Genomic DNA, 57671 nt, shown 5'->3' on the forward strand with positions numbered 1-57671 from the left:
CAGCCATCCAAAGCCCTTCGTCTGGAAGGCGGACCCCGACGAAATCATCGCCGCACGTAACCGGGGGTTCCAAACGTTGGAGTCAATCCACTAGCCCCGGCAGTTGGCGTCCTCGTCAATGTTGACCCGATCTTAACCCAGCCTGCGCTATTTCCCGGCCTGTTCCAATATTGGCGCAAGGAAAGGCGCGGATGACCGATCTCGGCAGGCAGAATTTCGAACGTTCCACTGGCACCGATGCGGCCGGGCAGGCGGATTATTCTGCACCCGCCGCCGCAGCGGCAGGTGGCCACGACAATGCGCGCCTGCCAATTGGCGTGGTGCTGGAGATATCGGGTTCGGGCTCGCAGATTGCGCTCGATCTGCAACGGCTCAATGAATGCATGGAGGATGCCGATCCGTCGATCGCGTTGGCCGGGCAGGTTGGCAGCCAGATCAAGATCCGCGTGGGCGATGCCTGGCTGCTCGCCAACGTGCGCGATCAGCGCAAGGATCGCCGCAATGATGCCGGGATTATCGCGCATATCGACTTCCTGGGCGAAGGTGCGGAAGAAAAGCTGACAGGCCGCATCCACGGGTTCAAGCGCGGGGTGACGCGCTACCCGGTTCCGGGCGCGATGTGCTATCCCGCCACCACCAAGGATCTTGAACAAATCTACGCCAGCGATGGCCGCGCCAGCGTAACGATTGGCAAGGTGTTCCCTACCCGCGATATCCGCGCGGGGCTGTATATTGACGCGATGCTGGGCAAGCATTTTGCGCTGCTGGGGTCGACCGGCACCGGCAAATCGACCAGTGCTGCGCTGATCCTGCACCGCATCTGCGAAGCCGCGCCCAAGGGTCACATCGTGATGATCGACCCCCACGGCGAATATTCCGCTGCCTTCCGCCAGACCGGGCAGATCCTCGACGTGTCGAACCTGCAGATGCCATACTGGCTGATGAACTTCGAAGAGCATTGCGAAGTGCTGCTGTCGGGTAGCGGCAATGAACGTCAGGTAGATAGCGACATTCTCGCCAAGTGCCTGCTGGCCGCGCGCGCGCGCAACCGGCTGGCGCAGACGATGGGCAAAATCACGGTGGATTCGCCGATCCCCTACCTGCTGTCCGATCTCGGCAACATCCTGCAGGACGAAATGGGCAAGCTCGACAAGGCAACCTCGTCCGCGCCCTATATGCGGATCAAGGGCAAGCTCGACGAGCTGAAAGCTGATCCGCGCTACCAGTTCATGTTTTCGGGAATGTTGGTGGGTGACACCATGACCGATTTCATCGGCAAGATTTTCCGTATGCCCGGCCACGGCAAACCAATCTCGATCATCGACGTGTCGGGCGTGCCATCGGACATCACTTCAACCGTGGTGGCGGTGCTCAGCCGCCTGGTCTTCGATTTCGCGATCTGGGGACGGGAGGAAAATACCCGCCCGGTACTGCTGGTGTGCGAGGAAGCCCACCGTTACGTGCCGAACGAGAAAAACGCCGATGGCTCGTCGGTCGGCAAGATTCTCAGCCGCATCGCCAAGGAAGGGCGCAAATACGGAATTTCGCTTGGCCTGATTACCCAGCGCCCGTCCGATCTGGCCGAAGGCGTACTGTCGCAGTGCGGCACGATCATTTCGATGCGCCTCAACAACGACCGCGATCAGGCCTTCGTGAAAGCCGCCATGCCCGAAGGCGCGCGCGGCTTCCTCGATTCGATCCCGGCGCTGCGCAACCGCGAATGCATCATCTGCGGCGAAGGTGTGGCGATCCCGATCCGCGTGACCTTTGACAACCTCGAAGAACACAAACGCCCCGCGTCCGAAGACCCAAGTTTCGTCGATTTGTGGAACAAGGACGGAGGCGAGGAAGAACTGGTCGAGCGCGTGGTGATGCGCTGGAGAAGTCAGGGGTAGTTTTTGCTTCGTCATTGCGAGCGAAGCGAAGCAATCCATGGTCTGACCTTGCGACTAGGGGTGACGCCAGCCCATGGATCGCCGCGTCGCTGCGCTCCTCGCGATGACGAATAATCACGTTCCCCGCGTATCGCCGTAAAGGTGGATATGCAGCCGGTCGCTCATGCGCAAACCATGTTCCAGACATAGCGGCGCGAGCCACGCCTGCCGTTCGCGCTGTGTGAAGCTGTCGGTGCCTTCAGCCATCAGGAACACCTGCCCCGGTTTGAAGCGATAGCGGCGCTGGAGTTCCAGCACTTCGGCCACATCTTCGGGCGCGGCGATCACGAATTTGAAGAACGCGCGCGGGTCGGCGGCGAAGGCATCCAGCCGTTCGGGGATCAGCGCCAAGCCTGCCGGATTGCCCGAATGGGCGAGCTTGGGGCTGACATTATATTGATCGACCCGGATATCGAGCCGAGGCGGCGGGGCGACCGTGCCGTTGGTTTCGATTTCGACGCTGATATCGGGGAGGTGTTCCAGCATTTCGGCCAACCCGCCCGCCTGCAACAGTGGTTCCCCCCCGGTGATGACGAGGCGCCGCTGCCCCAGCGCCGCGATCCGCTCAGCGGTTTCGGCGGGCGAGAGCGTGACCTGATTGGCCTTGCGTTCAAAGGCGATCCCGTCGCGGTGGGGCCGGTTGTCGCCTTCGAAGTGCCACGTATAGGCGGTGTCGCACCACACGCAGGCAAGGTTGCAGCGGGAGAGGCGCACGAAGGCGACCGGCGTGCCCGCGCTCGGCCCTTCGCCTTGCAGCGAGGCGAAGATTTCCGGCCCGCCGGTGTCGTCGGTGGCGAGAGTGAGATTCACCTTACCCCAACCGCGCCAATGCCGACGTCAGCCGCTCCACCTCGCCCTGATGGTGGGCGAGATCGGCGCGGGCTTTCTCCACCGCTTCGGGCTTGGCTTTTTCAGCGAAGGCGGGGTTGCCAAGGCGGCCTTCAAGGCTCTTGGCTTCTTTCGCGCTCGCCGCCAGTGCCTTTTCAAGCCGGGCTTTCTCGGCCGCGATGTCGATGATCCCTTCGAGGGGAATCACGAACACGTCCGCCCCTGCGATCACCTGCATGGCGGGGCCAGCGGGGGCCTCACCAATGGTCACGGGCGTCAGACGGGCTAGGCGTTCGATCGCCGCGCTGCTGCGCTCGATCGTGCGTGCTGCCACGTTGGACGGCGCGGCAAGGAACGCCGCCAGCTTGGCCCCCGGCGCGATGCCGAGTTCGTTTTTGGCGCTGCGGATATTGGTGGTCAGCTCGATCACCCAGTCAATCGCGTCGGTGGCTTCCTTGCTGACTTCGGCTTCGGGCGCGGGCCATTGGGCGAGGATCAGCTCATATTCGCGCGCGCCCAGCTTGTGCCACAACTCCTCGGTGATGAACGGCATGAAGGGGTGCAGCATCACCAGAATCTGATCAAGCGCCCATCCGGCGACTTCGCGGGTTTCGGATGCGGGCGACCAACCGCCTTCTTCGTCTTCCCGGCGAAGGCCGGGATCCAGCGAGGCGGGCGGTTCTGCTCCGCTCTGGACCCCGGCCTGCGCCGGGGTGACGGCACTGAAAACCGGCTTGATCAGCTCCAGATACCAGTCGCAGAACTTGCTCCAGGTGAACTGGTAGATCGCATTGGCCGCCGCGTCGAAGCGCAGATCGGCCATCGCGCGCTCGATTTCGGTGACGCAGGCCGCGACTTCGCCGATGATCCACTGGTTGGCTGCGAGGCGCGCTGGCGGGGCCTTCACGCTCGCCGACGCGCCGATGCCGTTCGACTGGCAGAACCGCGCAGCGTTCCACAGCTTGGTGGCGAAGTTGCGGTATCCTTCGACCCGCTTTTCATCCATCTTGATGTCGCGGCCCTGGCTTTCCATCGCCGCCATGAAGAACCTGAGCGCGTCGGCGCCATATTGGTCGATCAGGCCGAGCGGATCGACGACATTGCCCTTGGACTTCGACATCTTCGCGCCGTCTGCGGCACGCACGAGGCCATGGAGATAGAGCGTATCCCACGGCTTTTGCCCCATGTTGTAATAGCCCATCATCATCATGCGGGCATCCCAGAAGAACAGAATGTCGAAGCCGGAGATGAGGAGCGAGTTAGGGTAGTGTTTTTCCAACAGCGTCATGCCAGCGGAAGCTGGCATCTCGGGCGTTTGCGCACCGCCGCCTGAGGCCCCAGCTTTCGCTGGGGTGACGGACTGGTTTTCATGCGGCCAGCCGAGCGTGGCGAAGGGCCACAGCGCGCTGGAGAACCACGTGTCGAGCACGTCTTCGTCACGATAGAGCGGAATTTCCCTCTCGTGCCGCATGGCGTTCGAGAGTCCAAGTTTTCGCTTTTCAAGAGTGATTTCATATTCATGGCCGTAATAATCTTTAGCAAGGCTAATAACTTCAGCCTCAGTTGCAGCCACGAACTCCTTTTCTCCTTCTACGTTGAATATCAAGCCGTCCGGCGTCTCCTGCGCAGTGCCTTTCCAAGCAAACTTACCGCCTTCGTCTTTCTTAGGCCCAAACCAAGCCGGAATCCGGTGCCCCCACCACAATTGCCGCGACACACACCATGGCTGGATGTTCTCCATCCAGTTGAAGAAGGTCTTTTCCCACGTCTTGGGCACGATGCCGATTTCGCCGGACTTTACCGCTGCAAGCGGCTTTTTTGCCAGTTCCGCCGCGTTTACATACCATTGATCGGTCAGCCACGGTTCGATCACCACGCCGCCGCGGTCGCCGAAGGGGGTCTGGATCACGCGCGGTTCGGCGTCGTGCTCCACCCGCTCGCCATCCTTTTCGGTGACGTGGGGGACGAGGAAGCCTTCGGCCTTGAGCCGCTCCACCACCGCCTTGCGCGCGTCGAAGCGGTCAAGCCCGACGAACGCCTCCGGGATCAATCCGTCCGCCACCTGACACACCGCCGCTTCGGCATCGAGCATATTGAGCATTGCGCCAGCCGTAAATCCGGCGCGCTTGCCCACTTCGAAGTCGTTGAAATCATGCCCCGGCGTGATCTTCACGCAGCCTGACCCCAGCGCCGGATCGGCGTGTTCATCGGCGATGATCGGAATCCGCCGCCCGGTGATCGGCAGGATGATATGCTTGCCAACCACGCTGGCATAGCGTTCGTCCGCCGGGTTCACCGCCACCGCCATATCGGCCAGCATCGTTTCGGGCCGGGTGGTGGCAACGATCAGGTGATCCGCGCCATCATCCGTCCTCACGCCATCCGCCAACGGATAGCGGAACCGCCAGAAATGCCCCTGAATTTCGCGGGTTTCGACTTCCAGATCGCTGATCGCGGTCTTCAGCTTCGGATCCCAGTTCACCAACCGTTTATCGCGGTAGATCAGCCCGTCATTATAGAGGTTGACGAAGGTTTTGATCACCGCCTTGGTGAAGTGCGGGTCCATCGTGAACTGTTCACGGCTCCAGTCCATCGAACAGCCCAGACGGCGCAATTGGTGGGTGATGGTGCCGCCGGATTCGGCTTTCCATTCCCAAACCTTGGCGACGAAATCCTCGCGGGTATAATTGGTGCGCTTGTCCTGCTGCGCCTCCAGCTGGCGCTCCACCACCATCTGCGTGGCGATCCCGGCGTGATCGGTGCCGACCACCCACAGCGCGTCCTTGCCGCGCAGGCGTTCATATCGCACCACCACGTCCTGCAACGTGTTGTCGAGCGCGTGGCCGATATGCAGGCTGCCCGTCACATTGGGCGGCGGATTGACGATGGTGAAGGCCTCGGCGTCGGGGCGGTGCGGACGGAACAACCCGTTGTCCTCCCAATGCGCATACCAGCGCGCCTCGATATCGGCGGGGTCGAAAGTGGTGGGCAAAGTGGTGGCAATTGTGTTGGTCATGATGGCCCGCGCCATGCCAGCACCGATGCTGCGATGCAATCATCGTGAAGCATCGGCATCGCGGCGCGCGGGCGAACAGCGCGAGAGCCTTGTCCCGCGCTGAAAATCTCCCCATAGCTGCAATCCGATGCAGGACGCCGCGCACTATACGTTGGAAGAGACAGGGGAAGACGGGGCCGGCAATGGCACCCGGCTACTGCTGTCAGGGCAGCTGACGCTGGCCGCCATCGCCCCGCTTGAACGCGAACTTTCTAGCCTTGCCGGCACGATCCGCACGGTTGATCTGTCGGGCGTGGACGAAATCGACACGGTTGGCGCGTGGGTGGTGTGCCGCGTGGTGCGCGAACATGGCGCGGACATTACCGGCGCAAGCGATGCGGCCAATCGGTTGCTCAATGCCGTGCACGGGATTGATGCGAGCGGTGATACCGGCCCGGTGCGCCCGCCGATATGGGAACGGGTGCCGATCAGCGTCGGTAAGCAATTTTTTGCGAGTTGCTCAGGTATTTACGGTGTGATTGGGTTTTTCGGGCAGATCCTGATCGGGGTCGGCAGCCTGATCCGCCACCCTTCGCGCTTTCCGCTGCGCGCGCTGGTGCACCAGATGGAGCTGGTCGGCGTGTCGGCGCTGCCGATCATCGGGTTGATGAGCTTTCTGATCGGAATCGTGATCGCGCAACAAGGCTCGGTGCAATTGCAGCAATTCGGGGCCGAGGCGCTGACGGTGAATCTGGTCGGGCGCATTACCCTGCGCGAACTGGGCGTATTGATGACTGCGATCATGGTGGCGGGCCGTTCGGGCAGCGCCTTTGCCGCGCAGCTTGGCACGATGAAGCTGACCGAGGAAATTGACGCGATGCGCACCATCGGCATTTCCCCGATCGAAGCGCTGGTTATCCCGCGCATCCTCGCATCCACCTTCATGATGGTGCTGCTGGGGTTCTATGCCTCGGTGGTGGCGATTGTCGGCGGGGCGGTGGTGGGCGATCTGGCGCTGGGCATGCCGTTCTGGACGTTTCTTGAACGGATTCGCGACGTGGTGCCCGAACATGATCTGTGGGTCGGGCTGATCAAGGCGCCGGTATTCGGGCTGATCGTGGCGCTGGCGGGGTGCTATCACGGGCTGCAAGTGCGCGATAATTCCGAAGAAGTCGGCCGCCGCACGACGATGGCGGTGGTGTCGGCAATTTTTGCGGTGATCGTGATCGATGCGTTTTTCGCGGTGTTCTTCACCGAAGTGGGTTGGGGGTAAGCGATGACGGATCACCCCACCGATGAAGGCGCGCCGATTGTGGTCGAAGGCCTCGTCAACCAGTTCGGCGATTTCGTGGTGCACGATGGGCTCAATCTTACCGTGCGCAAGGGCGAAATTCTCGGCGTGGTCGGCGGGTCGGGCAGCGGCAAATCGGTGCTGATGCGCTCGATCATCGGCTTGCAGGAGCCGAGCGCGGGGCGGATCGAGGTGCTCGGCAAAACCATCACCGGGCGCGATCCCGACAGCGATTTCGGCGTGCGCTGCCGCTGGGGCGTGTTGTTCCAGGGCGGGGCGCTGTTTTCCACCCTGACGGTGGGCGAAAATGTCGAAGTGCCGCTGAAAAAGTTTCACCCCGATCTTGATTGGAAGTTGCGGTGCGAAATTGCCCGTTACAAGGTGATCTTGTCGGGCCTACCTGATGACGCGGTGTCCAAATACCCTTCGGAATTGTCGGGCGGGATGAAGAAACGCGCCGGGTTGGCGCGCGCGCTGGCGCTCGACCCTGAATTGCTGTTTCTGGACGAACCCACCGCCGGGCTCGATCCCATCGGCGCGGCCAAATTTGACCGGCTGACCCGCGAATTGAAGGAAACGCTGGGCCTTACCGTGTTCCTGATCACCCACGATCTCGATACGCTGTATGAGATTTGCGACCGGGTGGCGGTGATCGGTGAGAAAAAAATCATCGCGGTCGGCACCATCCCCGAAGTCATCGCCACCGGCCACCCGTGGATCGAGGAATATTTCAACGGCCCGCGTGGGCGCGCGGCGCAGGGATCACATGATCGCAGCCGGGCGCGCTCTGATGGATAGAATATTGGACAGGGACGCCCTGCGGCGTTCATAGGAAACGGATATGGAAACAAGAGCGAACCATCTCTGGGTCGGTGCGGTCACGCTGCTGCTGCTGGTAGCGCTGGCGGCGTTTATCGTGTGGATCGCGCGATTGGGGCAGGGTGCGCACAACGAATATGACATCTTCTACGGCCAATCGGTGTCGGGGCTGGCGAATGGCAGCCAGGTCAGTTTTGCCGGGGTGCCGGTGGGGCAGGTGATCGACATTGCACTGGCAGAGGACAATCCGGAATTCGTGCGTGTGCGGATCAAGGTGCGCGAAGATGTGCCGATGCTGGTCGGCACACAGGCCACGATTGAGGCCAGCTTTACCGGGGTGTCGACCATCCTGCTGGACGGTGCGCGCAAGGATGCCCCGCCAATCACCTGTGAAAGCACCGCCTGCCCCGAAGGCCGCCCGGTGATCCCGCCCGGACGCGGCGGGTTTGGCGCGATTGTCGCGAATGCCCCGGTGCTGCTGGAACGGTTGGCGACGCTGACCGAACAGCTCAACACCATTCTCGGCCCTGAAAATCAGGAGCAGATTTCGGGCATCCTCAGAAATTCCAACCGCCTGACTGAGGATCTCGCCAATGCCACCCCGGCACTGGTCGCCAATCTTGAAGGGTTTCAGACCACGCTGGCCGAATTCAATCAGGCGCTGGACGCGGTCGAACAGTTGACGCTGACCACCGATGCGCTGGTCAAGAAAGAAGGCTCACCGCTGGCCGAGGAACTGCGCGGGACGCTGAATGCGGCGAATCAGGCGCTAACCTCGCTGGCGGCCACGCTGGAGGACACCCGCCCCGCCGCGCGGCAATTGCGCACCAGCACGCTGCCCAATGCCGAGGCAACCTTGCAGGATCTGCGCGCCACCAGTCGCGCCTTGCGGGCGATCACCGAAAAGCTCGAAAGCGAAGGCGCGGGCGCGCTGCTTGGGGGCGAATCACTGCCGGATTACAAGCCATGAGGAAGACCGATTTGATGAGCCTGCGCAAATGGCCCGCCCTGATCATGCTGCCCGCATTGCTGGCGCTGCCCGGCTGTATCAGCCTGGGAGGCGCCGCGCCGGAGAGCCTGCTGACGTTAAGCCCGACCGCGCGCGCGGCTTCGGGAGATGGCGTTTCCGGGGCGCAGCGCCCGGTCATCGCGGTGCTGGCTATCGACACTCCGGCCAAACTGGATGTGCTGCGCGTGCCAGTCGCGGTGTCGGATACCGAACTGGCCTATCTGAAAGACGCATTCTGGGTGGAAAAGCCCGCGCGCCTGTTCCGCAGCCTGCTGGGCGAAACCTTGCGTGCGCGCGGCGGGGCGCTGGTGCTCGATAATGATGAAACCGTGGCGCTTCCCACGGTGAGCCTGCGCGGCAGCCTGATCGACATGGGTTATGATGCGCGCGCTTCGGCAGTGGTGGTGCGGTTTGATGCGATCCGGATCGACGATGCAGGCACCACCAGCACCCGCCGGTTTGAGGCGCGTGAAACCGGGGTTCCGGCCGATGCCCGCGCCGTCGGCGCAGCGATCAACCGCGCCGCCAATAGCGTGGCAAGCGATGTCGCGGATTGGGTTGGGGGCGAGGGGTAAAGCCTACGCCTGCGCCAGCCGGGCGAACCCGCAGGCGCGCAGGAAATCGGCCTCACGCCGGGCGCGGCGTTCCTCGGCCTCTTCGTCGCGGCCCCATAGGTCGGCCTGCCATTCTTCTTCAAGGCACGCCGCCTGCCACAGTGCCAGCGGTGCGTCCTCATCGTCTGTATCGAGCGCGGCGAGCGCGGTGATCAGCGATGCGGCGAGCTTCGCCATTGCCTCCACCCCGGCCAGCGCGAATGGGTTCAGCGTCTCCAGCCGCGCGCGCAGCACCGCCAATGCCGGGGCAGGCTGCGGGCGGTGGAGAATGCCGCTGACCCGCACCAGCGCGATGCCATGATCCGCCTCAAACCGCGCGAGCAGCGGCTCCCATACCGCCTGTTGGTGGGCATAAAGCGGCGCGTCAGGATCGGCGCGGTAACACAGCGTATCGGTTTCGGCGTAGGCGATCAGGCCATCGGCAATCGCTGCCCGATCGGCCGCCACCACATCAATCGCGTAATCGGCCATATCGCGCAGCGGCAGGCTGGCGGGATCGATTTTGTCGCCCTGCCGCCGCCATTCCGCCGCCAGCGCTTCGCCTAGCCCTTGCGTGGGCACGATCTGCGCCGCGCCGCCCACGGTTTTGACCCCGCGCCCATCCAGCAGCACCTGCCAACCGCCGGGCACTTCACCAAGCGTTACATCGGTGTAGAACCTGCGGATCATGAGCGCTTGTTATCTCCGGCTTTCCAGCGTTTGGCGATGATTGGCGGCAGGAAGAAAAACTCCAGCAGCCCCACCACCGCCAGCCCCGCGCCCAGCTCCCACGGCAACTTCACCGGAAGCACATCCCGTGTAATCGCCACGCCCAGCAGCAACAGCGCGATGCCGCCAATGCGCGCGACGTTCATGATGATGTAGCGCCGCTGGGCCTGCGCCTCGGCAGCTTCGCGCGGGGACAGGTTCATGGCAGCGCCGCCTCCAGCGCTTCGGCCAGCTCGCGGATATTGCTGGCCACGCTCAACGCGCCGTGTTCCAGCAATTCATGCGGAGCGTGATAGCCCCATGCCACGCCCACCGCGCGCACCCCGGCGCCCCGTGCCATCGCCATATCGAAACTGGTATCGCCGATCATCACCGCCTGATGCGGCGCTGCACCAGCCTCGAACAAGGCAGCCTCCAGCATCGCCGGGTGCGGTTTGGAGGGGTGACGGTCAGCGGTCTGGAGCGACACGAACAGATCGGCGATCCCGTGCGTTTTCAGGCAGGCATTCAACCCACGGTCGGATTTGCCGGTGGCAACCGCGAGGCTCCAGCCCGCGCCGTGCAGATTGGCGAGCAGTTCGGCCATGCCATCATAAAGCGGTTCGTCGAGCAGGCCTTCTTCGCGCCGCGCGCGGTAGCTGGAACGGTAATATTCGGTGACGGCGCGGGCCTGATCCTCCGCCAGATCGGGCGAAAGTTCGCGCACCGCAACCGGCAGGCTCAACCCGACAATCCGCCGCACCAACTGGCTATCAGGCGCGGGCAGGCCAGCGCGGGTAAAGGCGCGCTCCATCGCCCAGCACACGTCCGCCTGCCCATCGACCAGCGTGCCATCGCAATCGAACACGGCCAGACGCGTGGCGCTCACTTGCGCGGGCCTTTAGGGGCGGGCTTGGCCTTTCTGGGTGCGGGCTTGGCGGCGGGTTTGCCGGGTGCCTTCTTGCCCTTGGTCGCCACATCACCGCGCGCGCGGCGGGGCGCACGGGCTTCCTTGCGCGCCTGTTTGAAATGGCGGCGGGCGGCCTGTTTCTTCTCCTCACCCGACCGTTCGGGCGCTTCTTCGCGCAAGGGCGATGCGTCGGACAGGCTCTGATCGAAGCCTAGCACGTCCATGCTCATGGCAAAATGCGGCGGAAGTTCGGCGATGACGTCCAACTTGCCGCCACTCGCGGCCTTGGTGCTCGGTTCCGAGATGATCAACCGGCGCGCGTGGAGGTGCATCTTGCGGCTGACCGCGCCGGTCAGGAACGAATCCGGCCCGCCATACTTGCCGTCACCCACGATCGGATGGCCAATCGCCGCCATGTGGACGCGCAGCTGATGCGTGCGCCCGGTGAGCGGTTCCAGCTCCACCCATGCCGCGCGTTCGCCCGCATGATCGACCACGCGGTAACGGGTTTTCGCCGCCGCGCCGTTTTCTTCGTCAACGTGCATTTTCTCGCCGCCGGTGCCCGGTTGTTTGGCGAGCGGGGCGTCGATCACCCCTTCGGCCAGCGCCGGGTTCCCGACCACCAGCGCCCAATAGACCTTGCGCGCCGAACGGCTGGCAAAGCGTTTGGAGAAACTCGCCGCCGCCCCCGGCGTGCGCGCGATCAGCAGCACGCCCGAGGTATCCTTGTCGAGCCGGTGGACAAGCCGCGGGCGCGGCGTTTTCTCGTCGGTGACAAACGCATCGAGCAGTCCGTCGACGTGTTTGGTCATCTTGCTGCCGCCCTGCGTGGCGAGGCCCGGCGGCTTGTTGAGCACGATTGCAGACGCCGTTTCGCGAATCACCATGTCATGTGCTTCGGCGATCTGTTCGGGGCTGAGCGTGCGGGTGCGCGGTGCAGCCTTGCGCGCGGTTGGTTGTTCCTCACCCCCCGGCGGGACGCGCAGAACTTGCCCTTCAGCCAGCCGATCTTCGGGCTTCACCCGCTTGCCATCGACCCGGATCTGCCCAGTGCGCGCCCAGCGCGATACGGTGGCGAACCCGATCAGCGGCAGGTTGCGTTTGAACCAGCGATCGAGCCGGATGCCGTCGTCATCCTCGCTGACGGTGAACTGGCGCACGTTGTCGCTCTCGCCCTGAGCTTGCTCAATGGTCATGCCGCACCGCGCATCATGGTGAGGCCCAGCCACAAGGCGGCAAGGCCCGCCATCACCGACACCGCCGCATAGGCAAACGCCAGCCCCGGCGTGCCGCGTTCGGTCAGCAACAGCAGTTCAAGGCTGAACGCGCTGAAGGTGGTGAACCCGCCCAGCATACCAACGCCGAGCAGCAGCCGCAGGTGTTCGCCTGCTCCGCCGTGCCGTGCCAGCCAGCCGAACACTATCCCCATCAACAGACACCCCGCTAGATTGACAGTGAGTGTCGCCCACGGGAAGGCATCGACTGTGCGCGGGCCGAGCGTGTGGGTCATCAGCCGACCAGCCTGATACCGCGCCAGTGCGCCAACGGCGCCGCCAGAGGCAACCAGCGCCGATGCGGCGAGTGGAGAAAGTGCAGAAGGGTTCATCGCCAAGGCTCTTAGCGATGCGCGCGCGCTCTGCCTAGCAGGGCTGGCAAAACCGCGATTCTGCGCTGATGCGTCGCTGGCGGCTTGCGTTTCGGGTAGTGTTGGACTATCGGAGCGCCGTAATCAGGGCGGTCCCGCGTGGGAATCGCCCGCCTTTCAGTGGAAATTGACCGCGTATCCCCGCGAGAATCGGGCGGGCTCTGGCGTTTCAAGATTGAGGTAGTTGGCTTTTATGCAAATCATGGTTCGCGATAATAATGTTGATCAGGCCTTGCGCGCGCTCAAGAAGAAGCTGCAGCGCGAAGGCGTCTATCGCGAAATGAAGCTGCGTCGCCATTACGAAAAGCCGAGCGAAAAGCGCGCCCGTGAAAAGGCCGCCGCCGTGCGCCGCGCCCGCAAGATGGAGCGCAAGCGGTTGGAGCGTGACGGGAGCTAATTATCCCGTCCGCAAGCGCGCTTTGCTTCGCAGAACCGCTTGAATCCCCCTTTCCAATAAGCCATCAGGGCGCGGCATAAATCCGCGCCCTTTTGCCGTCACAACGCAGCGCATGATGCGCCGCCACTCAGGATCAAGCCATGACCGAAATAACCCGTGTTCCGATCAAACCCGTCGCCAAGGGATCGCTGACCAAGCTGTGGATCGGCGTGGTACTGGCGATTGCAGTGGGGGCGGGCCTCGCCTGGGCCGCTGTGCCGCGCGGCGTAGATATTGACACCCAGGTGGCGGGCACCGGCCCGACGCCAGTGGTCGGCGATGTGGTGTTCCTGAAATACAAGGGCAAACTTGCCGCCGATGGCACGGTGTTTGACGAATCGCGCGATATTCCGCTCCCCGTCGAAGGCATCTTCCCCGAAGGCACCCCGTTCCCGATTGAGGAAGGCGCGACCATTCCCGGCTTTTTTGAAGGGTTGCAGCAGATGCAGAAGGGCGGAAAATACACGCTCTTCATCCCCGCCGACAAGGCGTACGGGGCAGAGCCGCCGCCGGGCGCGCCGATCCCGCCGAACGCCGATCTCGAATTCGAAATCGAGGTGATCGACATCATGAGTCAGCAGACCTTCGAACGGAACCTGAGCATTCTGCAACAGGCGATGCAGAGCCGGATGGGGCAAAGTCAAATGGGGCAGGGCCAGATGGGCGCGCCGCAGGATGGCCCCCAAGCCGCACCGCAGCCCGCGCCGGGCCAGTAAGGGGAACGCGCGTGTCGGTGGACAAGGCAAACGTCGCCAAAATCGCCTCTTTGGCGCGCATCAGCATGGATGATGCCGCGCTCGAACGCATGGTGCCCGAATTGAACGGCATCCTCCAATGGGTCGAACAATTGGGCGAAGTCGACGTGTCCGGGATCGAGCCGATGGCGGCGGTGATCCCCAACACCTTGCGGCTGCGCGATGATGTGGTCGATGCCGATCCGCTGACCGGCGGCGGGAGGCGCGATGATGTGCTCGCCAATGCCCCGGCGGCAGAACACGGGTTCTTTGGCGTGCCGAAAGTGATCGAGTGATTTTTTGAATGCAAGTGTGCGCCCCCGCGCAGGCGGGGGTCTCCAGCAATTTGGCGATGCGCGGGAGGTATGAGATCCCCGCCTTCGCGGGGACTCGCTGATAGTATGACTGACCTTACCCAATTCGGCGTCAAAGACATTCGCGATGGCGTGCGCGATGGCAGCTTCACCGCGCGCGAAGTCGCGGAAAGTTTCAACGCGGCCGTGGCCGATGCTGCCGCGCTCAACGCCTTCATCGTGACCACCCCCGATCATGCACTCGCCGCCGCCGACAAGGTCGACGCCGCGCGCGCGGCTGGCGAACCGCTGGGTGCAATGGCGGGTGTGCCAATCGGGATGAAAGACCTGTTCGCCACCCACGGCGTGCAGACCACGGCTGCCAGCCACATCCTCGAAGGCTTCATCCCGCGTTACGAATCGACCGTTTCGCAGAAGCTGTGGGACGCAGGCGCGGGGATGCTCGGCAAATTGAACCTCGATCAGTTCGCGATGGGTTCGTCCAACGAAACCAGCTATTTCGGCAATGTCGCCTCACCGTGGCGCAAGTCCGGCAGCAACCAGCCGATGAGCCCCGGCGGTTCTTCGGGCGGTTCCTCCTCGGCAGTCGCGGCGCGGATTGCGCCTGCCGCAACCGGCACCGACACCGGCGGGTCAATCCGGCAACCGGCGGCCTTCACCGGCATCTGCGGGATCAAACCGACTTATGGGCGGTGCAGCCGCTGGGGCATCGTCGCCTTCGCCTCCAGCCTCGATCAGGCCGGATCGATGGCGCGCAGCGTTGAAGATTGCGCGATCATGCTCGGCGCGATGGCGGGGTTCGATCCGAAGGATTCGACCAGCCTCCAGATGGACGTGCCCGATTGGGAGGGCGCGCTGAACGCTGACCTGCGCGGCAAGAAAGTCGGCATACCGCGCGAATACCGGATGGAGGGCACCGATCAGGCGATCCTCGATTCGTGGGAGCAGGGCAAGGCGTGGCTGCGCGATGCGGGCGCGGAAATCGTCGACGTGTCGCTGCCGCACACCAAATATGCGCTGCCCGCCTACTACATCATCGCCCCTGCCGAAGCCTCCTCCAACCTCGCGCGTTATGACGGGGTGCGTTACGGCTTGCGCGATTTGCCGGATGGCTCCGGCTTGCAGGATATGTACGCCGCCACCCGCGCCGCCGGGTTCGGGGACGAGGTCAAACGCCGCATCCTGATCGGCACCTATGTGCTGTCAGCGGGCTTCTACGATGCCTATTATACGCAGGCGCAGAAGGTGCGGGCGCTGGTGGCGCGCGATTTCGAGCGCGCGTTCCAAGAGTGCGACGTGATCCACGCCCCGACCACGCCCACGGCGAGCTTCCCGCTCGGCGAGAATGTCGATGACCCGCTGGCGATGTATCTGAATGATGTTTTCGCCGTGCCCGCCAGCCTTGCAGGTCTGCCCGCAATGAGCGTGCCTGCAACGATCAACGCCGATGGCCTGCCTCTGGGCCTGCAACTGGTAGGCCGCCCGTTTGACGAACAGGGCGTGCTCAATGCTGGGCTAGCGATCCAGCAGCGCTCGGGCTTCAGCGCGAAGCCAGAGAAGTGGTGGTGAACGCCGATCTGCCGCTGTGGCTTGCCGGCATCGGCATCGCCCTCGCGGTGCCGCTGACCTTCATGGTCGCCAATTGGGTAAGAAAGAACGTCGATCACGGCGAGGCGCGGTTCGATACGCGCGAACGCCCCGAGAGTGACGAGGAAACGAAATGACGGATGGTGCTTCGCGCGAGGGTTGCCAGTGACAGGCTTTGAATGGACGACCATCGGATTGATCATTTTTGGGATGGTCATCCCTTTCTGGATTATGGTCATTCTGACAGGCATTGTCGTTGAGCAGACGCGCAGGAAAGCCAAGAAGGAGTTGGCAAGGCAGTCGTACGTTCATGAATATTCTGAACTCTGCATCAGATTGAACGGGATGCTGAAATCGGCTGATGGGACATTTAATGGTCCAGCTATGGTCGTTTACCTGCGAGAGCTAAAAAAATATCCAGAATACAAAGATATGAGCATACTGTTTCTGGAATCAATCTCGATCACTGGCGATGGTAGATTCGATGACATCGCTCGCAATGAGTTGAAAGCGACCGAGGTTTATTTGTTGGGGTTGAACGATGAGTAACTACCGCATTCAGGGTGCCACCGGCGAATGGGAGGTCGTGATCGGCCTTGAAGTCCACGCGCAGGTGACTTCGCATTCCAAGCTGTTTTCCGGCGCGTCGACCACCTTCGGGGCGGAGCCTAATGCGCAGGTGTCGCTCGTCGATGCCGCGATGCCGGGGATGCTGCCGGTGCCCAACCGCGAATGCATCCGGCAGGCGGTGCGCACCGGAATGGCGATTGATGCGCAGATCAACGCGTGGAGCCGGTTTGACCGCAAGAATTATTTCTACGCCGACTTGCCGCAGGGCTACCAGATCAGCCAGCTTTACCACCCGATCGTGGGCGAAGGGCAGCTGCTGATCGATGCGGACGAAAAGGCGGGCATCCCGGAGGACAAGATCATCGGGATTGAGCGCATTCACGTGGAGCAGGACGCGGGCAAGCTGATGCATGATCAGCACCCGACCATGTCCTATGTTGACCTCAACCGCTGCGGCGTGGCGCTGATGGAAATTGTGTCGAAGCCCGATATGCGCTCACCCGCCGAGGCCGGGGCATACGTGCGCAAACTGCGCGCAATCCTGCGCTATGTCGGCAGCTGCGATGGCAATATGGAAGAAGGATCGATGCGCGCCGACGTCAATGTCTCCGTGCGCCGTCCGGGCGAGGAATTCGGCACGCGGACCGAGACGAAGAATGTCAATTCGGTGCGGTTTGTCATGCAGGTGATCGAATACGAAGCCAGCCGTCAGGTCGATGTGATCGAAAGCGGCGGGCGGATCGTGCAGGAAACCCGGCTGTTCGACCCCGGCACCGGCACCACGCGCACCATGCGTAGCAAGGAAGACGCGCACGATTATCGCTACTTCCCCGATCCCGATTTGCTGCCGCTGGTGCTGGAGGAGGATTTCCTCGCCGATTGCCGCGCCTCGCTCCCCGAACTGCCCGATGCCAAGCGGCGGCGCTATGTCGAGGTGCTTGGCCTCACGCCCTATAACGCGCGCGAGTTGACCGCCGAGGTGGAAACCTTCGCGCGGTTTGAAACGCTGCTGGCTGAAACCGCCAAAGTGATTGGCAAGGGCGAGGCGGCGGTCGCCACGCAGGTCGCCAACTGGTCGCTGTCGGTCGCGCCGGGGGTGATGAAGGCGCTGGGCGATGAAGCTGACCCCGCAAATGCCACGGCTGCCGCGCAGGCGAGCATCCTTGCAATGCAGGACAAGGGCGAAATCAGCGGCGGGCAGGCCAAGGAAATCTTTGAAATCGCGCTCAAGACTGGCCGCGACCCGGCGGAAGTTGCGGACGCCGAAGGGCTGAAACAGGTCAGCGACACCGGCGCGATCGAAGCCGCCGTGGACGCGATTATCGCCGCCAACTCTGACAAGGTCGAACAGTACCGCGGCGGCAAGGAAGCGCTGTTCGGCTTCTTCGTCGGCCAGACGATGAAGGCGATGCAGGGCAAGGCCAATCCGGGTGTGGTGAACCAGTTGCTGAAGGACAAGCTGGGCTGACCGCGGGGGCGGCCTGATGGGCCTCTCCATCATCCTGATCCAGCCCGAAATCCCCGGCAACACCGGGGCGGTGGGGCGTACCTGTGTGGCGTTGGGGATGGAGTTGATCCTGATCCACCCGCTTGGCTTCGACATTTCCGACAAACAGGTGAAGCGTGCAGGGCTGGATTATTGGCCCCACGTCAACCTGACCGAATATGCCAATTGGGAGGCGTTCCTCGCGGCGCGCACCCCGCGTCCCGATCAGCTGTTCCTGTTCGAGGAATTCGGCAGCCGCAGTTTCTATGAACCCGACTATCCCGACGATGCGATGCTGGTGTTCGGGCAGGAAACCAAGGGCATCCCGCAGCCCATCATTGACCAGAACCCCGACCGACTGTTCCACCTGCCGATGCGGTCAGACGTGATCCGCTCGCTCAACCTCGCCAACACCGTGGCGGCTGCGGCGTATCAGGCGCTGCGGGGGAAGCTGTAACCCAAAGGGCCGCCGGATCGCTCCGACGGCCCTGCGGGATTACGCCAGCGAGGTTTACTTCGCCGCCAGCCTTGTGCGCGCGTTCTTGGCAAATTCTTCGAAATTGGCCTTGTAGACGCTGACCAGTTCATCGAGCGCAGCGATCGCGTCTTCGCCTTCCTTGGGTGGAAACAGGCTCAATCCGTTGCCGCCCCATGCCTTGTATTCCTTGTCGATTTTCTGGTCATTGCCGAACTGGCGCACCATGAACAGCGTCCGCAGCGAGCGGCCATAGATCGCCGCCTTCTGATAGAATACATCGGCCACGATCAGTTCCGAATAGCATGCCGAGGTGGAATCGGCGCGGCGTTCCTTGACCTTGTTCATGGTCTTGCGTTCGAGCGGGGTTTCGTGCCGGATGATGGTGGTGCCCGGCGTAAGTTTCAGCAGCGTGCGCAGGTCGAGATCCTGCAATGCGTCAAGCTGCGACGGGCTGTCCAGCGCGCTCGCCAACAAGGTCTTGTTGTTGGCATCCTTGCCCGAGTTGATCGCGGAATTGAGCAGGCCCGGCCCGAGCAGACCCGATGTCAGCGATTGCATCCGTTCTGCCGGCCAGACATGCAATTCGCAGCCATCCGCCGCCACTTCGGGCAACAGGCCCTTGGCACTGGGGGTATAATCTGCGGGCGCGTCCTGCGCCTGAGCAATGGCGGGTGCCGAGGCGGCCAAAACCAATCCGGCAGCCAGCAATATCGGAAATTTCATCAGGTTTACCTTTCAATCCGTGCCGCAGCACGCGTCTGTAAATTATGCTTTGAAACCCTATTTCTTCTTCTTTTTGGGCGGGCGGTTCAGCGCCTCACCAAACCCGTTCACGGTCTTGCCATAGGCGAGCCGGATTTCCTCAAGTGCGGCATCAAGCTGTTCGGGTTCCTGAGGCGGAAACCGTTCCAGCTTGTGCTGCACATATGTGCCAAAACTGCGGGTCGATGCGTCGCTGCCGTCAAACTTACGAAAGCGGAAAATCGCCTTGAAGTATTGACCGGCAAAGACGTCATCCTGAAAGAATACATCGTCGGTGACCAGTTCGGCATAGCAAGGCGGCGAAGCTGGCATCAGTCGGCCAGCGGTCGTCCGGATCACGCGGCTGGGCAAAGGTTGATCGTGCACCACAACCGCGTAGCCTTGCAATTGCAGGATCGCAGCAACGTCCAGCCCGTGCAAAATGTCGACCTGGTCTTTTGACGACAAAATGGATTCGGGCAATTTGCGATACCCATCGCGCCCCTGGATCGCGCCATCGACGATCCCGCCGTGGAACCAGCCATTATAGGTTGAGCGCACCGCACCGGCAGGCCAGACGTGCAATTCGCAAACGGCCACGGCGGTCGGCTGATCTGTATCAGCTGGTTCATCCTGTGCCGCATTTAGCGGCGCTCCGAAGGCAAGGACCGTGCAGCCGATGGCCGCAAAAATGGCTGACTTCACGCGATTCCCCCAAGCCGTAGAGGTGTGAAATATCCGTGACCCAAACCCATGGCAAGCGGCATCAGCGGCGGTGCACCGCTATTTCACTTTTGGCGTAACGTGAGAAGCGTGCGCTATATTCAATATATTGATAAATAACATCTAAATACATAAATTATGAGCTATCGGCGGTGAAGGATTGTTCGCAGCCTCGCATTCCAGCGCGTAATGCTTCGGCATCGCGGCGCACTGGTAAATCCTTGCGCGCAATCGAACCGCGCGCGATGGGGTTGGGGCGACCTGCACAACCGCAGCAAAGGACAGCGCATTGACCCAGACACTCCTGCTGGTTGGCGGCGGGCACGCGCATGTTGCGGTGCTGGCGGACTGGACCGCGCGCGGCGTGCCTGCGGACACGCGCACTCTATTGCTGACCCCGCAGCCGACATTGCGCTATTCGGGCATGGTGCCGGGCTGGATCGTAGGGCAGCATAGCCGCGATGAGGCGCTGGTCGATCTGGCCGCGCTGGCGCAGCGTGCCGGGGTTGAACTGGTGCTCGATTCCTGCACCGGGCTTGATCCCGATGCCCGGCGCGTGCGCACGGCGGGGGGAGGGGAAATTGCCTTTGACATCGCATCATTCGACACCGGCGGCGAAGGGCGCGGCGCGGCGCTGCTGGGCGATGATCCGCGCCTGATCGACGTGCGCCCGATTGGCGGCTTTGTTGATCGCCTCGCGCTGCTGCCTGCGCTTGGCCATGTGGTGGTGGCGGGCGGCGGTGCGGGGGGCGTGGAACTGGCCTTTGCCATTTGCAACCGCAAGGATGCTGGCACCGCGCCGCAAGTGGCGCTGGTAACTGGGCGCGACGGCCTGCTCCCCGGCTTTGCGCCCGCTGTGCAGCGCAGGGTTGCGCATGCGCTGGCGCGGCAGAAAATTGCGGTGCACCGCGATGATGCCCATCTGGAAAACGGCGCGATCATGGCGGGCGCGGTATCGCTCGAACCGGCCGATGCGATCATCACCGCGATAGGCAGTGCGGCGCCGGGCTGGGCGAAAGACAGCGGACTGGCGGTGGACGGCGCGGGCTTCATCAGCGTTGACCAGCATCAGCAATCCCCCTCGCACCCGCACATCTTTGCCGCAGGAGACATCGCCGCACGGATCGACCGTCCGCTGGCCCATTCGGGCGTGCATGCGGTGTTTGCCGGCCCCGTGCTGGCCGCCAATCTGCGCAGCGCGCTGGCGGGAGCGGAGCCGCGCGCCGCCTATCGCCCGCGCGCCAACAGCCTATATCTGATGAATACCGGCGACGGATCGGCAATTGCCAGCTACGGCCCGCTCTCAGCCGAAGGGGCTTTCGTGCTGCGCCTGAAGCACTGGATCGACAAGCGCTGGATTGCGAAATATGCTGCACTTGCGAAACAGGCGTAACTTGCGCCGCAATGGCGGCGAATTGGGGGGCAAGGAGTTCGTTTTGAAAAAATTTGCAATTCTTGCCGCGCTGGCTGCGCTGGTGGCCGCCTATTTCATTTTTGATCTTGGCCAGTATCTCACGCTCGACGGGATCAAGGCGCTCGCCGCCGATGTAGCCGCGTTTCAGCAGCGCAATCCTGTCGCGGTGATCGCCGGGTTCTTCCTCGCCTATGTGGTGGTGACAGCCGCTTCGTTTCCCGGTGCAGCGATCCTGACGCTGGCGGCGGGCGCGCTGTTCGGATTGCCAGGGGGCACGGTGCTTGTCTCCTTCGCGTCAACCATCGGGGCGACGCTGGCGTTCCTGTCATCGCGCTATGTCCTGCGCGACACTATCGAGGCGCGCTTTGGTGAGCGGTTGAAGGCGATCAACGCCGGACTGGAGCGGGACGGGCCGTTCTACCTGTTTTCCTTGCGGATGATCCCGGTGTTCCCGTTCTTTGTCGTCAATCTGGTGATGGGCCTGACCCGCATCCGCACCTGGACTTATGCTTGGGTGAGCCAGCTGGGGATGCTACTCGGCACCATTGTTTACGTGAACGCGGGCACGCAGCTTGCGCAGATTGACAGCTTGTCGGGCATTGCCTCGCCCGGCGTGCTCGCGAGTTTTGCGCTGCTGGGCATCGTGCCGTGGCTGGCCAAGGGGATTATCGGGGTGATCAAACGGCGCAAGGTCTATGCCGGGTTCACCAAGCCCAAAAAGTTTGACCGCAATCTGGTGGTGATCGGCGGCGGTTCGGCGGGGCTTGTCTCGGCCTATATCGCCGCGCAGGTGAAGGCGAGCGTCACGCTGGTCGAGGCCAAGGACATGGGCGGCGATTGCCTCAACACTGGCTGCGTGCCGTCTAAGGCGCTGATCAAAAGCGCCAAGGTCGCCGCGATGATGCGAAATGCCGACAAATACGGGCTGGAAGCGAGCGAACCCAAGGTGCCGTTCAAGGCGGTGATGGCGCGGGTGCTGGACACGATCAAGACGATTGAACCGCACGATTCTGTCGAACGCTACACTGAACTCGGCGTCGATGTGGTCAAGGGTTATGCCAAGATCATCGATCCGTGGACGGTTGAAATTGCGAGGAATGATGGCGGCACCCAGCGGCTTACCACCCGCAGCATCATCATTGCATCGGGCGCGGAGCCGGTGGTGCCGCCGATCACGGGGATCGAAGACAGCGGCTACCTCACCAGCGAAACGCTGTGGGATACCTTTGCCAAGCTGGATAAAGCGCCCGCGCGGGTCATCATCCTTGGCGGCGGGCCGATTGGGTGTGAATTGTCGCAGGCGCTCGCGCGGCTCGGTTCCAATGTCACGCAGGTTGAAATGATGCCCGATTTGCTGGGCCGCGAAGATGCGGACGTGTCCAGCCTTGCGCGCAGCGTGCTGGAGGAATCGGGCGTCACTGTGCTTACCGATCACAAGGCGGTGCGGGTCGAAGACGGCGCGCTGATCGCCGAACATGGCGGGCAGGAAGTGCGCATCGCCTATGATGCGCTGATCGTCGCGATCGGACGCAAGGCGCGGCTGACCGGGTTCGGGCTGGAGGATATCGGGGTCGATACCAACCGCACCGTCACTACCGATGAATTTCTGGCGACCAGGTTCCCCAATATTTTTGCCGCGGGCGATGTGGCGGGGCCGTATCAGTTCACCCACACCGCCAGCCATCAGGCATGGTATGCCAGCGTCAACGCGCTGTTCGGCACCTTCAAGAAGTTCAAGGCCGATTACCGCGTGATCCCGGCAGTGACTTTCCTCGATCCTGAAATCGCGCGGGTTGGCATCAACGAACGTGAGGCGGCAGAGCAGGGCATCGCGGTTGACGTGACCCGTTATGACCTCGACGATCTCGACCGGGCGATTGCCGAAAGCGAAACCAAGGGTTTTGTCAAAGTGCTGACCGCGCCGGGCAAGGACAAGGTGCTGGGCGCGACCATTGTCGGCGCACACGCGGGCGAGTTGCTGGCCGAATATGTGCTGGCGATGAAGCACGGGATCGGGCTAAACAAGATCCTCGGCACGATCCATTCCTATCCGACCATGGCCGAAGCCAACAAGTTTGCGGCAGGAAACTGGAAACGCGCGAACAAGCCGGAAGGCGTGCTGAAATGGGTTGAACGCTACCACGCATGGCGACGCGGCTGATCGCTCTGCACATCGGGAGAACGAGAGATGCTTACCAAGATTTCCCTGCTGATCATGCGGGTGGGAACCGGAATGCTGCTGGTGCTGTGGGGCGGGGCGCGTCTCTTGAAAGAGGGTATGGGCCCCCATCTGGCCAACAAATACTACGGCGGGATTGGTGCTGACAGCACGCTGCAGCTCGCCTTTGCCGGGTTTGAAGTGGTGCTGGGCCTGCTGGTGGTGTTGGGCCTGTTTCGCAAATATAGCCTGATCGGATCAGCGGTGATTCTGGTTGGCGGTGTGCTGCCGATCTGGCGGCACTTCCTTGATCCCTATGGCCAATACCTGTTTGCCAAGCCCGAAGACGCAAACCTGCTGTTCTTCCCTTCGCTGACGGTGGCGGGCGCGGCGCTGGCGCTGATTGCGTTGCGCGATTCCGATACGCTGGCGCTCGATAATCTGTTCGGCAAAAAGCGCTGACACCGCCGCAGACAGGAGCAGAATTTGGAACTGTTTGACCAACTGCGAGGTCTGATCGGCCTCGCGGTGCTTGTCGCGCTCGCGTGGGGTTTCAGCGAAGATCGCCGCGCCCATCCCGGCTGGCGCTGGATGCTGGGCGCGCTGGCGTTGCAAGGGCTGCTGGCGGTACTGATCGTGCGGGTGCCAGTGGTGTGGCAGGCGGTGGGCCTTGCCAATTCTGCGGTCAGCGCGATTGAACAGGCGACGCTCAAGGGCTCATCCTACATGTTCGGCTATCTCGGCGGGGCGCCGCTACCTTTCGCGCTGGCAGACGGCGCGCAGCCGCCGCTGATCATCGCGTTCCAGATTCTGCCGCTGGTAATCGTGTTTTCCGCGCTCGCCGCGCTGCTGTGGCATTGGGGGGTGCTGCGCTGGCTGGTGAACGGCCTGTCGTTCCTGCTCCGCCGCTCGCTGGGCGTCAGCGGCGTCGTCGGCCTGTCGGGCGGGGCGAGCATCTTCCTTGGCGTGGTGGAAGCGCCGCTGGTCACGCGCGCCTATTTCGACCGGATGACCCGCGCGGAACTGTTTCAGGTCATGGTGCTGACGATGGCGACCATCAGCGGCGCGATCTTGATCCTTTATGCCACCACCTTGCGCGAAACCGTGCCCGATGCGGTGGGTCACATGATCTCCGCCTCGTTGATCTCGCTCCCCGCCGCGTTGCTGATTGCGCGGCTGATGGTGCCGGGAACGCCGGAGGACGCCAAGACGGCGGTGGAGAAGGATGAACCCGGCCTGCGTTACGAATCCAGCATCGACGCGATTGTCAAAGGCACGATGGACGGCATGGCGCTGTTCCTCGCGGTGATTGCGGTGATCATCGTGGTGTTTGCGCTGGTGGCGCTGACCGATCAGGTGTTGGCGCTGCTGCCCTTGATCGATGGCGAGGCGATCAGTCTCAAACGCGTGATGGGCTGGGTGTTCGCGCCGTTCATGTGGCTGCTGGGCGTGCCGTGGGGTGAGGCGCAGGCGGCGGGCGGGTTGATGGGCACCAAGGCGATCCTCAACGAATATGTCGCCTATCTTGAACTCGCCGCGCTGCCCGATGGCACCTTTGGCGCGCGCAGTCTGCTGATCGTCACCTATGCGCTGTGCGGCGTGGCGAACCTCGCCAGCGTCGGCCTGCTGGTATCGACCATCGGCACCCTGTGCCCCGAACGCCGCGCCGAAGCAGCGGGGCTGGGGATGAAAAGCTGGCTGGCCGGCAACCTCGCCACCGCGATGACAGGGGCGTGGATCGGGCTGGTGAGTTGGGGCGTATAGCCGATGCTTGACGCCAAACTGCGCCCGTTGATCGACCCGCCGCTTAATTGGGCGGGGCGCATGCTTGCGGGGGTTGGGGTGACTGCCAACGGGCTGACCTTTACCGGGCTGGTGCTGGGGCTGGCGGGCGCGGCGGCGATTGCCTTTGGCCATATCGGCTGGGGGCTGGGGCTGATCCTTGCCAACCGCGTGGCCGATGGGCTGGACGGCGCAGTGGCGCGGGTGCGCGGGCCAAGCGATCTGGGCGGTTATTTCGACATCGTCGCCGACTTTGCGTTCTACGTGTCGATCCCGCTCGGCTTCGGGGTGTTGGCGGCGGAAAATACCCTGCCAGCGTTGGTGCTGGTGGCGAGTTTCGTGCTGACCGGGGTCAGTTTCCTCGCCTTTGCGGTGATCGCGGCCAAGCGCGGCGAGGAAACCACTGCGCACGGGCGCAAGAGCTTTTTCTATTCCACTGGGCTGGCCGAAGGTACCGAAACCATCGCGCTGTTCATCGCGATGTGCCTGTTTCCGGCGTGGTTCCCGGTGCTCGCCTATGGCTATGCCGCGCTATGCGTGCTGACCGTGTTTCAACGCAGCGCGCTGGCGGCGGCGGCGTTTCGCGACTGACGCGACGCCCCGATTTTAAAACCGCACGTCCGTCCGTCCTGAGCCTAGCGATATCTACCGGCTGGCCGATCCCAGCCGCGCCTCGGTGCGGCTGCGCAGTTCGATGATCCGCGCGGTATTTGCGCCCATATCGCTGCGGCCCACCCGGCTGACCGAGCGAAAATCGATCTGCGCATCGCCAACGCGGGCGACCACATCATCCTTGAATCCGAACCAGAAGGTTCCCGCCACGCCTTCAACCATTCCGGCCTCGGCATCGCTGCGGATGTCTTTCAGCCCCATCGCGTCCATCGCGGCTTTTACCGCGGCCACGCCTTCGGCCTTGCTCGCGCCGCCAAGTGGCAGCGGAGCGGGGCGATCCTTGCGGTCGGTGATGATCTGCGCGTGTGATTTGATCGCGAGTTCAGGCGGCACGCTCTGGTAAAGTTCCAACTGGCCCAGCGGGGTCTGGTAATCGCTCAGCGGATTGGCACCCGCAGCCTCACGCGCGGCCATCGTTTCGGCTGAGAACGCGGGCGGATTGGCGGTATCGGTGGCGATATCGTGGATCGGGTTGTCGCCTGCCGCGCTTCTCGCAGCGCTGAACATTACGAACACCGCTCCCGGCACCAGCAGACCGATAATCGCGACCGCCAACAACCCGTTGCGGCGCGGTTTGGTGCGCAGGGCGATAATCAGCGATATCAGCGCGGCCAGCGCGACGACCCCCAGCAGGATCACGCCTCCTCCAAATGACAATGACACCAGCCCGGTCTGCCAGCTCCACACCCCGATTTTCGTGCCAAGCGCGGCAACCGCGAAATACAACGGAAGGAACGCCAGCAGGGCGAGGACGATCTTGGTGTGCCAAGGCAGATTTTTCATCATGGACACCTTTTAACGCGCACGCTGCGTATATCAATCTTTGGCAATCATGATCCGCGAACCCGCGCTTTCCATGCCCGAAATACTCGGTTATGGCGCGTTGGCGGACACAAAGAACCCGTAGTTCAAAGGATAATTATCGATGAAACGCGATTTCCTGTTGGGCGCTGCGGCGCTGGCCAGCCTGACCACTCTTGCGGCTTGCGGCGATGGCGCCGCTGATCAAGCCCCGGCTGCAACAGCTGCGCCTTCGGTTGCTGCTGCCGCGACCGCTGAAGTTGCGGCGACGGTGGATTTCGCCAGCATGACCACCGATGCCGCCGCCGGTGAAAAGACCTTCGCGCTGTGCCGTTCGTGCCATGTGCTCGAAGAAGGCGTAAACCGCGTCGGCCCGTCGCTGCATAATATTGTCGGCAGCACAGCAGGTTCGGTGGCCGGTTACAATTACTCCGACGCCAACAAGAACAGCGGCGTGACCTGGACGACCGAGACGCTGTTCGAATATCTGGCAAGCCCCAAGGCATTCATGCCGGGCACCAAGATGGTGTTTCCGGGCATCAAGAACGCGCAGGACCGCGCCAATCTGGTCGCTTATCTCGAAAGCCAGTCTAAGTAAGTTTTCGCCTTCGGGCCAGAGACAAAGGGGCGGTGTGGGCAACCACGCCGCCCTTTTTCGTTGGCGGCGATCAGGCGGGGGTGCTGCCGGAATCGGCGGGGCAATGGCGTTGCAGATAGTCCGCATGGCTGGGCAGGCCCGCAACGCTGCGTTCGATCACATTGCGCAGATTGGCGAGGAATTCGTCCAGCTGCGCCGGGGCGATCTGATCGGCCATCGGGTCGTAATCGGCGGGCATGATGCCTTGGCCCAGCATTACCTGAACCCAGCTTGCCTCGCGGAACAGATCATCGGCATCGCGCCCGACCCGGCCCGATGCGGCGAACAGTTCCAGCTTGTGCGTGACGCTGTCGGGCACCGCCATATGCTTGCAATAACGCCAGAACTCGGTGTCCTCACGATCGGTGCGGTGGTAATGCAGGATCAGGAAATCGCGGATCTGGTCAAATTCGGCCATGCAGCGGCGGTTGAATTCGGCGCGTTCAGCAGCGGCGTTTTTGCCGCGCGGGAACAGCTGGATCAAACGGCTGACATGGGATTGGATCAGGTGGATGCTGGTCGATTCCAAGGGCTCCAGAAACCCGCTCGACAGCCCGATGCTGACGCAATTCTGCGCCCATAATGCCTCGCGCCGCCCGGTGGTGAAGCGGATCGGGCGCGGGTCGCCCAGCGGTTTGGTATCCAGCCCCGCCAGCAGCGTGTCGGCCGCCGTATCATCATCCGTAAACCCGCTGGCATAGACGTGCCCGTTGCCGGTGCGATGCTGCAAGGGGATGCGCCATTGCCAGCCCGCCGATTTGGCGGTGGCGCGGGTGAAGGGCACCAAAGTGGGCAGCCGCTCGCTTGGCACCGCCAGCGCCCGGTCGCACGGCAGCCAGTGCGACCAGTCCTGATAGCCCACCCCCAAAGCGCCGCCCAGCAACAGCGCGCGAAAGCCGGTGCAATCGACAAAGAAATCGCCTGCAACCCGCCTGCCATCATCAAGAGTGATCGCGGTGATATCGCCGCTCGTCCCGTCGCGCTCAACGCTTTCGACCATGCCTTCGGTGCGCGTTACCCCGCGCGCCTCGGCATAGTCGCGCAGGTGCAGGGCATAGCGGGTGGCATCGAAGTGATAGGCATAGGCCAGCCCTGCCATGGCGGTGTTGCCGACCCGATCGAGCTTACCGAACCGCGCCTGATCGGCCGCCAGCTGATGCAGCGAATAGTGCCACAGCCCGCGCGCGTCGGGCGCGGCTTCGCCCATGACGCTGCGCCGCCAGTAATGGTGAAAGGCAACATTGCCGAGGTTCAGCCCGGTATCGCCAAAGGTGTGCAGATAACGACTGCCGATCCGCCCCCAATCGACAAATTCGATCCCGAGTTTGTAGGTGCCTGACGCGCGCTGCAGGAATTCGTGTTCGTCCAGCCCAAGGATGGTGTTCAGTCGGATGATCTGCGGGATCGTCGCCTCGCCCACGCCGATGGTGCCGATCGCGTCCGATTCGACCAGTTCGATGGTGAGTCGCTGCCCCAGCAACCGGGCAAAGGCCGCAGCGGTGATCCAGCCCGCGGTGCCTCCGCCGACGATCACCAGTTTTTCAACGCCGCGCTCTGCCATGTGTTTGCCCCGCCTGTGCCTGTGCCTATTCCGCCGCCGGGCGGAAGAAAGCGTTGATCGTCAACCGCCCGGCGCGCGGATCAGCAACCAGCGCCGCCGCGTTATCGATCACTCCGCTATGCAGGATGTTGCCGCGATAGAACACTGCCTGATTGAAGGTGCCGGGCACCGCGTGCGTCCGTTCGAAATGCGGCGCGCCATCGGTGGTATAGGCGGCGGGCGGCAGGCCGGTGCGCGCGACATCTTCCTGCAACGCCTTGGCATAGCGCGGGAAATCCGTGGCCGACAACGCCTCCAGCCCGGTTGATCGGTGGCGGAAAAACGCCGTGCCGCCGTGCCTGGTGCGGTGGAGATAGAGCATCATCGCGATCTGGTTTGGATCGGTGCCATCGACGTGCGGAAGACGCTGGATCGGCAGCAGTTTGACGGGCGGTGTGGTGACGATCGAATACCACGCCTGCATTTCCCAACCCCGGGGCTGAGGGCCGAACCATTGATCGAGTCGCGGCGCAAGCTGGGTCAGCCAGCTCGCGCAAATTGCCGGATCAAGCGGTGCACGCAGCCCCGGATATTGCGGCGTGATTTGTGCAAAATCTTGCAAAAATGGTTTGGAAATGACCTTTTCGGGGGTTTCCAGAAGATCATCTACCGAAACAAGCAAATGATTATATGTGGAAAAATGTTCAACACGAGCCTGCGCGAGTGAGATGGCCCAGCCTTCCGCTGCAATCTGGTGCTGTGAAGGAGGGGGGCTGGCCATGTGGATCAGCCTATCAAATCCCCTGTTGATGTCCAAGCTGCATCAGCAATTAATTGATTAAGAACAAATAAAATGCGAAAATTAGAGGGCGCAGTCACCGCAGCGCGCGGGCTTTTCTGAGGCATGGCGGGCGGCGGCGGGCGTTCCTGCAAAAAACTGTGGCCAACAGGCAACAATTTGCTGCCTTGCGCCAAGCTTTTGCCCGAATTACGATCAGATTTCCTGAATTATAATGTTGTATATAAACAATTATATCAGTTTTTCAAAAGTCTGGCGAACGAATGCCGATTGGTGATTTACCTGCAAGCTGAGTTGCGTTATGAAAAAAACTGCAAAAGCGCACGTTCAATGTCGCTTGCGGGGAGAGGACTCTGATGAAAATGAACGGGATCAACGTAAACGCGCGCCTGCTGTGCGGGGCGGCGACCTTTCTGGCGCTGGCCGCGACCGGCGCACCGGCGCTGGCGCAGGACGCCGAAGAGCCGGTTGCTGTTGATGGCGCTGTGGATGGTGAGGCGATTGTCGTCACCGGCATCCGCAGCTCGATCCAGAGCTCGCTCGATGCCAAGCGCAGGGCGACCTCGATTGTCGAAGTCATTTCCGCTGAAGACATTGGCCAGCTGCCTGACCTTTCCATCGCCGATACACTGGCGCGTCTGCCGGGCGTGACCGCCCAGCGCGTGCGCGGACGTTCGCAGCAGATCTCGATCCGTGGCCTCGGCCCCGATTTCAGCCTCGCGCTGCTCAATGGCCGCGAAGTGGTGTCGGCGGGCAACAACCGCGGGATCGAATTCGATCAGTTCCCGTCCGAACTGATTGCGCAGGGCGTGGTCTATAAGACCGGCGATGCGCAGTTGGCGGCCATCGGCATCGCGGGCTCGGTGGATCTGCGGACGATCAAGCCGCTCGATTCCAAAAAGCGTCAGATCAGCGTCTCGGGCACCTACACCATCAATGATAATGGTTCGCTCAACCCGGATTTCGGTGATGACGGCTACCGCTTCTTCGCGTCCTACATTGATCAGAACGCGGCGGGCACGCTCGGCTGGTCGTTGGGTGCAACCATCCAATCAATTCCAACCCAATTCGTGTCGCGCGAACTCAAGACCAACGAATTTCAGGTTGAGCGCACCCCCGAAGGCGTGAATTTCCCGCGCGACAACCCGCGTCAGGGCGCGGTGAGCCGCGAGTTTGAGCGCACCTCGATCACGGGCGCGTTGCAGTTCGAACCGACCGACCGGTTTTCGCTATCGATCGACGGCTTCTACACCGATACCGACGATTCGGGCATTTTCCGCGGCACCGAAACGCCGATTGCCGCATGGAGCACCAATGGCGGCGCGGTGGTTGAAAGCGTCACCGGCAGCGGCCCATTTGCCGATTCGGCAACCTTTTCCAACGTCTTCCCAATCCTGCGCACCGATACCGAAGGTTCGAAGTCCGAAATCTTCGCCATCGGCGGTAACCTGGAATGGAACGCGACCGACAACCTCGGCTTCGTGCTCGATTATGGCTATTCGAAGCTTGATCGCAACGACATCGATTTTGAATCCATGGCTGGCACCGGGCCCAACGGCAGCGGTGCGTCCGATACGCTGACCTTCAACTTCCTCGAGAATGGCCAATACACCATCGACAGCCTGCTCGACTACACTGATCCAGGCACTGTGCTGCTCACTGATCCGGGTGGGTGGGGCCAGGTCGGCTTTATCAAAGAACCGAAGATCAACGACGAACTGAACCAGTTGCGGGCGGAAAGCTATTGGCAGTTTGACGGCGGGATCATTGACCGTATCACTGTTGGCTGGCTTTATACCGACCGTAAGAAGGACTTCGATTCCAACGAAGCCTTCCTGCGCGCCACTCCGGCGTTTGGCACGGGCGGTTTGCCCATTCCAGCCTCGGCGATCCTCGGCACGACCAAAACCAAAAGTCTGGGCATGGATATCATCGCCTATGATCCGTCGAGCTTCCTGACCGATGGCACCTATCTGGTGGAAAAGGCGACCTTTGATACCGAGTGGAAGGTGGATGAAGAAGTTCACAATTTCTACATCCAGGCTGACATCGACGGTGATCTCGGTTCGGTTCCGGTGCGCGGCAATGTCGGTCTGCGCTATGCCGATACGGATCAGTCATCGACCGGCACGATTGGCGGCGGGTTGGTGAACACTGTCAGCGAAAGCTATGACAACTGGCTGCCGAGCGCCAACCTGGCCTTCGAAGTCATGCCCGATCTGTTTGTCCGGATCGCGGCGGCCAAGACCATTACCCGCGCGCGGCTCGATCAGATGACCGCGAACCAGAACATTGGCTTCAACACCCAGAGCTGCATCGACACAACGGGCGACCAGCGCCCTGATACGGTGGTCGGGTTCAATCCGCCTTCGCTGGTGTGTTTCAATCTGGGCGGCGGCAACCCGGCGCTGCGGCCTTACAAATCGACCTCCTATGATATCTCTGTCGAAAAATATTTCTCGCCTGGTACGGCGATCATTGTCGCAGGCTTCCACAAGGAGCTGTCGGACTGGATCATCGATTTCAGCGAGTTGACCGATCTGACCCAGTCGATCCAAAATTTCGGGGCGGGCGGTATCCTGCAGACCAACCCCGAAGTCGCCACCGGCATCTTCAACGGCCCGGTCAACTTTGCCGATGGCACAATCACCGGGGTTGAAGGCACGGTGCGCCTAGATTTTGGCGACCTGGTCGATGCGCTTGACGGGTTTGGCGGGTTCTACTCGATCACCTATGCCGATGCCGAGGTGGAAAACGAGAACTTCAACCCGCTGGCTATTCCCGGCCATTCGGAAGTCACCTGGTCGGGCGATATCTTCTACGAAAAGCATGGCTTCCGCGCCAAGCTGGCAGCGCGCTATCGCGATGGGTTCCTGTCGGAAGTGCAGAACTTTGACGGGTCGCTGTCGGGTGCCAATGCCCGCAACGAAACCATTTTCGATGCACAGATTGGTTATACCTTCGAAAAGCCGGGCAGCTTCCTCGACGGGGTCGGTATTCTGGCCGAGGTGTTCAACCTGACCGATGCGCCGTTCGTGACCGAAAACGACCTGTTCGATGCAAACGGTCAGAAGACCGGCACATTTGCGAGCCGCCACGAACTTTACGGGCGGACGTTCAACTTCACGATCCGCAAGAACTTCTGACGCAGACACCCTCGGGTCGCTCCGGGGTAAAAAGAGGGGCTCGCCAGCAATGGCGGGCCCTTTCGTTTATGGCGGCTGAGGAGTTTTTCGGCGAAGTTTGAGAAGGCGTTCTAGCCCCGGTTAGACCCCCTCTAGACCCCCTCTAGGTCGATGTTTCACGTGAAACATTCGCCCAAATGGTCAGGCTGTGGGTAGCGGCGCGGCGCAGTGGCGGGCGATGAATTCGCCGTGGCTCGGCATCGCCGCCACCGCCTCGTCCATAGCAGAGCGGATTTGCGCCAGCCGCTCGGCCACCGGAACCCCGCTGCGCATCGCGGCGAGCGCGGGCGCGCGGCCCGGCACGATCCCTTGCCCCAGATATACCGCGATCCAGCTGGGATTGGTGAACAGCTCACGCTCGTCCGAAACCAGCAGGCCATAATCGCGAAAATGGTCGATCTTGTATTGCAGGCTGTCGGGGATCGGCATCGCCGCGCAGTAACGCCACAGCTCGGAATCGTCGCGCTCGCTGGCTTTGTAATGCAGGATCAGGAAGTCGCGGATGCGTTCATATTCCGCCGTGGTTTGCGCATTGTATTCGCGCGCTAAAAGCGGCGACATCGCGCTATCGGGCAGCAGCGCGATCAGCCGCAGAATGCCATATTGGATGAGGTGCAGGCTGGTCGATTCCAGCGGCTCCATGAACCCGGCGGACAGCCCGATGGCGACGCAATTGCGCTTCCAGAATGCGCGCCGTCTGCCCGCGACAAAGCGCAAGGGACGCGGGTCGGCCAGCGGCCTGCCATCCAGCGTGGCGAGCAATTCGGCGCTGGCTTCATCCTCGGAAATAAACTGGCTGCAATGGACATAGCCATTGCCGGTGCGGTGCTGCAACGGGATGCGCCATTGCCAGCCCGCAGCCTTCGCGGTGGAACGGGTATAGGGGGTGAAGTCGCCGCTTTCGCAGGGCACAGCCACCGCGCGGTCACACGGCAGCCAGTGCTGCCAGCTATCGTATCCGGCTTCCAAAGCGTCCTCGATCAAAAGCCCGCGAAAGCCGCTGCAATCGATGAAGAATTCGCCCGCGATGGCGGTGCCATTTTCCAGCGTCACGCTGTCGATGAAGCCATCCTCGCCGCGCAAGCTGACATCGACCACGCGCCCTTCAACCCGCGTCACCCCGCGCGCCTCGGCAAAGCGGCGCAGGAAGGCGGCATAGCGTGTCGCGTCAAAGTGATAGGCGTAATCGAAGGTCGATTGGATCAGGCGTCGGTCGGCGGAGGGGTGGGTAAACTTTCCCGCTTTGGCCATCGCCCAGCACATCGCAAAATCGTCAATCGGGCCAGCAACGCGGCCTTCAAGATATTCGCGCATCCAGTGGTGATAGAACGGAACCTGGTCGAATTCAGCGCCATATTGGCCGAAGGGGTGGAAGTAGGAATGCCCTTGCCGCCCCCAGTCGACGAACTCGATCCCGAGTTTGAACGATCCCTGCGTCTCACGAACGAAGGTCGCCTCGTCGATGCCGAGGCGGTGGTTGAAGTTGCGGATTGGCGGGATGGTTGCCTCACCCACGCCGATGGTGCCGATGGCGTCGGATTCGATCAGGGTGATCGCGCATTCACTGCCAACCGCATCGGCCAGCGCCGCCGCGGTCATCCACCCGGCACTGCCACCGCCGACGATTACGATGCTTTTCAGGGGGCTGGGCTTATCCACTTTACCCGCCGCAGCTTTCGCGGATCAGCAGGCTGGTTTCCAGCCGCTGCGAAATCGCCGGTCCATTGCCCTTGTCCATCAGTTTCGACACCAGCATCCGCCCGGCAAGATTGGCGTCCTGATCGATGGTGGTCAGCTGCGGGGTGACAAGCCGCGCGGCCGGGATATTGTCGTAGCCGACTACCGAGACGTCTTCGGGCACCCGCATTCCCGACCGCGTCAGCGCGCGGATTGCACCGATTGCGATGAGGTCGCTGGCGGCGAATACCGCGTCAAATTGCAACCCGCCGGCAATCGCGCTGCGGATCGCGGCCTCGCCGGAATGGACTTCGAAATGGGCGGGCAGGATCAGCGCGTCATCAAACGGCAGGCCTGCGCGTTCCAGCGCCTGCTTGTAACCGCGATAGCGCTGCTCGGCCTCGGGCGCTTCGGTATCGCCAAGGAACAGGATGCGCTTGTGGCCCAGCCGGGCAAGGTGCGCGGTCGCGCGTCTGCCGCCAGCGACATTGTCCGATCCAATCGCGCAATATTGCGCATCGGGAAACTCTGCCCCCCACACCACAAACCGGTTGTCGCGCGCGGCCAGCGCGTTGAATTCGTGGTGGAGCGAGCTTTGTCCGATAAAGATCACCCCGGTCGCGCGGCTGGTGCTCATCGCGTAATCAAGATCGGCGCCCGCGCGCGGGCTAAGATGGCTGATCAAGAGGTCAGCATTGCGTTCGCGCGCGGCTTCGGCAACGCCGGCCAGCAGTTCGAGGAAGAACGGGTCGGCCACCCGGCTCGTCCGCGCCTGCGGAGCGGGAACGACCACCGCAATGGTCGCATCCGCGCCAATCGGCCCGCTCGGCATGGTAGCGCGGAACTCGTAATCATGCGCGCGGGCGATCTGCCAGATCTGCTGCTTGGTGCGCCGTTTGACCGAAGGGCTATCATTCAACGCGCGGCTGACGGTCGAGATCGATACGCCTGCCTCGCGCGCGATATCTTCCAGCGTGGCGCTGCGTTTGGTCAGGGTCGGATTATCCGCCATGCTTGGTTATTCGCCTGTCATCGCCGCCCAGTAACCCATGCCGGGGGCGAGCATATCCGGCATGGCACCACCATCGCCCACTGCGCTTTGCGTGGCAAGCAGGCGTGCGTTTTGCCAATTGGCGGGCGGCGACCAGACGCAAGGCACATCGCCCAGGTTAAAGGCGCATAATACGGTGTTTTCACCCTGTTGCCGGATGAAAGCGACGATATCCTCAGGCGTATCGAGCAGCGTAATATCTCCGCTGACCAAAGCCGGAAACTCCCGCCGCAAGCGCAGGATCCGATGTGCGTAAGCGAGGGTTGAGCCGGGGTCTGACGTCTGCGTGTCAACCGCAAAGCCCGCATGCGCCGGATCGGGTTTGAGCCAGGTGCGGTTTGCGCGGGAAAAGCCTGCCTGCGGTGCGGTTGCCTGCCACGGCATCGGCGTGCGCGCGCCGTCGCGGCCCAGGGTGTGCGGCCAGTTGGCGATGGCTTCGGGATCTTGCAGGTCTTCGAATGCGACCTTGCCCTGCGGCAGGCCCAGTTCCTCGCCCTGATAGATGATCGGATTGCCGCGCAGCGCCAGCAACAGCAGCAGGTTGAGCCGTGCGGCGCGAGCGTAATCGCCATCGCTGGCCCAGCGGGTGACAGCGCGCGGGGCATCGTGGTTGGAGAACGCCCACGAAGGCCAGCCTTCGCCCGGCTCCCCGCTCCATTGCGAAAGGGTCGCACGCACCAAGGGCGCGGTCAGGCGCGGGGCGTAGAGGAAATCGAAATTATAGGCCGAATCCAGCCGTTTTCCGCCTTGGGTAAAGGCCTTCATTTCTGCCAGCGGCTCCGGCCCGCCGACTTCGGCGACGGTGAAGCGGCCCGGATATTCATCGATCGTCGCCCGGATGCGTTCGAGGAATGCCGCAATATCAGGGTGTGACTGGTTGTAACGTTTAACCTGCATATCGAACGGGCGCGTCACTTGGCTGATCGGCAGACCTGACGGCGGATTGTCGCGCAATTCGGGATCATGCATCGAAAAATTGAGCGCGTCGAGACGGAACCCGTCAACCCCGTGCGCCAGCCAGAACCGCGCCACATTAAGCAGCGCGTCCTGAACTTCGATATTATGAACGTTCAGATCGGGTTGGCTGGTGAGGAAATTGTGCAGGTAATACTGTTTTCGCGGGCCATCCCACTGCCACGCCGATCCTCCAAACACTGATTGCCAGTTTGACGGCGGCGAACCATCGGGTTTGGGATCGGCCCAGACATACCAATCGGCCTTGGGATTGGTGCGATCCGCGCGGCTTTCCGCAAACCACGCGTGTTCATCCGAGGTGTGCGAATAGACCTGATCAATGATCACCTTCAGGCCGAGCGCGTGGGCCTTTTCGATGATCTGGTCGAAATCGGCAAAGCTGCCAAAGCTCGGATCAATCCCGCAATAATCGGCCACGTCATAACCGAAATCACGCATCGGCGAGGTGAAGAACGGCGAAATCCAGATGCCGTCTACGCCCAGATCGGCGATATAATCCAGCCCTTCGACGATGCCTGCAAGATCGCCGATCCCGTCACCCGTGGTGTCGCGGAAGCTGCGCGGATAGATCTGATAAATCACCGCGCCGCGCCACCATTGCGGATCGTGGTGAATGGCTGCGGCAGCAGCGCCAATCGCGGTTGCCATTAGTCGTTGTTCTCCAGAATGCAGGCGGCAAATCCAAACGGTGGCAGGGTAATGTGCACCGTCCCCGGCGCGGCCAATTGTGCAGGGCATTGGCCCAGCAACGGCGTGACGCCGCGCGCGCGGTAGCTTACCTCGACATTGCGCGAAAGCCCTGCTGCGCTGGTATTGAACACGATTAAAACACGCTCACCGCTGGCCGGATCGCGGCGCTCCACCGCCAGCAGACCCGGCGCTTCATGATCGAACGCGCGCACCTGCGACAGCCCCCGGCGCAGCGCCGGACTGGCCTTGCGCGCCTGTGCCAGCGTGCCGATCAACTGGTAGAGCGGATGGGCGGTGTCGAAATTGGCCGCAGCGGTGGTCGCGGCGGTGCCGACAAGCACGTTGTCATTATAGACGGCGACCTTGCTGGCGAACATATTCTCGCGCGCCAGCTGATCATTGCCGTCGCTGATGAAGCCTTGTTCGTCGCCGTAATAGACGGTCGGCACCCCGCGCAGCAGGAACAGCATGGCATGGCCCAATTTGACCCGCGCCAGCAGCTCGGTTTCGTCATCCGATCCGCTCATGTCGCGCACGAACATCGAAAACCGCCCGAAATCGTGATTGCCCAGAAAGGTCGGCAGACCCAGTGCGGTGGCCGCGCCGCCGGGATAGATCGCGTCTTGTTGCAGGAATTCCGCCATCACCCGCGGGCTGGCCGCGCCGCTGGCGATCTGCTGCGCGGCTTTGGCAAAGCCCATGTCGAGCGCATAGGGCAGGTGGCTTTCGGCCATGACCTGCGCGGCGAGCGTGGCGGTGGGTTCTTCGTAGGCAATCTCGCCAAAGATGTGGAAATGGTCGATCCCCTTGGCCTTTGCACGCGCCAGCATGGCGGGAACGAAAGCCTGCCAGAATTCGGGGTTCACGTGTTTGGCGGTGTCGATGCGAAAGCCGTCGATCCCGTAATCGTCGATCCACTGGCCGAAGATGTCGATCATTCCTGCAACCACGCGCGGGTTTTCAGTGGCGAGATCATCAAGGCCCGAAAAATCGCCATAAACGCTGCTTTCGCCGATCCAATGCGAATTGCCGCGGTTGTGGTAGAGGGTCACGTCATTGAGCCAGGCGGGCACCTTCACATCGCGCTCCGCCTCACGCACGAACGGGGTGTAGGCGAAGGTCGGATCGGTCAGGCCTGCCCAATTGGCAGGATCGGGGTTGTCGTCCCCGGCAAAGCCCGGATTGATCGGCGCGCCATCCGGCCCGCCGCGCCGGGAAAAGGGGTAATCCCCCTTGCTGCGGTAAGCATAGCCTGCCTGTTCACCTTCGACATAGTCGATCACGTCAGCGGTGTGATTGGTGATGATGTCCATATAGACCTTCATCCCGCGCGCATGGGCGGCATCGACGAAGGCCTTGAATTCGGCGTTGGTGCCAAAATGCGGATCGACACTGGTGAAATCAGTCACCCAATAGCCGTGATAGCCAGCGCTTTCTTCGCCCGGACGACCCTGAACCGGCTTGTTTTTGAACACTGGCGCAAACCAGATCGCGGTGATGCCCATGCCCTGAATGTAATCGAGCTGCTGTGTTAGCCCCTTCAGATCGCCGCCATGATAGAAGCCCTTGTGCGTGGGATCGAAGCCGTGATCGAGTGGCCCGCCACGGATGCCGCCGCGATCATTGGTTTTATCCCCGTTTTCGAATCGGTCGGGCAGAACGAAATAGATGATCTCGTCCTCTGGCAGGCGGTCACTGATGGGCGCGAGCGGCGCGTGTGTTGGGGCGATTGGCCCTTCGGCCACGGCGGTGCTTGCGCAAAACGCAGCGACAAGTCCCACGAAAATCCGCGTCATAATCCATCTCCCTTGGCGAAATGTTTTGCCATCATGAGCAAAATTTTGCAAATCTTTGTGGCATTGCTTAGCGGGAGTCTGAAATAGAATTAAATAACTGAAAAAACTATGAAATATTTCAGACATCTTCCTATAAACGAGTTTTCTCCGGAGAAATTTTGAAAGTTTATTGCAATTTTTTGCAGAACGTTCAAACTACACCCCTGCTGGCCAAGTCTGATCGCCGGGCGCAAGACCCGCGACATTACCGTCGGCGCGCAGCCGCGTCACGCCTCAGGCGGCGGCGCGCGGGGAAGAGGATAATTGACCATGACGCAAGCTGGCCGCAAGCCCGCGCTCAACCCGGCGCAAATCTGGAATATGAGCTTCGGCTTTCTGGGCATTCAGATCGGGTTCGATCTGCAAAACGGCAATGTCAGCCGCATTTTCCAGACTTTGGGCGCCGAAGTGGGCGATCTGGCGATCCTGTGGATCGCCGCGCCGATGACCGGGCTGATCGTGCAGCCGATTATCGGGCATTTGTCTGACAAGACCTGGGTTGGCTTCGGCGGGCAGTTCGGGCGGCGGCGGCCCTATTTCCTCGCGGGCGCGCTGCTCGCCACCTTTGCGCTGTTCGTGATGCCCAATTCGCCCGCGCTATGGGTGGCGGCGGGGATGCTGTGGATCATGGACGCCTCGCTCAACATCACGATGGAGCCGTTTCGCGCTTTCGTTGGTGACAACCTGCCCGATCGCCAGCGCACGGTCGGCTATGCCATGCAGAGCTTTTTTATCGGGGTGGGCGCGGTGGTGGCGGGCGCGCTGCCGTGGGTGATGACCAATTGGCTCGGCCTCAGTAATGTCGCGCCCGCCGGAGAGATCCCGCAGACGGTGCAATGGGCGTTCTATATTGGCGGGGCGGCGCTGCTGGCGGCGGTGGCGTGGACGGTGTTTACCACCCGCGAATATTCGCCCGAACAAATGGCCGGGTTTGAGGCGGCGCGAAGGCGCGAACTGGGGCTTGAAACCGCTGCGCCTGCGGCCACGCTGCGCAGCGCGGCGCAATTCCGCAAGGGCGCGATCATCTGGATCATCGCCGGGGCGGGGGTGGCCGCGTTTGTCGCGCTGGCCCGCAGCGGCGCGCGCCCGGCGTTTCTGGGCGGGATCGACATCGCGCAGGAGCTTTATGTGCTCGCTGCGCTGATCGCCGGGTTCGGCGCGGTGCAACTGGTCGCCAGCGTGCTGCGTTCGGGCGGGCGCAATGACAGCGGGTTCATGGAGGTGGTGAGCGATCTGTTCGCCATGCCCAAGACCATGCAGCAACTCGCCGTAGTGCAGTTTTTCAGCTGGTTCGCGATGTTTGCGATGTGGATTTACGGCACCCCCGCAGTCGCCGAATATCACTTTGCCGCGCCCGATCCGGCAACGCGCGGTTATCAGGATGCCGCCGATTGGTGGAGCCTGCTGGGATCGGTGCGCAACGGGCTGGCGGCGGCCGCCGCGCTCGGCTTTATCTGGATCGCCGCGCGGATTGATCGGCGGCGACTGCACGCGATCAATCTGCTGCTGGGCGCGGCGGGCTTTGCCGCGATGCTGCTGATCCGCGATCCGGCGCTGCTTTGGGTGGCGATGATCGGGGTGGGGATTGCCTGGGCGTCGATCGTGTCGCTGCCTTACGCGATTTTGGCGGGCTGCGTTCCGGCGGAAAAAATGGGCATTTACATGGGGGTGTTCAACATCTTCATCGTGGTGCCGCAACTGCTCGCGGCGACGGTGCTGGGCTTCCTCGTCACCAACCTGTTCGGGGGAGAGCCGATCTACGCGATGGTGATCGCGGCGGTCAGTTTTGTGCTGGCGGCGATTGCGACATTGTTTGTCACCGATGAAGGGTCCGCGCCCCGAGGGGTGGTGCCGATGGAGGCAGCATGATGCGCCTTGCATTCGGCCTGATCGCCGCCCTCATGTCCGGTGCGCTCACCGCCGCCCCCGCACTGGCGCAGCCCGATTACGCGCCGCAACCGCTGGTCGCAATCGACAACGCCGATTGGACGCGCGATGCGGTGCTGTATCAACTCAACACCCGCCAATTCACCGCCGAGGGCACCTTTGCCGCAGCGCAGAAACACCTTCCGCGCCTAGCCGATATGGGCGTGGACATCATCTGGCTGATGCCGATTCATCCGATTGGTGAGCTGCACCGCAAGGGCACGCTGGGCAGCCCCTATGCCGTGCGCGATTACCGCGCGGTCAATCCCGAATTCGGCACCGAGGCGGAGTTTCGGGCCTTTGTCGATGAAGCGCACCGGCTGGGGATGAAGGTGATCCTCGATTGGGTCGCCAACCACTCGGCGTTCGACAATCCGCTCACGCAGACGCACCCCGAATGGTACACCCGCAGCCCCGAAGGCGCGTTGATGTCGCCGGTGGGCACCGATTGGTCGGACGTCGCCGATTTCGATTTCAGCCAGCCTGCCTTGCGCCAATACATGACTGAAAGCCTGGTCTATTGGGTGCGCGAATTCGGGATCGATGGCTACCGCGCCGACGTGGCCGGATACGTCCCGCTCGATTTCTGGGAGACCGCGCGCGCCGAACTCGACAAGGTCAAGCCGGTGTTCATGCTGGCCGAATGGGAACAGCGCGATCTGCACGCCCGCGCGTTTGACGCGACCTATGCGTGGAAATGGAAAGAGGCGATGCAGCGCCTTGCCAAGGACGGAAGCGGGGCGAGCGCGATCCGCAGCTATTACGCCGAACAGGCCGAAAGCTGGCCGCACGCCGCGATGCGCATGACCTATACCGATAACCACGATCAGAATTCGTGGGACGCGGTGGCGGCTGACATTTACGGCCCGGCCTACGAAGCCGCGATTGCGCTGTCGTTTGTGGGCATCGGCCTGCCGCTGATCTACAATGGGCAAGAGGCCGATCTGGATCGCCAACTGGCCTTCTTTGAGAAAGACCCGATCACCTGGCGGCCGGGGCGATATGATAGCCTGTTTCGCCGCCTGATCGCGCTCAAGACCGAAATGCCCGCGCTCCACAATGGGCGGTTCGGCGCAGGCATGGTCGAAGTGCCGAGCAACGCGGCTAACGACGTTTTCGCTTTCACCCGCGGTGCGGCGGGCGAGCGAGTGTTCGCGGTGTTCAACCTTTCCCCGCGCGCGCAGGCCGCGCGGTTCGATCACGCGCGCCATCATGGCCGCTATGTCGATGCACTCAGCGGCGAAGCGGCGGCGTTTGCGGGCGGTGAGACAATCGACCTCGCGCCGTGGGGCTACCGGATTTTCAGCGAAACTAAATGAGGCAGGGTATGATGCAGATATGGACGAAACTGGCTACGCTGGCGGCGCTGATGCTTGGCATGGGCGCGCCGCTTTGTGCCGAAACGCTGACGCTGGCCTCACCCGATGGCAAGATCACTGTCACCATCAGCGATGATGCGGGCCTTGCGACCTATGCGGTCAACTATGACGGTGAGGGGGTCATCGCGCCCTCGCGCCTCGGGATGCTGTTTGCCGAACATCACGGGTTTGAACGCGATCTTGCGATCACCGCCTCGGCCCGCGCGGCCAAGGATACGGCATGGGAACAGCCCTGGGGTGAGCGCCGCGTGGTGCGGGATCAGCATAATGAACTCGCCGTGACCTTCGCGGCGACCACCGGCCCGGCGCGGCAGATCACGGTGCGGTTCCGCGCTTTCGATAGCGGAATCGGCTTTCGGTATGAACTGGCCGAGCAGGCCGCGCTGACCGGCGATATCGCCATTGTCGATGAACTGACCCAATTCGGCGTCGGAGAGCAAACCACGATGTGGTACACGCCGAGCGACGAATTCAACCGTTACGAATACCTCACCCGCACCGGCCCGGCAGGCAAGGTTGATGACGCCCATACGCCCGCGACCTTCCGCAATCCGGCGGGCATCCACTTTGCCATCCACGAAGCCGCGCTGGTCGATTATTCCGCGATGTCGCTGGGTGCCTTGCGCGCTGGCAACTTCGAAGCGCGGCTGCGCAATTGGTCGGGCGGGGCGAAGGTCAAGACCCGCGCACCCTTCACTTCCCCGTGGCGCACCATTCAGGTCGCGCGCGATGCGGTGGGCCTGATCAATTCGGACATTATCCTCAACCTCAACGAGCCGAACAAGCTTGGCGATGTGTCGTGGGTAGAGCCCGGCAAATATATCGGCATCTGGTGGGCGATGCATATCAACGAACGCAGCTGGGGCCGCGATGGCATCCACGGTGCGACCACGGCGGAAACCAAGCGATATATCGATTTCGCCGCCGAACACGGCTTTTCCGGCGTGCTGGTTGAAGGCTGGAATATCGGCTGGGACGGTGATTGGTTCAACAATGGCGATCTGTTCCGCTTTACCGAACCAATGCCCGATTTCGACCTTGCCGAGCTGGGCCGCTATGCCCAGTCCAAGGGCGTGCGGTTGATCGGGCACCACGAAACATCAGCCAATATCGCCAATTACGAAAGCCAGATGGAGGCCGCGTTTGACCTCTACCAATCGGCAGGCGTGCGCGCGGTCAAGACCGGCTATGTCGCCGATGCGGGCGATGTTGTGCGGGTGGATGAAAACGGCATCCGCCGCTACGAATGGCACGACAGCCAGTTCATGGTCGGCCACCACCTGCGCGTGGTCGAAGCGGCGGCCAAGCGGCAAATTACGATCAACGCGCACGAGCCGGTCAAGGACACGGGCCTGCGCCGCACCTACCCCAACTGGATGACCCGCGAAGGCGCGCGCGGGATGGAGTTCAACGCCTGGGGAACCCCACCCAACCCACCTTCGCATGAGGCGATGCTGGCGTTTACCCGGATGTTGGCGGGGCCGATGGATTTTACCCCCGGCATCTTTGACCTGCGCCCGAATGAACGCCCGCCGGTGCGCGCCGATATCCCGCGCGGCGACCCGTCAAACCGCCCGCAAACCACGCTGGCGAAACAGCTGGCGCTGTATGTGGTGCTTTATTCGCCGCTCCAGATGGCGGCTGACCTGCCCGAAAATTACGCGGCGCGGATGGACGCGTTCCAGTTCATCAAGGATGTCGAGGCCGACTGGGAGGAAAGCGTCGCGCTGGCCGGCGAAGTGGGCGAATATGTCGCCATCGCGCGGCAGGGGCGCAAGTCCAAGGAATGGTTCCTTGGCGCGGTCACCGATGAAAATGCGCGCGATCTGTCGGTGCCGTTGAGCTTCCTTGACCCCGGCAAGCAATACCGCGCGCAAATCTATCGCGACGGGGCAGGTGCGCATTGGGACACCAACCCTTACGCCATCGTGATCGAGGAAAAGCTGGTGACCGGGGGTGAGGATTTCGCCGTTTGGCTGGCATCATCGGGCGGGGTGGCGGTGCGGTTCATTCCGGTGGGGGAATAGCACTCTTCATTGGGCACCGCCGCAGGGTTGCTCGCCTGCATTTGGCATTCAACGCCGCGACAATCGGTTGAGCAATAGCACCGGCAATAGTCCTACCGCGAGCAGGATCAGCGCTGGGATAGATGCCTCGATCAGCCGTTCATCGCTGGCGAGGCGATAGGTGCGGGTTGCCAGCGTTTCCAGATTGAAGGGCCGCAGGATCAGCGTGGCGGGCAATTCGCGCAAGGTATCGATGAACACCAGCGCCGCCGCGCCCGCAAGGCTGGGGGCAAGCAAAGGCGCATAGATGCGCGCCAGCACGCGGGCGGGCCGGGCGCCAAGGCTGCGCGCAGCAGCATCAAGGCTGGGCGGGATGCGCGCCAGCCCGCCGCTGACGGTGTTATAGGCGACGGTCAGGAACCGCACCGACAGGGCATAGATCAAAATCGCGCTGGTGCCGGTCAACAATAATCCACCGCTCCAGCCGAACGTGTCGCGCGCGAACCGGGTGAGGCTCTGGTCGAAGGCACCCAGCGGTGCGAGCAGGCCGACCGCCAGCAAAGCCCCCGGCAGCGCATAGCCCAGCGTCGCCAGCCGGATTGCGCCGACGGTAAGCGGCGAGGGTGATCGCGCCCGCGCAAAGGCGAGCAGCAGCGCGGCGACCAGACACACGCTCGCCGCCGCCAGCCCCAGCCACAGGCTGCCGCGCGCATAGGTGGCAAGATCGCCCGCCGCGCCTTGTGCCACATCGCTCAACGCCAGCGCCGCGAGGTATCCGGCGGGCAGGACAAACCCCAGCAGCACCGGGATAAGGCAGGCGATCAGCGCCAGCGCCTTGCCTAGTGGGGACAGCGCCACCAGCGGCTCTGCCCCGCCGCGCGCGGCAAGCCCGTCGCGGCTATCGCTGCGTCCGCGCCGGGTGGCGGCCTCCAAAGCGATCAGCGCGATCACGAATAACAGCATGACCGCGGCGAGTTTGAGCGCCGCCTGTTTGTCCCCCATCGCCAGCCAGCTGCGGAAAATCCCGGTGCTGAAGGTGGGGATGGCGAAATATTCGGCCACGCCAAAATCGGCCAGCACCTCCATCAACACCAGCGCCAGTCCGCCTGCAATCGCCGGGCGCGCGGCAGGCAGGGCGACGCGCCAGAACGCGGCGGCAGGCGGGGCGCCAAGGCTGCGCGCGGCGCGGAACTGGCTGAGGCTTTGTGTGGCAAAGGCAGTTCGGGCGAGCAAATAGACGTAGGGGTAAAGCACAATCCCCAGAACAAATGCCCCCCCGCCCAGCGATCGGATATCGGGGAAGCTATAGTCCTGCGGCCCCCATCCGGTCAGCCCGCGCAATCCCGCCTGCACCGGCCCGGCATAATCGAGCAAATCGGCATAGATATAGGCCGCGATATAGGCCGGCACCGCCAGCGGCAGCACCAATGCCCAGCCGAGCACCCTGCGACCCGGAAACCGGGTCGCCGCGATCAGCCATGCGCAGCCGGTGCCGGTGACAGCGGCAAACACGCCCGCCAGCGCCATCAGCAATGCGGTGTTGGCAATATAGGTTGGCAGCACCGTGCTGGCGAGGTCGGCAATCGTCCCGCTTGGCCCGGCATTGGCACCCGCCAGCGATGCCCACAGGATCGCGGCAATCGGCAGCCCCGCCAGCGCCGCGATGGCGAGCGCGGCCCAAGTCCAGCTGGCGTTCCAACCGGCCCCGCTTGCGCCGACTCCCGCAAATTGCCTAAGGCGGCTCACCGGGAACCCCCATGGCCCGCTTTACAACCCAGGGGCAGGATCAGCCATTGAGCCTTGATTTTCGACATATTGCCCATGCTTACGGTCAGGTGCGGGCGCTGGAGGACATCAGTTTTTCCGCGCCGACGGGAGAGATCACCTGCCTGCTTGGCGCGTCAGGTTGCGGGAAGTCAACACTGCTTGGCCTTGCCGCCGGATTGCTGACGGTGCAGCGCGGCAGCATCATGCTGGGCGGCGAGGTGCTGGCCGATTCCCAACACAGCCCCCCGCCCGAAGCGCGGCCCGTGGGGCTGGTGTTTCAGGATGGCGCGCTGTTCCCGCACATGACCATCGCCGCCAATGTCGGCTTTGGCCTGCCGCGCGCGCGGCGCACTGAGGTGGAAGGCTGGCTCGCCAGCGTCGGGCTGGCGGGCATGGGCGCGCGCTATCCGCACGAACTTTCGGGCGGGCAGCAACAACGCGCCGCGCTCGCCCGCGCGATGGCGCCCGGGCCGCGGGTGTTGTTGATGGATGAACCCTTCGCCAGCGTCGATATCGTGTTACGCCGCAAGCTGCGCCGTGATTGCCGCATCCTGCTGCGCGAGGCGGGGGCAACGGTGGTGTTGGTAACGCATGACCCGGCCGAGGCGCTGGATATTGCCGATCACATCGCGGTGATGGAGGCCGGGCGGATCGTGCAATTCGGCACGCCTCGCGATCTCCACCATGCGCCGCAAACCGCAGCGGTTGGCGCGATTTTCAGCGGAGCACAGGTGATCGCAGGTGAACGGCGCGGGGACAGCTTTATCACCGCGTTCGGGCCGTGGCCGCTGGAATGCGTGCTGGGCGCGGTGCCCGATGCGGGGCCAGATTCGGGCGCGGTCGATCTGCTGGTGCAGGCGGATCGGCTGGTTCTGGTAGCGGACAGCGCAGGCTGCACGGTGCGCGATGTGCACCTTTTGGGGCCGGTCACACGGGTATTGCTGAGCGGCGCAGGCGGCGCGCCGATCACGGTGGAAACCACCGCCCCGGTCAACCCCGGTGAGGCCTATCGCGCGGTGCCGCAGCCCGAAAGCGTGCGTGCATTCGCGCAGAATTAGGACTTGCCTTGGCCAAGTTTATATTGCAAGTCATTCGCAACTTGCAATCGAAAGCCATTCACCATGAAGAAACTGCTCCTCTCCGCCATTGCCTGCGCCAGCATCGCCGGACTGTCCGCCTGCGAGGAGAAACCCGCAGGCGCGTGCGCGGCGTCGACCGGTGAGGTAAATCTCTATTCCTCGCGCCACTATGATACCGATCTGGCGCTCTACGAGGATTTTACCTGTAATACCGGGATCAAGGTCAACCGGATTGAAGCCGATGCCGATGCGCTGATCGAACGCATCCGGTCCGAAGGCGAATTCAGCCCCGCCGATATCCTCATCACGGTTGATGCCGGGCGGTTGTGGCGGGCCGAGGAAGCGGGCGTGCTCGCCCCGGTCGAATCGGCCGTGCTGACCGAACGCCTGCCTGCACACCTGCGCCACCCCGACGGGCTGTGGTTCGGCCTGTCGACTCGCGCACGGATCATCATTTACAACAAGGCGGCGGGCAAGCCCGAAGGCCTTGCCACTTACGCCGATCTCGCCAATCCGGCGTTCAAGGGCGACATCTGCATGCGGTCATCGTCAAACATCTACAACATCTCGCTGTTGTCGAGCATCGTTGCCCACAAGGGCGCTGACCAGGCGGAGACATGGGCCAAGGGCGTGGTCGCCAATTTCAAGCAGGCACCGCAGGACAATGATACGGCGATGATCGAAGCTGTCGCCGCGGGGCAGTGCCGCATCTCGCTGGTCAACACCTATTACCTCGCGCGGTTTGCCGGGGGCGATGCGGCGCAAAAGGCGATTTTCGATCAAATCGGCGTGATCTTCCCCGATCAGGATGGCGCCGGAACCCACGTCAATATCAGCGGTGCCGGGGTGGTGAAATACGCGCCCAATCGCGAAAACGCGGTGAAGTTCCTCGAATACCTTACGTCAGAAAGCGCGCAGCGGTATTTTGCCGATGGCAATAATGAATACCCCGCCGCCATCGGTCTCAAGGCCAATTCGGCGGTCGAAACGCTGGGGTCGTTCAAACCGGACACGCTCAACGCCGCGGAAATCGGGCGCAATCAGGCCGAGGCGGTGAAGTTGTTCGACCGCGCAGGCTGGAATTGATTGCGTTCGATCAAGGCCCGCTTTTAGCCAATATCGCTAAACTGTCTTGAAGACGCCGCGCTTGTCGTCCATTTGCGCGCCTATTCCGGCCGCGTGCTGTGCGGCGCTGACCTGTATTTGAGACCCGTTTTGAACCAGCCCATCATCGACCGCGACCAGTTCACCGAAAGCGCGGCGCTCTCGATCGAAACCATCACCTATGTCCATCACTGGACCGATTCGCTGTTCACGCTGAAGATGACGCGGCCAGCGTCCTTCCGCTTCCGGTCGGGCGAGTTCGTGATGATCGGGCTGCCGGGCGATAATGGCAAACCGCTGCTGCGCGCCTATTCGGTCGCCAGCCCCAGCTATGCCGAGGAGTTGGAGTTCCTGTCGATCAAGGTGCAGGACGGCCCGCTGACATCGCGCTTGCAGCACATCAAGGTCGGCGATCCGATCTACCTGGGTAAAAAGCCGACCGGCACGCTGGTGACAGACGCGCTGCTGCCGGGCAAACGCCTGTTCATGCTGTCGACCGGCACCGGCCTCGCCCCGTTCATGAGCCTGGTGCGCGATCCCGAGGTTTACGCGATGTTCGAGGAAGTGATCGTGGTGCATTCGGTGCGCAATGTTGCCGAATTGGCCTATCACGATCTGCTGGAATCGAAGCTCGAAGGCGATCCGCTGCTTGAGGATGAAGACCGCGCGCGGATGATCTACGTCCCCACCGTAACCCGCGAACCGTTCCGCACACAGGGCCGGATTCAGGCGCTGATCGATGATGGGCGCCTGTTCGAACAGTCCAAAGGCCCGCAGCGGTTCGTGCCCGATGAAGACCGCGTGATGCTGTGCGGGTCGATGGCGATGATCAAGGACCACGCCGCCGATCTGGAAGCGCGCGGCTTTACCGAAGGCAGCAATTCGATGCCGGGGCAGTTCGTGATCGAACGGGCGTTTGTGGGGTAAGTGCAAACCCCGCTCGTCCTGAGCATGTCGAAGGACACGCGATCCCGTCTGTGATGCTTCGACAGGCTCAGCATGAGCGGGGCGGGGTTGTGCCTGCCTTTAAGCCTTCCTCGTCACCCCAGCGAAAGCTGGGGCCCAGAGCGTTATTGGGCAATGTTTGCCGCCCTAGATCCCAGCTTTCGCTGGGATGACGATGGGGGTGGATGTAGTGCCTCGGTTCCCGATGTGAGTTTGCTGGTGGATGGTTTTGCGCCATTCCCGCAATCGACGCCCCGCGCTTGCCACTTTCGCGCTCGCCTGCCCTAATGTGACACTTGCTTACGCATTGCTGCAATCCCGTCACAAACGCGTCACATCGATCAGCCACTCCGACGATAAACCGGGGCAGTCTGAACATGGATGTCGTCAATATCTTTCTGACGAGTGAGCTGGGCGAAAGCCTTGAGGATTTCGTCCATGATCATCGCCGTTTCACCTTTGACCGGCTGGGGCCGGAAGGCCCGCGGCGGCTGGTCGAAGGGCCGATGTGGGCCTTTATCGACTGGGTGCTGCCCGACCTTGCGGGCCTCGAACTATGCCGCCGGTTGCGCGCCGATCCGCGCACGGCAGACGCGCATGTCACGATGGTGCTGGAAGAAGATGATCCCGAAGACCGCCGCCGCGCGCTACGGGCAGGGGCGGATGATTATGTTGTCGGCCCGCTGACCCGCACCGCCGTGCTTGACCGGGTGCTGGCGCTGCAATCGCGCGCCAGCGAACGCAGCGCCACCCGCCGGTTCGAACTGGGCGCGCTCACCATCGACATGGCGGCGTTGCAGGCGCGCTGGGATGGTGAGCCGATTGTGCTGCGGCCCAATGAATTCCGGCTGCTGCGCTTCTTTGCCGAAAACCCCAACCGCGTGCTGACCCGCGATGATCTGATCAACGGGCTGGGCAAGCGCGAACCGCCGATTGACGAACGCACCGTCGATGTGTGGATCGGACGGCTGCGGCGGTCGATCAAGGCGGCGGGCGGTGGTAACCCGCTGCGCACCGTGCGATCACTGGGGTATGTGTTCGATTTAGGTTGATAATGATATTTGTTTCCGCACGGCATCCGCCGTGCGAAATCCTCGCTCACACGGCCTGAAGGCCGCGTAGCTGCGGGCGGCCGGTCGGCCTTGCGGCGCTTCGCGCCGATAACGTCCTGATCTCTTGTCCTGTCGGGAAGGCCGCCGCAGCGCGGAGGCGCTGCGGCCATCATCAAAAGCTGGCTTTTACCCCTAGGCTGAACGCGGTTCCCACATCGAAAGTGTTGATTTCGATGCGGTTGCCATCCAGTTCCTGAAATTCGAAATTGTCGCGGCCAAAGATGTTGCGCACTTTGAAGCTGAGTTCCAGCGGCAGCCCGCCCAATTGCAACTCTGACCGGGCCACCAGATCAAAGGTGATGCCAGGATTTTCCACCACGTCAGGCAAAGGCCCACCGCGCAGCGTCACGCGCTTGCTCGCGTAATTCACCAGCATGGTGACCTGCTGCACCTTATCGGTATCCTCGATCCCGAATGACAGATTGGCGATGTGATCCGACTGGCCCACCAGCGGCGAACCATTGTCGAACAATTGGGTTGCGTCTTGTTCGGTATTGCCCGGCACCGGGGCAATATCACCGTCAGCCACCGAAATGCTGGATTCGGTGAAGGTATAATTGGCGAAGATCAGGAACTGCTTCGTTTCGAACAATCCCCCCCAACCATCAAGCGGCACGCCATAGGAAATATCCAGCTCCGCCCCGTAAAGCTCGGCTGATGGCGCGTTTGCAAAACTTGTCAGCAATTCGCCCGAGGCATTGATCAGGAAGTTTTCGATTGGGTTATCAATGTCCTTGTAGAACCCGGCCAGGCTGATCCGGTCGCTGCCGCCAAGGTAATATTCGGCGCGCGCTTCCAGGTTCGTCAATTCGCTATCTTGCAGGAACGGGTTCCCGCGATACCGGCGGTTTGATTCGGGGTCGAAATAGGTCTGTTCCACCAGCTCGCGGAACTGCGGGCGGGCGATTGTTCGCGAAGCGGAAAGGCGCAGCTGCAAATCGTCGATCGCTTCCCACGTCACGGTTCCACCGGGCAGGAAATAATCATTGTTGATGTCAGTCGGGGTGGACCCCACTATCGGTTCGAGGAATACTGATTGATCCAGGGCGACGGTTTGCTCGCCGTCTTCGTAGCGCACACCGACATCGACCGTGATCCGATCGGTCGGCAGCCAGCGCAACTGCCCATAGCCGGCATTGACCTCAAGCGCGGCGTCGAACACCGGGAAGGGGGTCTGTTCGGTCAGTTGAATATTGAAACCGGCCAGCGTCGAACCATTGATGATGTCGCCCGGACGGCGCAGGCCCAGCGCGGTGATGGCGTCCTGCTGGGATTCAGGGGGCAGGAAATCGCAGATCGGCCCGCAAGATATCAGCGGCAAAAACTGGCGGCTGGATGATCGGCGGTCGGTGTCTGTGTAAGCATAGCCGACTGTCGCGGTTAGCGTGTCGAACAGATCATAGGACAGGTCGATCCCGCCAAAATACTGATCTTCCTTGAGGGCGTCGAAAGCAACCGATGCACGATTAGTGTCGCCGAGCCGCCCGCCGATATCAACCAGAAACTTATCACCGAACGGATCACCGGGGTTGTTGCTGCGCACGAATTCAAATTCGGCATTGAACGGCGCTTCGCGTTCAGAACGCGCATAGCCGCCGCGCAGGTCAACATCCAATGCACCAAAATCCAGCTCGGCCACCAACTGGGTGTCGATCAGCTGACGTTCAAACCACGCGGTCTGCTGGCGTTGGAAATCAAACCCGCTATCGCCCAGATTTATGTCGTTGCCGGTGCCCAACCGCGAGGTCTTGAGAGTGTCGCGGATATACAGGCTGGTCCATCGAACCGTGTGTTCGCCAATGTCCAAGCCGAAACCTAGCAGACCATTCACCAGAATCTTGTTATCGGTAATGAAGGTGTTGGAGGTTTCAAACACCTGCGTCAGATCAGCATTGCCAGCCTGACTCAACACCGAACGGTTACGCCAGGTGTTGGTGATGCCAGCTGTGGCAATCACGCCGAGATAGGTATCGCCGCCCAATTCAAACGACAGGCCGCCCGTAAGATTGGCGCTGAAATTGGCGGGCAGGTGGTTGTTCTTCTGCAAGGTCACGAGATTGAGCGGGAACAGCTGTCCGGCAATCGCCCCGCTTTCTTCGCGCGTCAGATCACCAACACGCCGTCCGCTGTCGAAAAACGCCTGCAAATTCGTCGGAATATCGCGGTTGCCATTGTCGAACCCGAAGGTGTCGAGGTTCGAACCGAAATGGGTCAACCCGTTTTCGAAAGTCGTTTCGGTGTCGCCGCTGCTACCGATGCTGACGTCGAGAAAGTTTTCGGTCGGAATCGCCTTGGTGGTCAGGTTGATCACCCCACCGCCGAATTCACCGGGGAAGTTGGCCGAATAAGTTTTCTGCACCAGCGACGATGAGATCACACTGGTCGGGAAAATATCGAGCGGAACGACGCGGCTCAGCGGTTCGGGGCTGGGCAGCGGCAGGCCGTTGAGCAAGGCGAGCGAATAGCGATCACCCAACCCGCGCACAAATACCCGTCCGTCGCCAACCAGTGACAGGCCGCTAACCCGGCCCAAAGCGCCTGCGATGTCGCCTTCACCGGTGCGGGCAATGTCGGCTTCGGACAGCACGCTCAAGACCTGGGTGGATGAGCGTTCAGGATTGCGGCTGCGCCGCCCGGTCACAATGATGCCGCCACCGGGCACCGAAATGTCGGGTTGCTCGAATTCGTCATCACTGCTGGTTTGGTCGTCCAGCACATCTTGCGCCGGGGGATCCGTTTCAACCGGAACAGCTTGGGCGTGCAGAACGCCGGGAAAGGTGAGCGACGAAGTCAGAAGCAGCAGCCCTGCCAGGCGCGTGCCAGTCGTCATAATGTTAGACCCCTTCATGAATAGGCCTTGGGAAATCACCGGTTGTCATCAGCCGGAAAAGAAAGGGGAGGGGCGCCCGCCATCGGTTGCGCCCCCCCATTTCGAAGCAGCCGATCAGCTGAAGACGGGCAGTGTCGTGCAAGCGCCCGTCGAACTGCCGAAATCCTGGATCGACGAGTTGCAGGTCCAGTTGCGGAACGCGTTGAAATCCGCTCCGGTCTGGATCGCGCCGATGCCCGGCCGGGCGGTGAAGATCGCAGCAAGGCCGGTTGCGTCGAACGCGGTCACCGCATTTTCATTGGCACCATTCACGATCCCGCCGGTCAGCGTGATGGTGAATGCCAGGTTGACATTGGTTCCCGCCGTTACGCCTGCCAGCACTTCGGCATCGGTGGTGGCGTTTGCACCGGCGGAACGATCACCGCGGGCCTGACGCGTGGTGCCGCCATCACACACGACCGAATTGATACCAAGCAGCGCGTCGAGCGTTTCCTGTTCGTCGATCCGGAAGCAGAACGATCCGTCACCATCGACCTTATCCATCACGCCGTTCGTGAGGCCGAGCGCCGCTCCGCCGCGTGCGCGGATCATCTGGGGGGACGTGGTTGAACGCTGCACAAAGGTGAAGTTGTTGACTCGCATCCGCGTGAGCGGGCGCGCGATGATCGGCAGTGACGCGCTGTTGGGCGAATCGAGTTCGATCAACGAGTCGCCGGTGCTGGCGCGTTGCACCACAACCACGTTTTCAAGGTTCGCCTGCGCGCCGGTATCGACGTCAAGGCCATCATCCGACGCCCCGATCACAGCAATATTGGTGACGTTGACCGTGCCGCCGAAGAACTCGACACCGTCATCTGAACTGTTGAACGACATCAGGTTTTCGATTGTGGTGCCCGAACCAACGCCGCCGGTGGTGAGCGATTGAAGCTCGTTGCCCGGTGCAAGTTCAAAGCCCGAAAAGCGGATCTGGTTGAAGGTGAATGAGCCCGAACTATCAGCGTTGTTGGCCCCGCCATAAGGGGTGGCCACCGATGTGCCTTCAAGCTGCTGTTCGCATTGCGGGTTGGCATTTGGCACCGCATCGGTGTTGAACACGCCGGTGTTGCAATCCGCAACCGGTGCGCGGCCCAGCAGCACGACGCCGCCCCACTGTTGCTGGCTGTTATCATTGGCCAGGCCGATCACGTTATCACGACTGGTCCAGATGATCGGGCGATCTGCCGTACCGTTCGACCGGATGGTGTTGCCGCGATTGACGACAAAGAACGAATTGGCCTGTGCAAACAAGATTACACCCGGCTCAATGGAAAGCGTGACGCCGGCTCCGGTGCTGCTGAAACCCCGGTCAGCGCCAACGTTCACGCGGCTGTCGATCTGGTAAAGCAGACCGTTCACGAACGGCAGATTGTCATTGGCGTTGAAGGTCGCGGGCAGACGGCAAACGCGATATTCGCCAGTCGGGCCGCTGATCGTGCCAGCGTCGGTCAGGCCGCCGGTCGACGCAATGGTCGGGCAACCTGCCGCCGGGGTCACAAGTGACTGCGTAGGCGTGGGCGTTGGGGTGGGCGTCGGCGTCGGTGCGGGCGGCGCCGGGTTGTTGATGATGATATCGCCGCTGGTGCCCGGCGAGACGATTTCATCCGCGCCGCAGCCAGCCAATGCAATCAGGCTGCAACCCAGAACGAAAGAGCGTTGAATATTTTTCACAGCGAGCGGTCCCCTAAATGGTCGAGAATCGAATCAAGCGCGACGAACGGTGTGCGCCTGAGGCTCGCTAGGGTTGGTGCGTGACAGAATTCTTTCAGCATTACAGCTATGTGGCAGTTACGCTATTATGACTGAAGAAAGACAAATATGACAAAAAAGAATTACGCGATGGCGACTGCGGGGGCCGCATAATTCATATTAATATACTTTAAAAACATATGTTTGGAGAATCAAATTACAGAAATATTACAATGTTGCAGTTTTGTTGCATCTTTCATCAATTCGAGTCACCATGCTCGTCAGTTGAAGAGGGAGTTTCGCCCATGTCCATGACCGCCTTCGCCATTGCATTGATCGCCGCCGCACCGCTGGCAGAACCGTCTGCGGCGCAATTGCAGCCGCCGGTTGCGGCAAGTGAACTCGCCGCGCAGCCGCTGTCCGCCGGACGGGTGGATCAGGCGTTGATGGTGCTGGAGAAAGCCAGCGCTGCTGATCCCAATGACCCTGCGCTTCTGATCAACCTGGGGATCGCCTATGCCCAAGCCGGTAACGAGGCCAAGGCCCGTACCGCATTCGAAGCGGCACTCGCCAGCCGTGAGGTGATTGAACTCGATACCGCCGATGGCACCACCACCGATTCGCGGCGGTTGGCGCGCAAGGCGATCAGGATGCTCGACCGCGGCGAGTTTCGTCCGGCCAATATGCGCAGCGAACAACTGACCTATCGCGAATAATCGGCCGGCGGCCTTCGGGTCGCACCATGTCGCCGCATCCGGGCGGGCTGCCTCTGGCGGCTCGCCCGTTTTGCTGTCGGAAGACCGGCGCGCAGCACCCACAGACGCGAGGCTGTCACCTGACTGTCATTTAGGTTAGACAAAGGGGACATTCTGGAGGGCCGGGACATGATTCTCGCCGCGATTAGCCGCGTCACGATTGCTGCCACGCTGCTGGGTCTTGCGACCGGCGCACGCGCCGACGTGCTTGAGCTTGGCCCCGATGGCGCGCGTTGGGTGGCCGGGCCGCTGGCGGGCGCACCTGCTGCACCGCCGGAACTTGATGCCAATTTTCCGGGGGGTCTGATGCTCCCCGCCTCCGCCATCGCCGACCCTGCGCGCCATGCCGCAGGCGTGCCGCCGCGCTATGCCGCCGCAATCAACGCCTTGGCCGCGCGGTTCGACCTTTCGCCCAGCCTGCTCGAAGCGGTGGTGTGGCAGGAAAGCCGCTGGCGAGAAAACGCAGTGTCGCCGGTTGGCGCGCGCGGCCTTGCGCAGTTGATGCCGGGGACGGCGCGTTATCTGGGCGTGAATGCCGATGATCCCTTCGCCAATCTCGAAGGCGGGGCGCGATACCTGCGTGAACAGCTCGATCGGTTCGACGGCGATCTGGAAAAGGCGCTCGCCGCCTATAATGCCGGGCCGGGGCGGGTTGAGCGCGCGAACGGCGTTCCCGATATCCGCGAGACAAAGCAATATGTTGCGGCGATCATGGGGCGGCTTGCCAACCATGCGCGCCCGGCAGCACAATAACCGGCGGATGATCGCCATGTATCTGAAGGTATGGATAAATAAATGATGTCGCTGTGTCGCCTTCCTGCCCACCTTGCCGCGCTGCTGATGCTGGCGCTCACCCCATCGGCTGCCTTTGCCCAAACCGCTGATCCGGCGGGTTCCGGCCCGATCAATTCGGCGCTGTTGTGGTTGCAGGGCACGCTGCTCGGCACGGTGGCGACCACGGTTGCGGTGATGGCGGTCGCCGCGATCGGCTTCATGATGCTGACCGGGCGGATGAATTGGCGCTTCGGCGCAACGGTCATCATCGGCGTGTTCATCCTGTTCGGCGCGACCACGATTGTCGCCGGCATCCAGTCGGCGGCGGGGTAATGCTACGATGAGCGATCTCACCCGCAACCCGGTGCATCGCGCGCTCACCCGCCCGCAGATGTTTGCGGGAGTGACGATGAATTTCTTCGTCATCAACCTGATGGTGACGACGATCGCGTTCCTGATCCTCGACAGCTTCTGGGTCATTCCCGTGCCGATTGTGATGCACGTGATCGGCTATTTCGCTTCGCTGCGCGAACCGCGCGTTTTCGACCTGTGGATCACCAAGGTCAGCAAATGCCCGCGCGTGCCCAATTTCAAACGCTGGGGATGCAATTCCTATGCGCCGTAAGGACGCCCGGACATGAAGAAGTGGATCGGAGCCGCCGCGTGGAGCGCGAAGGAAGCGCGCGTGGGCGACCGGCTGCCCTATGCGCGGCTGGTGGATGAAAACACCGTTTTGCTGCGCGATGGATCGGTGATGAGCGCGATTCAGGTGCCGGGGTTGCTGTTTGAAACCGAGGATTCCGACGCGCTGAACGCCCACGCCGCCACGCGTGAGGTGATGCTGCGCTCCACCCTCGATGCGCGGTTTGTAATGTATCACCACGTCATCCGCCGCCGGGTTGAGGTGGAGCTGGACGCCGAATTCCCCGATGCCCTGTCGCGCCATATCGACGCGCGCTGGAAGCAGCGGTTGGCGGGCGGATCGCTGTTCATCAACGATCAGTTCGTCACCCTGATCCGCCGCCCCGCGCGCGGCAAAACCGGGTTGCCCGAACGCCTCTCCAAACTGTTCTCGCGCAGCCGTCAGGATGAGCTTGAGGCCGACCCTAAGGACATCCGCAGCCTCAAGGCCGCGATCACCGGGCTGGTCGCCTCGCTGCAAAATTACGGCGCGGCGGTGCTGGGGGATTATCAGGCACCCGGCTCGGCAGGCACGAACTCCGAGATGCTGGAGCTGCTCAGCGCGCTGTAT

General features: G+C 62.2%; 52 protein-coding genes (1 of these 52 running past the window's edge). 33 read left to right on the top strand and 19 right to left on the bottom strand.

What is annotated here, in order from left to right; genetic code table 11:
• Nucleotides 1–191: 191 nt before the first annotated feature.
• A complete protein-coding gene (locus ACSSV3_RS12995) occupies nt 192–1895 on the top strand; it encodes an ATP-binding protein (protein ID WP_354326702.1) in 1704 nt (567 codons plus the stop codon).
• 114 nt (nt 1896–2009) lie between these two features.
• Here the strand turns inward: ACSSV3_RS12995 and ACSSV3_RS13000 are convergent, their stop codons facing one another.
• Together ACSSV3_RS13000 and ACSSV3_RS13005 are read right to left on the bottom strand one after the other, a co-directional pair.
• Nucleotides 2010–2744: a 7-carboxy-7-deazaguanine synthase QueE gene (locus ACSSV3_RS13000; protein ID WP_354326701.1), complete on the bottom strand. Its 735-nt coding sequence runs from the start codon at nt 2742–2744 to the stop codon at nt 2010–2012.
• 1 nt (nt 2745) lies between these two features.
• Nucleotides 2746–5778 carry a valine--tRNA ligase gene (locus tag ACSSV3_RS13005; RefSeq protein ID WP_354326699.1) on the bottom strand — a complete coding sequence of 1011 codons (3033 nt, stop codon included), beginning with the start codon at nt 5776–5778 and terminating at the stop codon, nt 2746–2748.
• 127 nt (nt 5779–5905) lie between these two features.
• Here ACSSV3_RS13005 and ACSSV3_RS13010 point away from each other — a divergent pair, with 127 nt between their 5' ends.
• Genes ACSSV3_RS13010 through ACSSV3_RS13025 form a run of 4 tightly spaced genes read left to right on the top strand, consistent with a single transcriptional unit; the run spans nt 5906 to nt 9451 of the window.
• Nucleotides 5906–7030: an ABC transporter permease gene (locus ACSSV3_RS13010; RefSeq protein ID WP_354326697.1), complete on the top strand. Its 1125-nt coding sequence runs from the start codon at nt 5906–5908 to the stop codon at nt 7028–7030.
• Nucleotides 7031–7033: 3 nt separating this feature from the next.
• The gene (locus tag ACSSV3_RS13015) at nt 7034–7846 is read left to right on the top strand and encodes an ABC transporter ATP-binding protein (protein WP_354326695.1); all 813 of its coding nucleotides are present in this window, start codon (nt 7034–7036) and stop codon (nt 7844–7846) included.
• Between the two features lie 43 nt (nt 7847–7889).
• Nucleotides 7890–8837: an MlaD family protein gene (locus ACSSV3_RS13020; protein ID WP_354326693.1), complete on the top strand. Its 948-nt coding sequence runs from the start codon at nt 7890–7892 to the stop codon at nt 8835–8837.
• Nucleotides 8834–9451, top strand: coding sequence for an ABC-type transport auxiliary lipoprotein family protein (locus ACSSV3_RS13025; protein WP_354326692.1), 618 nt, complete (start codon nt 8834–8836; stop codon nt 9449–9451). Before ACSSV3_RS13020 ends, ACSSV3_RS13025 begins: the two co-directional genes overlap by 4 nt.
• A 3-nt stretch (nt 9452–9454) precedes the next feature.
• On the opposite strand, the gene ACSSV3_RS13030 is transcribed toward ACSSV3_RS13025, so the two are convergent.
• Genes ACSSV3_RS13030 through crcB form a run of 5 tightly spaced genes read right to left on the bottom strand, consistent with a single transcriptional unit; the run spans nt 9455 to nt 12693 of the window.
• Nucleotides 9455–10159 carry an ATP12 family chaperone protein gene (locus ACSSV3_RS13030; protein ID WP_354326690.1) on the bottom strand — a complete coding sequence of 235 codons (705 nt, stop codon included), beginning with the start codon at nt 10157–10159 and terminating at the stop codon, nt 9455–9457.
• On the bottom strand, nt 10156–10401 hold the full coding sequence (locus ACSSV3_RS13035) for a hypothetical protein (protein ID WP_354326688.1): 246 nt from the start codon (nt 10399–10401) through the stop codon (nt 10156–10158). Before ACSSV3_RS13035 ends, ACSSV3_RS13030 begins: the two co-directional genes overlap by 4 nt.
• Nucleotides 10398–11066 carry an HAD-IA family hydrolase gene (locus ACSSV3_RS13040; RefSeq protein ID WP_354326686.1) on the bottom strand — a complete coding sequence of 223 codons (669 nt, stop codon included), beginning with the start codon at nt 11064–11066 and terminating at the stop codon, nt 10398–10400. Before ACSSV3_RS13040 ends, ACSSV3_RS13035 begins: the two co-directional genes overlap by 4 nt.
• Nucleotides 11063–12283, bottom strand: a complete 1221-nt coding sequence (locus ACSSV3_RS13045) for an RluA family pseudouridine synthase (RefSeq protein ID WP_354326684.1) — start codon at nt 12281–12283, stop codon at nt 11063–11065. The genes ACSSV3_RS13040 and ACSSV3_RS13045 overlap by 4 nt, the downstream gene beginning before the upstream one ends.
• Complete coding sequence (crcB, locus tag ACSSV3_RS13050) at nt 12280–12693, bottom strand: fluoride efflux transporter CrcB (protein WP_354326683.1); 414 nt, start codon at nt 12691–12693, stop codon at nt 12280–12282. The genes ACSSV3_RS13045 and crcB overlap by 4 nt, the downstream gene beginning before the upstream one ends.
• A gap of 232 nt (nt 12694–12925) precedes the next feature.
• On the opposite strand from crcB, the gene rpsU reads away from it, so the two are divergent.
• From rpsU to ACSSV3_RS13090, 8 genes are all read left to right on the top strand, one after another.
• The gene (gene rpsU / locus ACSSV3_RS13055) at nt 12926–13129 is read left to right on the top strand and encodes a 30S ribosomal protein S21 (RefSeq protein ID WP_354326681.1); all 204 of its coding nucleotides are present in this window, start codon (nt 12926–12928) and stop codon (nt 13127–13129) included.
• 140 nt (nt 13130–13269) lie between these two features.
• Nucleotides 13270–13884, top strand: a complete 615-nt coding sequence (locus ACSSV3_RS13060; RefSeq protein WP_354326679.1) for an FKBP-type peptidyl-prolyl cis-trans isomerase — start codon at nt 13270–13272, stop codon at nt 13882–13884.
• 11 nt (nt 13885–13895) lie between these two features.
• The gene (gene gatC, locus ACSSV3_RS13065; protein WP_354326678.1) at nt 13896–14198 is read left to right on the top strand and encodes an Asp-tRNA(Asn)/Glu-tRNA(Gln) amidotransferase subunit GatC; all 303 of its coding nucleotides are present in this window, start codon (nt 13896–13898) and stop codon (nt 14196–14198) included.
• A 105-nt stretch (nt 14199–14303) separates the two neighbouring features.
• Complete coding sequence (gene gatA, locus ACSSV3_RS13070; RefSeq protein ID WP_354326677.1) at nt 14304–15785, top strand: Asp-tRNA(Asn)/Glu-tRNA(Gln) amidotransferase subunit GatA; 1482 nt, start codon at nt 14304–14306, stop codon at nt 15783–15785.
• Nucleotides 15782–15940, top strand: coding sequence for a glutamyl-tRNA amidotransferase (locus ACSSV3_RS13075; RefSeq protein WP_354326675.1), 159 nt, complete (start codon nt 15782–15784; stop codon nt 15938–15940). Before gatA ends, ACSSV3_RS13075 begins: the two co-directional genes overlap by 4 nt.
• 28 nt (nt 15941–15968) lie before the next feature.
• Nucleotides 15969–16352: a hypothetical protein gene (locus ACSSV3_RS13080; RefSeq protein ID WP_354326673.1), complete on the top strand. Its 384-nt coding sequence runs from the start codon at nt 15969–15971 to the stop codon at nt 16350–16352.
• A complete protein-coding gene (gene gatB / locus ACSSV3_RS13085) occupies nt 16345–17841 on the top strand; it encodes an Asp-tRNA(Asn)/Glu-tRNA(Gln) amidotransferase subunit GatB (protein WP_354326671.1) in 1497 nt (498 codons plus the stop codon). Before ACSSV3_RS13080 ends, gatB begins: the two co-directional genes overlap by 8 nt.
• 16 nt (nt 17842–17857) lie before the next feature.
• Entirely contained in the window at nt 17858–18316 is a 459-nt protein-coding gene (locus ACSSV3_RS13090) for a tRNA (cytidine(34)-2'-O)-methyltransferase (RefSeq protein ID WP_354326670.1), read from the top strand.
• Between the two features lie 54 nt (nt 18317–18370).
• On the opposite strand, the gene ACSSV3_RS13095 is transcribed toward ACSSV3_RS13090, so the two are convergent.
• Together ACSSV3_RS13095 and ACSSV3_RS13100 are read right to left on the bottom strand one after the other, a co-directional pair.
• The gene (locus ACSSV3_RS13095; protein ID WP_354326669.1) at nt 18371–19060 is read right to left on the bottom strand and encodes a hypothetical protein; all 690 of its coding nucleotides are present in this window, start codon (nt 19058–19060) and stop codon (nt 18371–18373) included.
• A gap of 57 nt (nt 19061–19117) precedes the next feature.
• Entirely contained in the window at nt 19118–19783 is a 666-nt protein-coding gene (locus ACSSV3_RS13100) for a hypothetical protein (RefSeq protein ID WP_354326667.1), read from the bottom strand.
• A 307-nt stretch (nt 19784–20090) separates the two neighbouring features.
• On the opposite strand from ACSSV3_RS13100, the gene ACSSV3_RS13105 reads away from it, so the two are divergent.
• From ACSSV3_RS13105 to ACSSV3_RS13125, 5 genes are read left to right on the top strand one after another with little or no spacing between them, the layout of a single operon-like run.
• On the top strand, nt 20091–21194 hold the full coding sequence (locus ACSSV3_RS13105) for an FAD-dependent oxidoreductase (RefSeq protein ID WP_354326666.1): 1104 nt from the start codon (nt 20091–20093) through the stop codon (nt 21192–21194).
• Between the two features lie 43 nt (nt 21195–21237).
• Nucleotides 21238–23376, top strand: a complete 2139-nt coding sequence (locus ACSSV3_RS13110) for an FAD-dependent oxidoreductase (protein ID WP_354326664.1) — start codon at nt 21238–21240, stop codon at nt 23374–23376.
• Between the two features lie 27 nt (nt 23377–23403).
• Nucleotides 23404–23835 carry a hypothetical protein gene (locus ACSSV3_RS13115; RefSeq protein ID WP_354326662.1) on the top strand — a complete coding sequence of 144 codons (432 nt, stop codon included), beginning with the start codon at nt 23404–23406 and terminating at the stop codon, nt 23833–23835.
• A 24-nt stretch (nt 23836–23859) separates the two neighbouring features.
• Nucleotides 23860–25137 carry a NupC/NupG family nucleoside CNT transporter gene (locus tag ACSSV3_RS13120; protein WP_354326660.1) on the top strand — a complete coding sequence of 426 codons (1278 nt, stop codon included), beginning with the start codon at nt 23860–23862 and terminating at the stop codon, nt 25135–25137.
• Nucleotides 25138–25140: 3 nt separating this feature from the next.
• On the top strand, nt 25141–25746 hold the full coding sequence (locus ACSSV3_RS13125) for a CDP-alcohol phosphatidyltransferase family protein (protein ID WP_354326658.1): 606 nt from the start codon (nt 25141–25143) through the stop codon (nt 25744–25746).
• Nucleotides 25747–25800: 54 nt separating this feature from the next.
• On the opposite strand, the gene ACSSV3_RS13130 is transcribed toward ACSSV3_RS13125, so the two are convergent.
• Nucleotides 25801–26613, bottom strand: coding sequence for a DUF1499 domain-containing protein (locus ACSSV3_RS13130; RefSeq protein WP_354326657.1), 813 nt, complete (start codon nt 26611–26613; stop codon nt 25801–25803).
• Nucleotides 26614–26752: 139 nt separating this feature from the next.
• Between ACSSV3_RS13130 and ACSSV3_RS13135 the strand changes: the two genes are divergently transcribed.
• Nucleotides 26753–27226, top strand: coding sequence for a c-type cytochrome (locus ACSSV3_RS13135; protein ID WP_354326655.1), 474 nt, complete (start codon nt 26753–26755; stop codon nt 27224–27226).
• Between the two features lie 70 nt (nt 27227–27296).
• On the opposite strand, the gene ACSSV3_RS13140 is transcribed toward ACSSV3_RS13135, so the two are convergent.
• Nucleotides 27297–28826, bottom strand: a complete 1530-nt coding sequence (locus ACSSV3_RS13140) for a tryptophan halogenase family protein (protein ID WP_354326651.1) — start codon at nt 28824–28826, stop codon at nt 27297–27299.
• A gap of 25 nt (nt 28827–28851) precedes the next feature.
• Nucleotides 28852–29586: a DUF6445 family protein gene (locus tag ACSSV3_RS13145; protein ID WP_354326649.1), complete on the bottom strand. Its 735-nt coding sequence runs from the start codon at nt 29584–29586 to the stop codon at nt 28852–28854.
• Nucleotides 29587–29709: 123 nt separating this feature from the next.
• Here ACSSV3_RS13145 and ACSSV3_RS13150 point away from each other — a divergent pair, with 123 nt between their 5' ends.
• Nucleotides 29710–29961 (top strand): hypothetical protein, encoded by a 252-nt coding sequence (locus ACSSV3_RS13150; protein ID WP_354326647.1) that lies wholly within the window; start codon nt 29710–29712, stop codon nt 29959–29961.
• Nucleotides 29961–32750: a TonB-dependent receptor gene (locus ACSSV3_RS13155; RefSeq protein ID WP_354326645.1), complete on the top strand. Its 2790-nt coding sequence runs from the start codon at nt 29961–29963 to the stop codon at nt 32748–32750. The genes ACSSV3_RS13150 and ACSSV3_RS13155 overlap by 1 nt, the downstream gene beginning before the upstream one ends.
• A gap of 180 nt (nt 32751–32930) precedes the next feature.
• Here the strand turns inward: ACSSV3_RS13155 and ACSSV3_RS13160 are convergent, their stop codons facing one another.
• From ACSSV3_RS13160 to ACSSV3_RS13175, 4 genes are read right to left on the bottom strand one after another with little or no spacing between them, the layout of a single operon-like run.
• Nucleotides 32931–34448 (bottom strand): tryptophan halogenase family protein, encoded by a 1518-nt coding sequence (locus tag ACSSV3_RS13160; protein ID WP_354326643.1) that lies wholly within the window; start codon nt 34446–34448, stop codon nt 32931–32933.
• Between the two features lies 1 nt (nt 34449).
• Nucleotides 34450–35478 (bottom strand): LacI family DNA-binding transcriptional regulator, encoded by a 1029-nt coding sequence (locus ACSSV3_RS13165; RefSeq protein ID WP_354326640.1) that lies wholly within the window; start codon nt 35476–35478, stop codon nt 34450–34452.
• A gap of 6 nt (nt 35479–35484) precedes the next feature.
• Nucleotides 35485–37140 carry an alpha-glucosidase gene (locus ACSSV3_RS13170; RefSeq protein ID WP_354326638.1) on the bottom strand — a complete coding sequence of 552 codons (1656 nt, stop codon included), beginning with the start codon at nt 37138–37140 and terminating at the stop codon, nt 35485–35487.
• Nucleotides 37140–38978, bottom strand: a complete 1839-nt coding sequence (locus ACSSV3_RS13175) for an alpha-amylase family glycosyl hydrolase (RefSeq protein ID WP_354326636.1) — start codon at nt 38976–38978, stop codon at nt 37140–37142. Before ACSSV3_RS13175 ends, ACSSV3_RS13170 begins: the two co-directional genes overlap by 1 nt.
• Nucleotides 38979–39287: 309 nt before the next feature.
• Between ACSSV3_RS13175 and ACSSV3_RS13180 the strand changes: the two genes are divergently transcribed.
• From ACSSV3_RS13180 to ACSSV3_RS13190, 3 genes are read left to right on the top strand one after another with little or no spacing between them, the layout of a single operon-like run.
• Nucleotides 39288–40886: an MFS transporter gene (locus ACSSV3_RS13180; protein WP_354326634.1), complete on the top strand. Its 1599-nt coding sequence runs from the start codon at nt 39288–39290 to the stop codon at nt 40884–40886.
• Nucleotides 40883–42262, top strand: coding sequence for an alpha-amylase family glycosyl hydrolase (locus tag ACSSV3_RS13185; protein ID WP_354326632.1), 1380 nt, complete (start codon nt 40883–40885; stop codon nt 42260–42262). The genes ACSSV3_RS13180 and ACSSV3_RS13185 overlap by 4 nt, the downstream gene beginning before the upstream one ends.
• An 8-nt stretch (nt 42263–42270) precedes the next feature.
• Nucleotides 42271–44349, top strand: coding sequence for a glycoside hydrolase family 97 protein (locus ACSSV3_RS13190; protein WP_354326630.1), 2079 nt, complete (start codon nt 42271–42273; stop codon nt 44347–44349).
• Nucleotides 44350–44397: 48 nt separating this feature from the next.
• Here ACSSV3_RS13190 and ACSSV3_RS13195 read toward each other — a convergent pair whose 3' ends face one another.
• The gene (locus ACSSV3_RS13195; protein WP_354326628.1) at nt 44398–46074 is read right to left on the bottom strand and encodes an ABC transporter permease; all 1677 of its coding nucleotides are present in this window, start codon (nt 46072–46074) and stop codon (nt 44398–44400) included.
• Between the two features lie 11 nt (nt 46075–46085).
• Between ACSSV3_RS13195 and ACSSV3_RS13200 the strand changes: the two genes are divergently transcribed.
• The 4 genes from ACSSV3_RS13200 to ACSSV3_RS13215 all read left to right on the top strand — a co-directional run bounded on the left by ACSSV3_RS13200 (nt 46086) and on the right by ACSSV3_RS13215 (nt 50275).
• The gene (locus tag ACSSV3_RS13200) at nt 46086–47153 is read left to right on the top strand and encodes an ABC transporter ATP-binding protein (RefSeq protein ID WP_354326626.1); all 1068 of its coding nucleotides are present in this window, start codon (nt 46086–46088) and stop codon (nt 47151–47153) included.
• A 63-nt stretch (nt 47154–47216) separates the two neighbouring features.
• Nucleotides 47217–48260 carry a Fe(3+) ABC transporter substrate-binding protein gene (locus ACSSV3_RS13205; RefSeq protein WP_354326624.1) on the top strand — a complete coding sequence of 348 codons (1044 nt, stop codon included), beginning with the start codon at nt 47217–47219 and terminating at the stop codon, nt 48258–48260.
• A gap of 129 nt (nt 48261–48389) precedes the next feature.
• Nucleotides 48390–49205 carry a ferredoxin--NADP reductase gene (locus tag ACSSV3_RS13210; protein ID WP_354326622.1) on the top strand — a complete coding sequence of 272 codons (816 nt, stop codon included), beginning with the start codon at nt 48390–48392 and terminating at the stop codon, nt 49203–49205.
• Nucleotides 49206–49600: 395 nt separating this feature from the next.
• On the top strand, nt 49601–50275 hold the full coding sequence (locus ACSSV3_RS13215) for a response regulator transcription factor (RefSeq protein ID WP_354326621.1): 675 nt from the start codon (nt 49601–49603) through the stop codon (nt 50273–50275).
• Between the two features lie 172 nt (nt 50276–50447).
• On the opposite strand, the gene ACSSV3_RS13220 is transcribed toward ACSSV3_RS13215, so the two are convergent.
• Nucleotides 50448–53165: a TonB-dependent receptor domain-containing protein gene (locus ACSSV3_RS13220; protein WP_354326620.1), complete on the bottom strand. Its 2718-nt coding sequence runs from the start codon at nt 53163–53165 to the stop codon at nt 50448–50450.
• Between the two features lie 114 nt (nt 53166–53279).
• Nucleotides 53280–54872: a hypothetical protein gene (locus tag ACSSV3_RS13225; RefSeq protein ID WP_354326618.1), complete on the bottom strand. Its 1593-nt coding sequence runs from the start codon at nt 54870–54872 to the stop codon at nt 53280–53282.
• Nucleotides 54873–55195: 323 nt separating this feature from the next.
• Here ACSSV3_RS13225 and ACSSV3_RS13230 point away from each other — a divergent pair, with 323 nt between their 5' ends.
• The 5 genes from ACSSV3_RS13230 to ACSSV3_RS13250 all read left to right on the top strand — a co-directional run.
• Nucleotides 55196–55606 (top strand): tetratricopeptide repeat protein, encoded by a 411-nt coding sequence (locus ACSSV3_RS13230; RefSeq protein ID WP_354326616.1) that lies wholly within the window; start codon nt 55196–55198, stop codon nt 55604–55606.
• A gap of 168 nt (nt 55607–55774) precedes the next feature.
• On the top strand, nt 55775–56398 hold the full coding sequence (locus tag ACSSV3_RS13235; RefSeq protein WP_354326615.1) for a lytic transglycosylase domain-containing protein: 624 nt from the start codon (nt 55775–55777) through the stop codon (nt 56396–56398).
• A 42-nt stretch (nt 56399–56440) separates the two neighbouring features.
• Nucleotides 56441–56752, top strand: a complete 312-nt coding sequence (locus ACSSV3_RS13240; protein ID WP_354326613.1) for a TrbC/VirB2 family protein — start codon at nt 56441–56443, stop codon at nt 56750–56752.
• A gap of 7 nt (nt 56753–56759) precedes the next feature.
• Complete coding sequence (locus ACSSV3_RS13245) at nt 56760–57044, top strand: type IV secretion system protein VirB3 (protein ID WP_354326611.1); 285 nt, start codon at nt 56760–56762, stop codon at nt 57042–57044.
• Nucleotides 57045–57056: 12 nt separating this feature from the next.
• Nucleotides 57057–57671: the 5' end (the start) of a VirB4 family type IV secretion/conjugal transfer ATPase gene (locus ACSSV3_RS13250; RefSeq protein WP_354326609.1), read on the top strand. It continues 1809 nt past the right edge of the window; only the first 615 of its 2424 coding nucleotides appear in the window; its start codon is at nt 57057–57059; its stop codon lies off the right edge, out of view.

It is taken from the genome of Porphyrobacter sp. MBR-49, from assembly GCF_053628655.1.

Coding starts and splice junctions, on each gene's coding strand:
- ACSSV3_RS12995 (WP_354326702.1), top strand. CDS start 192: ATGACCGATCTCGGCAGGCAGAATTTCGAACGTTCCACTGGCACCGAT.
- ACSSV3_RS13005 (WP_354326699.1), bottom strand. CDS start 5,778: ATGACCAACACAATTGCCACCACTTTGCCCACCACTTTCGACCCCGCC.
- ACSSV3_RS13010 (WP_354326697.1), top strand. CDS start 5,906: ATGCAGGACGCCGCGCACTATACGTTGGAAGAGACAGGGGAAGACGGG.
- ACSSV3_RS13015 (WP_354326695.1), top strand. CDS start 7,034: ATGACGGATCACCCCACCGATGAAGGCGCGCCGATTGTGGTCGAAGGC.
- ACSSV3_RS13020 (WP_354326693.1), top strand. CDS start 7,890: ATGGAAACAAGAGCGAACCATCTCTGGGTCGGTGCGGTCACGCTGCTG.
- ACSSV3_RS13025 (WP_354326692.1), top strand. CDS start 8,834: ATGAGGAAGACCGATTTGATGAGCCTGCGCAAATGGCCCGCCCTGATC.
- ACSSV3_RS13030 (WP_354326690.1), bottom strand. CDS start 10,159: ATGATCCGCAGGTTCTACACCGATGTAACGCTTGGTGAAGTGCCCGGC.
- ACSSV3_RS13035 (WP_354326688.1), bottom strand. CDS start 10,401: ATGAACCTGTCCCCGCGCGAAGCTGCCGAGGCGCAGGCCCAGCGGCGC.
- ACSSV3_RS13045 (WP_354326684.1), bottom strand. CDS start 12,283: ATGACCATTGAGCAAGCTCAGGGCGAGAGCGACAACGTGCGCCAGTTC.
- crcB (WP_354326683.1), bottom strand. CDS start 12,693: ATGAACCCTTCTGCACTTTCTCCACTCGCCGCATCGGCGCTGGTTGCC.
- rpsU (WP_354326681.1), top strand. CDS start 12,926: ATGCAAATCATGGTTCGCGATAATAATGTTGATCAGGCCTTGCGCGCG.
- ACSSV3_RS13060 (WP_354326679.1), top strand. CDS start 13,270: ATGACCGAAATAACCCGTGTTCCGATCAAACCCGTCGCCAAGGGATCG.
- gatA (WP_354326677.1), top strand. CDS start 14,304: ATGACTGACCTTACCCAATTCGGCGTCAAAGACATTCGCGATGGCGTG.
- gatB (WP_354326671.1), top strand. CDS start 16,345: ATGAGTAACTACCGCATTCAGGGTGCCACCGGCGAATGGGAGGTCGTG.
- ACSSV3_RS13090 (WP_354326670.1), top strand. CDS start 17,858: ATGGGCCTCTCCATCATCCTGATCCAGCCCGAAATCCCCGGCAACACC.
- ACSSV3_RS13095 (WP_354326669.1), bottom strand. CDS start 19,060: ATGAAATTTCCGATATTGCTGGCTGCCGGATTGGTTTTGGCCGCCTCG.
- ACSSV3_RS13115 (WP_354326662.1), top strand. CDS start 23,404: ATGCTTACCAAGATTTCCCTGCTGATCATGCGGGTGGGAACCGGAATG.
- ACSSV3_RS13125 (WP_354326658.1), top strand. CDS start 25,141: ATGCTTGACGCCAAACTGCGCCCGTTGATCGACCCGCCGCTTAATTGG.
- ACSSV3_RS13130 (WP_354326657.1), bottom strand. CDS start 26,613: ATGATGAAAAATCTGCCTTGGCACACCAAGATCGTCCTCGCCCTGCTG.
- ACSSV3_RS13135 (WP_354326655.1), top strand. CDS start 26,753: ATGAAACGCGATTTCCTGTTGGGCGCTGCGGCGCTGGCCAGCCTGACC.
- ACSSV3_RS13140 (WP_354326651.1), bottom strand. CDS start 28,826: ATGGCAGAGCGCGGCGTTGAAAAACTGGTGATCGTCGGCGGAGGCACC.
- ACSSV3_RS13145 (WP_354326649.1), bottom strand. CDS start 29,586: ATGGCCAGCCCCCCTCCTTCACAGCACCAGATTGCAGCGGAAGGCTGG.
- ACSSV3_RS13150 (WP_354326647.1), top strand. CDS start 29,710: ATGGCGGGCGGCGGCGGGCGTTCCTGCAAAAAACTGTGGCCAACAGGC.
- ACSSV3_RS13155 (WP_354326645.1), top strand. CDS start 29,961: ATGAAAATGAACGGGATCAACGTAAACGCGCGCCTGCTGTGCGGGGCG.
- ACSSV3_RS13165 (WP_354326640.1), bottom strand. CDS start 35,478: ATGGCGGATAATCCGACCCTGACCAAACGCAGCGCCACGCTGGAAGAT.
- ACSSV3_RS13170 (WP_354326638.1), bottom strand. CDS start 37,140: ATGGCAACCGCGATTGGCGCTGCTGCCGCAGCCATTCACCACGATCCG.
- ACSSV3_RS13175 (WP_354326636.1), bottom strand. CDS start 38,978: ATGACGCGGATTTTCGTGGGACTTGTCGCTGCGTTTTGCGCAAGCACC.
- ACSSV3_RS13180 (WP_354326634.1), top strand. CDS start 39,288: ATGACGCAAGCTGGCCGCAAGCCCGCGCTCAACCCGGCGCAAATCTGG.
- ACSSV3_RS13185 (WP_354326632.1), top strand. CDS start 40,883: ATGATGCGCCTTGCATTCGGCCTGATCGCCGCCCTCATGTCCGGTGCG.
- ACSSV3_RS13190 (WP_354326630.1), top strand. CDS start 42,271: ATGATGCAGATATGGACGAAACTGGCTACGCTGGCGGCGCTGATGCTT.
- ACSSV3_RS13200 (WP_354326626.1), top strand. CDS start 46,086: ATGGCCCGCTTTACAACCCAGGGGCAGGATCAGCCATTGAGCCTTGAT.
- ACSSV3_RS13205 (WP_354326624.1), top strand. CDS start 47,217: ATGAAGAAACTGCTCCTCTCCGCCATTGCCTGCGCCAGCATCGCCGGA.
- ACSSV3_RS13215 (WP_354326621.1), top strand. CDS start 49,601: ATGGATGTCGTCAATATCTTTCTGACGAGTGAGCTGGGCGAAAGCCTT.
- ACSSV3_RS13220 (WP_354326620.1), bottom strand. CDS start 53,165: ATGACGACTGGCACGCGCCTGGCAGGGCTGCTGCTTCTGACTTCGTCG.
- ACSSV3_RS13230 (WP_354326616.1), top strand. CDS start 55,196: ATGTCCATGACCGCCTTCGCCATTGCATTGATCGCCGCCGCACCGCTG.
- ACSSV3_RS13235 (WP_354326615.1), top strand. CDS start 55,775: ATGATTCTCGCCGCGATTAGCCGCGTCACGATTGCTGCCACGCTGCTG.
- ACSSV3_RS13240 (WP_354326613.1), top strand. CDS start 56,441: ATGATGTCGCTGTGTCGCCTTCCTGCCCACCTTGCCGCGCTGCTGATG.
- ACSSV3_RS13245 (WP_354326611.1), top strand. CDS start 56,760: ATGAGCGATCTCACCCGCAACCCGGTGCATCGCGCGCTCACCCGCCCG.